We start from the raw sequence: 57,671 nt of genomic DNA on the forward strand, positions 1-57,671 counted from the left end.
TTGCCATATGCCAGCACTCGCGAAGGTGTGATGCACGCTTGCGGGCACGATGTGCATACAGCGATTCTACTCGGAACCGCGGCGGCATTAAGTGAGCACAGAGATGAGCTTCGGGGAACGGTGAAATTTATTTTCCAGCCTGCGGAGGAAGTACGGGGGGGAGCTACGGATCTGATTGAGGCAGGCGTATTGCAGAGCCCTGAGTTGGATGCGATTATTGCCCTGCATGTATGGCCGGATTTGCCCGCAGGCAAAATTGGATTACGGAAAGGAGCGATGCTGGCTGCGGCAGATGCTTTTGATATTCGGGTGACGGGAAAAGGGGGACATGCTGCGTATCCGCACCGCACGATTGACCCGGTTATTATTGCTGCCCAGATCATAACTGCGCTGCAAACGGTTGTATCCCGCAACCTGTCTCCACTGGATTCTTCCGTCATCTCGATCACGAAGCTGCAAAGCAATAGCAATGCCTATAACGTTATCGCAGGTGAAGTTCAACTCAGAGGTACGATCCGTACGCACAATCCGGAGACACGTGAAGCCGTGCCAGTATATATGAAGCGTCTCATCGAGACGATTGCGGAAGGTTTTGGTGGACAAGCGGAATTTGACTATTACCGCGGCGGTTCTCCTGTTATTAATGATGATCACGTAGTCGACGTGATTGAACATGCAGCGGAGTCTGTGATTGGTAAGGATTCGGTCGTATATCTGAAGGAACCATCCATGGGTGCCGAAGATTTTGGCGCGTATCTTGAATATGTGCCTGGAGCCATATTCCGGCTCGGAACGGTGGCAGAGGGAGATGCCCGCTCGCAGCTTCCTCTTCACAGTGATTCGATTATCTTTGATGAGCAAGCCATTGTCACAGGCATATCGGTTCTTGGCGAAACGGCCATTCATTATTTGAACCAGAGCAGTGATGATGAATCAAGGATTGCATTAGGCGTTGCGGCAGGCAAAGAGGAAAGGGGGAATGCAAATGGCTGAGTTGCAGCAACAAACGGAATTGAATGTCGTTCTGCATGAAATCAATCGTGATCTGCTGCTTGAATACAACAAAGAGATCGCTAAGGAGATTCGTTTGTCCGGATCAGAAGAAGAACTGCGGGCATTTCGTTATATTCAAGAGCAATTGGAGAGCTTCGGTCTGACCACGGAGCTTACGTTTAACGAGGCCTATATCAGTATCCCGATCCGAGCAGAACTCCGGGTTGGTGATATCTCTTTCAGGGCTATTACACATTCGATGTCGGCCCAGGCGGAACAATTGAACACGGAATTGAGATTCCTGGATCTGGAGCAGGAAGACCAGAACTCCAGGGAAGGTCAGCGGATCAACAGCGCGGTGATCGTGCACGGACTGGCGAATTGGACTACCATTCACCGTTTGCAGCAGCAGGGTGCCAGCGCAATCATATTTATTAATAGTGGTGCGTATACGCATGAGATGATCGTTTCTTCCGTGTGGGGGAATCCGACACCAGCAGATGATGGTTATCCTGCCATTCCGGTGTTTTCGGTCAATAAGGCTGACGGAGAGCGGATTAAGTCGCTGATATCCACGCGTGATGGTGGTTCGGTAGAGGTTACGCTACATGCCGAGGTGAAAACGGGTTGGGTCAAGATCCCTACACTGATTGCTGAGATCCAAGGCACGGTGGAGCCGGAGTCCTTTATACTTTTCAGCGGACATGTGGATTCCTGGCATTATGGTGCGATGGATAACGGCTCCGCTAATGCAGTCATGGTGGAAGTGGCACGCGTATTATCTCTGCACCGTCATTCTCTGCGGCGTTCTGTTCGATTCGCTTTTTGGTCCGGGCATTCCCATGGCAGATATGCGGGTTCAGCATTATACAGTGATCTTCATTGGGAGGAGCTGCACGAGAATGGCGTGCTCCATATCAATATTGACTCTGTGGGCGCCAAGGGTGCCAGTAATCTGGCTGCGGCGAACACCATGGCAGAGACTAAGGAGTTATGTGAGCAGGCAATCCGGGTTGTAACGGATGAGGCTTTCCTCGGTTCGCCTTTTGGCAGGTCGGGGGATCAGTCCTTTTGGGGTGCCGGACTTCCGTCGGCTTTCATGGGGTTATCCTATCAGCCTGAAGGCTGGTTTGGCTGGTGGTGGCATACGACGGAGGATACGTTGGACAAAATTGACGGAGATGTTCTGGCACGGGATTGCAAAGTGTATGCAGCAGCAGTTTACCATGCTGCGTCATCTCCGATCATTCCCATTGATCAGAGACCAGCTGTTCAGACGTTATCGGACAGAATCGGCTATTACGCCGAGCTTGCCGGGGAGCATATAGACTTTTCACATATAACAAGCAGGGTACAACATCTTCAGGCTATTACGGATCGATTCTATGGACGAGTTGAACGTGGTTCCTTGCCGGATACGTCAGTTTCAGAGGTGAATCGAACGATATTGGCACTCAGCAGATGGCTTGTTCCCATCAACTACGTTCAAGGCAGCCGTTATGATCATGATCTTGCAGGCAGTCATTTGCTGGTACCCGCTCTTGCGGAAGCCGAACAGTTGGCTGCGGCCACGGTGGACAGTGAAGTCTTTTACAGGTTAAGAACATCACTTGTACGTCAGGTGAATCGTATCGGTTATGAGATTAAACAGGCGATTCTTCTTGTGACCGAAAGCGAGAGGCATGTCCATTCCAACTGAATTGCATAAAGGAGAGAACATCATGACTGAACGAAGATTTATTGGTAAAAAGGTAGTCATTACTGGGGCTGCTGGTGTGTTTGGACGTTGGATTGCAAGAGCATATGCAGTCGAAGGGGCGAAACTTTATCTGTCCGATATTCGAGAAGACGCTCTAAGGGATGTAGCGCATGAACTGAAGCAGGAGGGTGTGGAGGTGCACTGGCATGTGACCAACCTTGTTGACGAACACTCCGTCAATGAATTGGTTCACGTGGTTGAACACCAATGGAATGCGCCAGATATTGTGATCAATAATGCAGGGATATACCCATATCGCACACTGATGAACATGACGCTTCAGGATTGGAATGATACGATGGATCTGAATCTGGCAGCACCGTTTCTACTCACACAGCAGTTTGCCAATCAGATGATTGTAAGCGGGGTGGAAGGCTCCTTCATTAATATAAGCTCGGGAGCAGCTTCCACCGCCGGTGTTGGCATGGGGAATTATTCCGTTTCCAAAGTAGGGATCGAGATGCTCACCAAAACCTTTGCACTGGAATTGTCACCACATCGCATTCGGGTTAATGCCGTTGTACCGGGATATGCACCCGGCAGTGAGGTTAGTGTGATGACACAGGCACATACGGAACATATGATTAAAATTACACCGTTAGGTCGGACGTCAGGTCCCGACGATGCTCCTCAAGCCATTTTGTATCTAACCTCGGAACTGGCTTCATTTATAACGGGCAGCATACTGACGGTAGATGGCGGACGCACGGCGGGCAGACTGAAGTAGCGAAGGAGTCCTATACTATGATTGCAGCTGGCAAGTCATTTTATGGCAATGCCAGCTTGGAAGGAAGCTCGAACTCTGGAACATACAGGTTACTTTGGAGTAGAGCGGCTCGAATATCCAGCATCAGCTTCTCGCTCGCAGTACCAAGCGGAGTATTTCGTTTACGCAAAACGCCCACGATGGGGCCAACCTTCAGATCGGCAATGGGTTGGATAACGGTTCCCGGAATAGCAGGAGAGATCGTAGCTATGGGAGCAATCGTTATGCCCAATTTGGCTTGTACATAATATTTGTGAGATCGGATATTACTTATTTCGATACCCTGATAATCACTGTCAATTTTCTCGGCCAACAGCTGTTCAATTCGAATTCGAATCGGGCAATTCGGAGGTGTGAACAGAAACGGTTGTCCTTTGAGATCCTGCAAATGTATTTCAGTAGCTTGAGCGAATGGATGCGTGTTGTACAACAATAAGGCCATGGGTTCAAAAAGAAGAGGCTGAAACTCGGTATCCAGACTGGTTTCTGGAGAAGGGCAGACGGCAAAGTCAAGCTGTTCATCCACAACCAGCTCATTTAGCAACTTGCTGTCCCCAATACGGATGCTGAGTCTGATCTTTGGATTTTTCTCCACAAACGAAGACAGAATCGCCGGAAGTCTGTGGCTCGCTGTTGGCTCGGATACTCCGATTCGCACATAACCGGCTTGTCCTTGCTGGATGTCCGAGATCGTATTCGTTAAGTACTCATATTCTTTAAGAAGCTGATCGGCTCTGGCGTAAAAAATTTTCCCCGCTTCCGTCAATTTAATCTTTTTTCCTCTGTCAATTAATTTCACACCAAGATCACCTTCAAGCTTCTGAATGTGTTGTGTGATGGCGGGTTGTGAATACTGCAATGCTTCTGCTGCCTGCTGAAAGCTTCCAAGCTTTACAATGGTTTGAAAGGTCTTAATCATTCGCATCTCCATGGCAAACACCTTTCTATAAATATATGTTTTGAATAATGATTTACAATTTCTCGATTAGTATAGCATGATTAATACATACTATTCCAATTGGATTTAAATATTTTGATAATCTGACCATGCGCAGTCGCTTGGTTTATTTTCTTACTCCTGAAGTGTTAACGTTTACATTAAAATTTGAAATAAAAATGATTGACAGTACTTATTTGAGCGGGTTTAATTATATAGACCGATTGTTATAATTATTTGAAGGAAGTGGCTTTCGTTGAGTGAAAAGTCTAATGCTAGAGAGTCCATTGTCAGCACAGCAGCGAGACTGTTTTTTTCACAAGGATATCATGCGACCGGTCTGAATCAGATCATCAAGGAGAGTAGTACGCCGAAAGGGTCCTTATATCATTATTTCCCGCACGGCAAAGAAGAGCTCGCGCACGAGTGTATTCAAAAAGCCAATGAACATATCCTGCAGACATTTGAGCAAACCTTTGCAGCCCATGACAACACGGGGGACGCCATTCAGAGATTTATTCATGATCTGGCTCATGAAACAGAAGCAGCTGGTTTTACCGGATTTCTGCCATTCAGCTTCTGGGCAGCTGTGGAGACCTCATGTATTAGTCAGCAGTTGCGTGTTGCCTGTCAGGGGGTATTTGCAGATTGGCAGGATGTCATTAAGAAACATCTGATTCTGGATGGCATTGGTGAAGAGAAGGCGCGGGAGACGGCACTTCTGGTCATTTCCTTGATGGAAGGCGCATTGATAATCAGCCTGACGAATCAGGATAAACAGCCTCTGCTGACGGCTGCTGATTATTTGTCGGTTGTGGCGAAGAATGCCAGACACATTCAATAAGTTATACCAAGAGACAGAGAAAAAGAAAGTTCGATACGTTTGAGGAGGATGGGATCGTGGAGGTTTCCATGAAGGCTGATTCTGCACAGAATCAACAAGAAACAAAGCAATACAAGGTATTTCCGATTTTGTTCGCCATGCTGCTGAGCGGCTTTATTGGTCTGTTTGGAGAAACAGCATTAAACGTGGCTTTGACACCACTTATGGGTCTGCTTGAAGTAGGACCTACAACGATTCAATGGTTAACCACAGGTTATCTGCTTGTATTGGGAATCCTGGTACCGGTATCCGGTATGCTGTTGCAGTGGTTTACAACCAGACAATTGTTCACAACGTCCCTAATTTTCTCGATTGCAGGCACACTCGTTGCTGCGCTTGCACCTAGCTTCGAAATTCTGTTGGTGGCCCGGGTACTTCAGGCTATAGGTACAGCGCTGTTGTTGCCACTGATGTTTAACACCATATTGGTTATTTTCCCGATTGAAAAACGTGGTGCTGCCATGGGATTGATCGGTTTGGTTATCATGTTTGCGCCAGCAAGTGGTCCGAGTATCTCCGGTCTGATCCTGGCTAACCTGAGCTGGCACTGGATCTTCTGGATTTCCTTGCCGTTCTTCATTATCTCACTGGTATGTGGCTTGCTGTTCTTGCCGAATATTTCGAAATTGACCAAGCCCAAAATTGACGTACTGTCCATTATCCTGTCCACACTCGGATTTGGTGGTATTGTATACGGGTTCAGTAGCGCAGGAGGACATGGGGAAACTGGCGGAGGCTGGACGAGTCCTGTCGTTGTTGCCACTCTCGTTATTGGCGTATTGTCCTTACTGTTATTCAGTATCCGTCAATTGAGAATGAAGCAGCCGATGATGGATCTGCGTGCATTCCGATATCCAATGTTTACGGTTGGTCTGATCCTGATCTTCATCTGTATGATGATGATGCTGTCTTCGATGTTGATTCTGCCAATGTACTTGCAACAAGGTATGGCGGTTACAGCTTTGACAGCAGGCCTGGTTCTATTGCCAGGTAGCTTGCTGAATGGATTCTTGTCTCCGATCATGGGACGTCTGTTCGACAAGTTTGGTCCAAAATGGCTTGTTATTATTGGGATGGCTATCGTATCCGTTGTCTTGTTCTTGTACACAGGCATCGAAGCGACAACTTCCCTGGGTATGATCATTACGTTGCACGTGTTCATGATGATCGGTATTTCGATGATTATGATGCCTGCACAAACGAACGGTCTAAATCAATTACCACCTGAGTTCTATCCTCACGGAACTGCGATCATGAATACACTTCAACAGGTATCCGGAGCTATTGGTACAGCTGTTGCGGTAAGTATACTGAGCGCAGGACAGACTCGCTTCTTGAGCAATGTGACGGATCCGGAGAGCCCTGAGAATCAGTTGGCAGGTTTCACGTCAGGTGTACAAAACGCGTTTGTCTTTGCACTGGTTCTTGCCGTGATTGGACTGATCATTTCACTATTTGTGAAACGGGTCAAAGTTGGAGCACAAGCTGGACAACAAGGTCCAATGCACTAATTATTATTAATGACGCAATATTAAGAGCGATGCGTTCCTTACCCAAGGACGCATCGCTTTTTTGTGTATTATTATGTCTTTTTTTTGTTGACGTGAAACGGGTTTCAGCCATTAGAGTAGGAATATAGCCGGAATACAGTGGTTCAACGAATGAATTTCAGAGCAAATACTTCATGTTCCGGCAAGATTGTATATGTTCATACTAATATAAAAGGGTAATATAGGATGTAATAGTGCAATTTTGAACCAATTCGAAAACGGTTTATATTTTATCTTTACTCAAGGAGACAACGTTATGATAATCATCAATTCCATCGGCAATAACATCGAAAAGATGCTGTTGCACTACGAAAAAAATCACCATTTAACTATACAGGCTTCGCTTATTAGCAATAGCTCGGTTGTATACAGATTGCAGGATTATTGTCTCAAAGTATATGCTTCGCTTGCAAAATTGGATGGGGAAATGGAAAGCGAGGCTCTTAGGTCACTGCAAAGTCATCCATATGCACCTAAATTGTATGCGTATTCACCAGGAGAGTACACCCTGACAGAATGGATTGAAGCATTCAATCTGAAACAGTACCGTGAGACATATGGACACATTCCTCCCAACTTGATATACGATATGTTCACGACGGAAATTCAGCAGATTCATGCTGGATATTGGGACTGGGATGTCATTCGATATGAGAATTTACTATGGACGGAGACAGGTGATGTGAAAAGAACAGACTTTTGGTTGTGTGAACCTGTGAAATCCAGACGTGAAAGTTTGTATAAACAGGTCATTCGGAAAATTGATAACATCTACAATGGGGATCGCGCCGAAATGGAGGCGATGGAGCAGTATTTCTATCGTCACCAGTTGACGTCATCAGAGATTGAACAAGCCTTCAGTGATTTCAGATCCCAACGGCCAAGACTGGCGATAGCACAATAAATTCATAGCCAAAACCCCAAAGAGTTCGAGAATCTTTGGGGTTTCTTTCTGTTATAAAGTTGCCTTATTTTAATCGAGTGTACGTTATTTCTTCACCAGGGCTAAAATCTCATCAGCAACGAGATCAGGGCGATATTGATGGATGTAATGATCGGTATCTTTAATGGTTATTTGTTTCGATTCATTAGACCAGGATTTGAATTCAGCTTGAGTTTTATCCCATTCGGGTTCACTGGCACCGAGGTAATCAGCCGTCAGTATGGTGAGTGGAAATGTTAAGGTTTGTTTGTGATCTACGACCACTTTGGCATTGGCAGCTATTTCTCGTAATTCATCCAACGTGTTAGCATTACCATAGTTGTACAACAGCGCAGTTGTATCCAACTTTTTCAGATCGTCGGGTACAAATTTCAGTTCATTACGATTAGCATTGGAAGTTTTGACAACCATGTCAGATTGCATGGAGAGGCGGAACAGTCCGGTTTGGATACGGAATTTATTCGCAAAACCACCAATTGTATCTGCCAAAGAGTCATCGTCATTCGAATAATATTCGGGACTTCCTCCATCAATCATGACGATGCCTTTCACGAGATCCGAGTACTTCTGTGCGAAACGGATGGTTTCCAGCGAGCCGAGTGAATGTCCAACTAATACATAAGGTGGCTTCTGCCCAGATACCTCTAACAACTCGTGTAATTCCTCTGCCACGGTATCGACATCACGTTTCTTATCGGTCTGATCACTGTATCCATATCCAAATCGGTCATATACAGCGAATTTTGTGTTGGGAGCAAGCTTTTCATATAATGGATAATAATCTACATAGGGATTAGCGGTCCCCCAGCCGGAGGCGAGCACGACTGTTACGTCGCCTTCTCCACCAGTATATAGATGCATATTGTCTCCATGGACTTCGTACAGCTTACCAGGGGGGACGAGTATTTTGGCATCCTGCCTTAAACCCACTTGTTGGTAGATGACGCCAGTACCCAGAAGCAACAGAACTATCGCCAGGTCAAATATCAAAAACTTAATTAATCTTTTACGCCATTTCTTCATGTTCTCTCACATACTCTCCATGTATTTTCTCTATCATATATGCCCAATCTTATACGAGAGAAAACAGAGTCTTAATTCTATCTTAATTAACCGAAAATTGAATATCAACGGCCAATGAATTAATATAAAGCTACGATATGAATAGATATTATTCAAAAGTTGAGGCACAGATTGAATATATAGAACAGAAGGTATGCACAATGACAAAATACGAAAATCAGATCCCGACATCGGCCGGCATGAGCTTCAAGTCTCTGATCAGTATATTGAGAGATTCCATGCGTGGCAATGTAGAGCGGAGGCCGGTGGGCGTAATGCCTATGGAGATATGTGAACCTGCTGAATCCTTTAATGCATCGGATAACCCACAGGTTACATGGTTCGGACATTCGGCATTTTTGCTAGAAATCGAAGGGCACAGATTGCTGTTTGATCCGATGCTTGGCAATCGTCCATCACCTGTATCCTGGGTGGGTACCAAACGTTACAGCACCAATATACCAATTCAACCGGAAGATTTCCCGGCTCTGGATGCAATCATTATATCCCATGATCATTATGACCATCTGGATTATGACTCCATTCGCAGATTAAAGGATAAAACAAAACGGTTTATCGTACCGCTTGGGGTACGTCGACGGCTGATTCAACTGGGTGTGCCTTCGGAACAGATTACCGAGCATAACTGGTGGGATGAGTTATCGTTCAAAGGTCTAACATTGGCTTGCACGCCAGCGCGCCATTTCTCGGGCAGAGGACTATTCGACCGTAATTCTACCTTATGGTGTTCGTGGGTTATCGCTGGACAACATACGAAAGTATTCTTTAGTGGTGATAGCGGATACGGTCCTCATTTCAAGGAAATTGGCAGTAAATATGGTCCATTTGACCTGACGTTGATGGAATGTGGACAATATGACGAGCGGTGGTCCAACATTCACATGATGCCGGAAGAAACAGTGCAAGCACACTTGGATGTTGGTGGTAAGTTGCTCATTCCGATTCATTGGGCCGCATTCACACTGGCCTACCATGCCTGGAATGAACCCGTTGAACGAATTACGAAGGCTGCACATGCCTTGAACGTTAAGATTGCAACACCCAAAATCGGCGAGAAGGTTGTTCTTCATACGGAGAATTATCCTGTACATCCGTGGTGGAGACCGGAATTAGGATAAAAATAAAAGCGTTCAGCTCATCAAATGAGTGGACGCTTTTTCTATTACATTTTACATCAGGATTGACAGTGCACTGTAGATTAACAACATACCCATCACGATATTGACAGGACGCTCGTATCTCATTAAAAAGCTCTGGAATAACAGACCACCGAACGCCCAGGTCATATTGGCACTAATACCGATAAACGTGAGCAGCAAGGAGAATGCGAGTAGTTGAACATGGGACTGCCCAAGAGGCAGAACAAAAACGGATATGGCAGTAAGCCCATACAGAATGACTTTGGGATTGATGAATTGCAGGGTGAACCCGAATAGGAATGAATAATGATTAACCTTGTTTTCTTGTGCATCTGCAGGTTTACTTCGCATGATTTTGAACGCCAGATAGAGCATGTACACACATCCCAACAGGTTCAAGACGGGGGTAATTCTAGGGATATATTGATGAAGAATAAGGTTGAAATAACTGGACAAAAACATAATAAGCAGGCAGCCGGCTGCAACTCCACTGATAAACGGAAGGGTGTTTCGGAACCCCTGATTTCTTGCATGCGTCATGGAAATGATGTTGTTGGGTCCGGGTGTAAATGAAGCAATGATTGCGTATGTCACTAAAGGTATGATGTTCATGTGTCCTCCACGTATTCTTGGTTGTATGATATAATGGTATGAATTGTACGTTATAACGTACGATCTTTATTATTGTACAATATGTGCGTTATAAAGCACAATGAAATTTTAAAATGAGGAGGATGGATTCTGAAAAACATTAATAGTATTCTTGCGCAGAACCTGAAACAGCTTCGAGAACAAAGAAAGCTAAGTCTGGACAAGGTTGCCGAAATGTCCGGCATTAGCAAAACCATGCTTGGTCAGATTGAACGTGGCGAATCCAACCCATCGATTGCAACGGTATGGAAGATTGCCAACGGCTTGAAAATTTCTTTTACTGCTTTGATCCACGAGCCGAAGTCAGATACGACTGTTGTAACGGGCGATGATATTCAAGTATTGATAGAGGATGAGGGAAGGGTTCGGATTTATCCGCATTTTCCTTTTGAAGAGGGTCGTCGTTTTGAAATATATATGATGGAGATGGACCCCAAGTCTGAGTTGAATGCTGAACCGCATATCGAAGGTACGGAAGAATTTATTACGGTCTTTGAAGGTGAAGTTACGATTCGAGTAGGGTCGGAAGATTATACGGTGAGTTCAGGGGAGTCGATCCTTTTTGGAGCGGACAAGCCTCACGCCTATGTTAACTCAGGTGCTAAGATGAACAAATTAAACATGGTCATTCATTATCCGAAGTGATATGTAATTCAATGAAATGCCAACAAAGCAGCCTGATGTAATGAACTGCAACTCCCTTGTTAGTCGTCTCTAACAAATGGGGTACAGTTCACTACATTGGCTGCTTTATTGATGTGTGCACTAATGGAGTCTAGCGCATATGATATGACTCTTAGTTAAGGTTTTTCTTTGGCCTGACGCTGAATTTCCTTGGCTGTTAATGCTTTGTCATACACTCTTACGTTATCCAGACTGCCTTTGTAGAACGGATCAGCCGCATAACGACTCTTGCCTACATAAGCTTCCGTTACCTGCAGATCTTTCGGGTTGAAGGTGATCTCAGAGCTGCTTGCAACCGATGTACCATTCACATACAGAGTACCTACATCACCCTGAAGGGTTACAGCCACATGAACCCACGCTTTGGAAGGCAGTGGATTTGCAGCAATCAGACTCTGATCCCGACCCTCATTATGAATGGTGAATTGTAGCGCTCCATTATGCTGGGAGGGAGTAAGGAACATATGCCTCGTCAAGCCATTTCCAAAGTCGAAAATACGCTGCCAGGACCCGCCGCCGTCCCAATTGACCCAAGCGCTAAACGTGAAATCCGTTGTATCTGTAACGAGGCCAGGTAACTGGATGAAACTGTCTGTCCCGTTAAAAGTGGCAGCCTGATTTTTGCCACCAGCAGCAGAACTGACCACGTTAAAAGCTTGTCCGTGATATTCATTTTTACTGGAATCCTGTGCGACTTTGGCAAGTTTCTTGTGCTCAAAAGTATACTCCCCGAGCAAAGGGCTTACCGCTTGCTGTGGAATGATAACGTTAAACGTTTTGGAGCTTAGCGCAGTTCCTTTACGAATCGTTGCGGTTAATTTTACTTTGGCATCGCCCTTACCAGCGCGCGGTCGCTGTACTACACCTGTAGCGGATAGAGCCGAAGTGTTGGAGCTTTTCCACGTAATCTCTGCATCACTTGTTCCCTTGGTAGGCAGAGATAGGTTGAAGAACACATGATCCGTATTGCTAATGCTCAGATCCTTTTTCACCGCATCTACAATGTCTTGATCGCTCCGTTCAACACCTTGACTTCCCCAGATGGCTACCCCGGAGGAGGAGAGGGCGCTAAAGGTCAGAACCGTACTTTGAGATTCCGAGTTCCATTCATGCGTGAAAACGCCTTTGTAGACAACGTTATTCGATGTGATCTGAACCTTGTTGTCTGCGCCAAGACTCCATGTTCCTGTCACGGCACCATGAATCTGCCCATCTGCCTTGAACTGAACCGTCTGGGATGGCTTGATGTCCGCCGTGATGTCCTTACCATGATTCACCCACTGGTACTGACCAGCAATATCCTGAGTTGTCAGTTGCGTTGTATCCTCTCCCAAAGCCGCATAGCGATAGGGAGAAACAACGGGCCATCCATCTGCATTCATATGCATCTCGTGTACGCGAACTTCATGTTCTTCGCCACGCCCTGGAAAGCGAGTATGGAAGATGAGAAATTGTTTGCCAGTCTCCGGATCAACATAAGCAGAGTTATGTCCTGGCGAAACATAGCCGCTACCTAGGCCTGTGCCTGGATCACCGATCTGTCTCTCGAACAGGAAGTTCCCCATCAATTTGACTCCAAAAGGCTCGATAGAACGATCATCAAACAACGGTTTATCCTTGTCCGCTTTAACGTTGATCATATCGTTTCCTTCCGCATCAAGGAAAGGTCCATCCGGTGTTTGGGAGCGGGCTACACGAATGTTATACCCTCCATCAGCACCTAGTCCACCGTAAGACAGGTACAGATAATAATAATCGGTTTCTGGGCTGTAGAGCATGTAAGGTGCTTCAATACGACTATGGTTGCCACCTGTGAGCTTCTTGCCATAACCTTGATTCGGCAGCGGTTTGCCTGTCGTCGCATCCATCTCAAGAATGAAAATACCCCCGGAGTAGGAGCCATACACCATCCATAACTTGCCGTTTTTATCATAAAAGACATCAGGATCGACCACATTGGGATGAATCGTTGCATCGTAAATGGTACCATCCTCACTGATCTGATCCCACATGCCGGATTTCAACAGAATGCCTTGATCCTTATAAGGCCCTTCGATATTGTCTGCGACAGCAATGCCGAGCGCTGATCGGGGAGAGTCGCCTTTACAAGCATTGTAGTACATATAAAATTTACCGTCCGCCAATTGAATGACATCTGCTGCCCATAACGTATCCGTCTGCGCCCATTCCAGCGCTTCAGCGAATTCCTTGGTTACATTGGGGACAACGGGGTTGTTATCCGTAACACCCGATGCGACCAAATCCCAGTTCAAAAAGTCTTTAGACTTAGCGACTTGCAGGTGTGAACCAAAAATATAAAACGTATCATCCACCTTAATGACAGAAGGGTCATGAACGGAAACATTTTTGAATGATGGAGCAGGATTTGCCAAAGGTGTGGTGGAAGTCTGCGAGTTACCAACGGTTGCCCCTGAACCATTTGCGAACACCGAGACCGGCGCCAAAGCTGTTGCAGTAAGTAATGTGGTGCTTAGTACAGAAATGTTAAGTACGCGTACCCAATAACGTTTCATACGTTTCCCCTTTCCTATTCCCCGGAATGAAAAATCAACCGATACTTGGCAACACACGATAAAAGGTTCGGCAGACCTCCTTTGCGTATTTCATTATATCAAGCGCTTTCATTTGTTATATTATCAATTGGTTTATATGTTTGTAAACCATAAATGTAATGTTTATAAGACTAAAATGAATAAATGAAGAGAGCCGGTAAGAGCTGATAAGGCTCATTACATTCAAACAAAACAGGTATTATTCTCAAATTTAGGATTGAAATTAGGTTATGTGATGGGATATTATTACGTTTAGATTAGGTGTTTAACTATTTATCAATCATTTTATACTTATACGAATTAAAGGTGAGTATTCTGTAACGACAATTCCAAACTACATAGGAGGTAAGAACATGACCACATATCAAAACCAATTAATCGCACAATACACGTTCGAAGATGCTGTTCAGATTGGGAAAGACAGCTCCGGGAACGGAAATGATAGTTTGGCAAAAGGCGAGTTACCCCCTGTCATATCCGAGTTAAAAGGAAGATCGGCGGTAACTTTCAACGGGGGAGCGAATGGAACTTCTTATCTACAATTACCGTCGGATCTGCTTCGTGATGTAAGCGATAACACGGGAATTACTATTGCAACTTGGGTATTTCTCGGCAAAGGGTCCAATGTGTGGGAGCGCATTTTTGACTTTGGTAACGGGGAGAAGGGGCCGTATTTGTTTCTGACGCGTCAGCTCCTGGGTACGTTATATGCTGGCGATAATCTGGTTGTCCACCCAAGTCGAGGAGTTGCAAGTGGAGAATGGTTGCATATTGCACTCTCTGTGGCAGGCAGCCAAGGGGGAACGTTGAGCAGTGCGGGTCCGATTGTGTATGTGAATGGGGAGAAGGCCGCAGACGGTTCAATCAGTCAGACATCCAGTGGCAATTATGCCAAATTGCGCGAATGGTTTGATTCGTTCACCGATCCTGAGAATTATAGTCAGAATTATATCGGACGTTCCCAGTATGCAGCGGATGTGGATTTTGCAGGTTCGTTATCCGACTTTCGGATCTATGGGGCAGCGCTCACCATGGATGAAGTCATTGAAGTGATGTGTGAGTCACTGACAGATGAAGCGATTGTGAAGCTTGCGGCGGACAAGTACTTGTCCTTCCCAAACCGAATTATCACCAAAGATGTGTCACTGCCAGCAGATTTGCTGGGTGGTAAAGTGAAGGTTCAGTGGAATTCCAGTGAGCCGGCAGTCTTGTCCGAGAACGGAGAGGTTCAGGCAATCACATCGGCACAAGAGGTTACGCTCCGTGCGCTTCTGCACAGAGGAGATCGTAAGCTGAGCCAAAGCTTTGACGTGTCTGTTGTGCCGGCGCATCTCCCACCTTATACGGTCACCATCCATGGGGATCAAAAGGTGGCAGACATCAGTGAAGTCATGTATGGGCTTTTCTACGAGGATATTAACAACGCGGCAGATGGCGGAATCTATGCAGAGCTTGTTCAGAATCGATCATTTGAATCCTTTGCATTCGATACGTACTCGCATGACTCTGGAGAATGTGGTTGTTCGACAGGGCGAAACCGTGAGCCTTTGTTTGCTTGGTCAGGCGATACGGAGAAAATGCTCGTACAGCATACGGATGGACTGAACGTTCACTTTAACGTGGAAGACCCTGAAGTCAATGCTTATTATGTAACGGTTCAGGATGGGGCAACGATTCGAAATCGCGGATTCTCAGACTCCAACCAGCATTGTGCCATGTCCATCAAGCAGGGTGAATCGTATGACTTTACCGTATGGGCAAAAGCAGAATCGGCAGGAATGATCACCGTTCAATTACAGAATGGAAGTGACACTTCCATCAGTGATTCGGTAACGCTACATGTTGAAGGCGGGAACACATGGAAGAAATACGATTTGCTTCTGACTGGAACGGAGACTGTACTTGGTCAACTGGCACTTACGTTTAAAGGTGAAATCTCCATCGATATGGTGTCCTTAGTCCCTCAGAATGTATGGGGAGCTGATCCGGCAGAAGAAGGAATATCGGCTACAGCACATGCCAACTATACAGGTAATCCGAACTATCGATTGAGAAAAGATCTAATCCAGGCACTCGCAGATATGCATCCGAAGTTCCTGCGTTTTCCGGGAGGATGTATCTCGGAGGGATCTTTCATCTGGGATAACGTATATGACTGGAAGGATTCTGTGGGTCCGGTTGAGCTCCGCAAAGAGAATTATAATGTCTGGGGTTACATGATGACGATGGGGCTTGGCTATATGGAGTACTTCCAACTGGCGGAAGATCTGAATGCCGCTCCGGTTCCAGTCATGGCTTGCGGTGTGTTATGTCAGGCACGCTCGGATTACGCTCACCCTGCGGGTGGCGCTTTAAGGGAGTATTATATCCGGAACTTTACAGACCTGATCGACTTTGCGCTCAGTACAGACTTTGAACACAATGAATGGGCGGCGGTACGAAGCCAAATGGGACATCCTGAACCGTTCGATCTTCGTTATCTGGGCGTAGGTAATGAGAACTGGGGCACTGAATTTTTTGCCAACTTCGAAGTATTCAAACGTTCAATAGATGAGTACATGAAGCGGAACTATCCTGATCATGAACTGCACATTATCTCGACGGTTGGTGCTCAGGCGGATGATGATGCGTACCAGGAAGGATGGAAATTCCTCAGCGGGAATCTGACCGGGTCAGCTCAGGTCGCTTTTGCAGATGGTGCTGAGGTGATTGAGGAGACCGTAACTTGGTATGAGAATCAGGACAATTACATGGACACCATTGCAGATGAGCACTACTACCGCTCCAATGAATATTTGCTGAACAACGTAGATCGATACAACTACTATGACCGGGCTTATCTTGAAGACGGAAATATCGATTGGAAAGAAACATCCAAAGTATTTGTTGGAGAATATGCTTCAACGGACAAAAATACGCTGGCAGGTGCGGTCGCAGAAGCTGCGATCATGACTGGATTTGAAAATAATGCGGACGTTGTTCGTTTGGCTGCCTATGCGCCATTGTTCAACAAAGTACTGACGGACGGTACCTATCGCTGGACGCCGGACTGCATCTGGTTTGATGATGAAACCGTGTGGTATACACCGAATTATTATGTACAGCAGCTTTTTGCAAAACATGTAGGAGATCAGGTGCTTGAGACTTCATTCTCCACCTATAGCAAAGGCAAACCGTTGAATCTCATTCCGCGTGGCGGTATCGAAATTGCAACAGGTCATGCAGACATCGTAGTGAAACGAGTCACTGTGACGTCCAATGAGGATGGCAGTTTGATGTTTGATGAAGATTTCAGGGAACGTACAGAGCCTAGTGAGGCATGGAGACAGATTCCTGGATCGGAAGGATACACGTTAATCGCTGGGAAAGGGCTCATCTTGAGCGCACAAACCAGTGGATTGAACGGATTGTACCTGCTGAATGACGAATGGACCAACTACAAAGTGAGCGTTGAGGCTGAACGAATCTCGGGTGAGGATGGTTTTTACATCGGTGTGGGACTGACGGATATCTCGCCCGAGAACAAGGATGTCATCGAGTACGCAATCAGCTACGGGGGAAATGCCACAGGAGTGAAGGTGTACAAACAAGGGATCGAAGGTTACACCTTGGGAGATTATTCATCCAGTTCGGCAGCAGGTAACCTGAGAGCGGCCAACTATGAACCACTGGAGAATGGGACCGATTATACGATCACGGTTAACTATGGTGGGGACACAGGAAAGAATCTGATCTGCTCCTATACAGACGGTCGCAATTCGAGCAACGTTCTGGATTACAAGCTGGAAGCTTACAACCGGGAAGTATTCCACTCTGTGACAAAAGACGCAGGGCATGTATATGTGAAACTGGTCAATGCAGATGGTGTGGATAAATCAACCCGGATTTGCCTTCAGGATCTGAAGGTTGATGCTTCAGCCAGACTGATCACGCTTACTGGAGAAGATCATTTGGTGCATATGCAAAATGTGAATCAGAAGAATGATGAGAAAGTGATTCCCCAAGAACAGGAGATCACACTGTCCGATACATCGGTGGTGGTTAATTTACCTGCTCATTCAGTGAATGTATTAGTTATGGATATTCTGATTTAAATCTATAGCGTGAACAAGAGACCGCGGATATCGCGGTTTTTTGACGTTCCAGGGGAGAGAGTCAACAAAAGATACCCAAAGTAAATAGCCCACACTATTGCAGTGATCTGGCTGCTCCTATAATAAATGTTGAAGGAGGAGTCAGCTTATGCGTTCCAACTACAAACAATTTATCCGAAATGTTCCGCTTCATCTCATGATTCTGCCTGGACTGCTCATTATAATTGTATTCGGTTACATTCCGATGGCGGGACTTTCTATTGCCTTTCAGAATTTCTCTCCCATTGCCGGATTCAAAAATATGAATTGGGTGGGTTTGGACAATTTCAGGTACCTGTTCGATCTACCGGGGTTCTCGCAGGTTGTATGGAATACGGTATTTATATCGACGATGAAAATTGTTTCCGGCTTGGTGATTCCGGTACTTGTAGCCTTATTGCTCAATGAGGTTCGTAAGACAGGTTTTAAACGAACGATTCAGACCGTAATCTATATGCCTCACTTTTTCTCATGGGTTATTCTGGCGGGAATCATCGTGGATGTGTTATCTCCAAGCACGGGGATCGTTAATATGTTGTTGAAAGCCGTGGGGATTGACCCGATTCAATTTCTGGCCAGTAATGAGTGGTTCCCTTACATACTTGTTATTACAGATCAATGGAAAGAATTCGGATTTGGTACGATTATCTATCTCGCTGCCCTCACTAATATTGATAAGTCTCTGTATGAGGCCTCTGTTATGGATGGAGCAGGAAGATGGAAACAGACATGGCATATTACACTGCCAGGCATTCGACCGATCGTAATTTTGATGGTAACGCTTAGTCTGGGAAATGTACTCAACGGCGGTTTTGACCAAGTGTTCAACCTCTACAATCCATTGGTATATGAATCAGGAGATATTCTGGATACGATGATCTACCGGATCGGATTGCAGGATGCACAGTATTCTGTATCGACAGCATTGGGTCTGATTAAATCTGTCGTTTCCTTCATTTTTATCGGACTTGGTTATTTCTTGGCCTATCGATTTGCGAATTATCGGATATTCTAGAAAGGAGGCAGAATCATGCACCACGCTTCAAGAGCCTATCGGTGGTTCCTAGGGTTTAACTACGTCATCCTGACGATTCTTGCCTTGTTATGCCTGTTCCCGATTGTGAATATATTAGCGATTTCCTTTAGTTCGAGTGATGCGGTCAAAGCGGGCAGTGTCACATTCTGGCCTGTGGATTTCACATTGTCCTCCTATCAATACATTCTGGAAAATCAGCAGTTCCTGAACTCATTCGGCACGAGCCTTCTTCGTGTAGTTCTGGGGGTAACGACCAATCTGATCTTCACGATTCTGGTAGCTTATCCGCTCTCCAAAGAGGCTGCGAAATTCCGTTCAAGAACGTTTTATGCGTGGATTTTTGTATTCACCATGCTGTTCAGTGGAGGATTGATCCCGGGTTATCTGGTGGTTAAGGAAGCGGGCCTGTTGGATTCCATCTGGGCTCTGATTCTGCCCGGAGCCGTTCCGATCTTTAATGTGCTCCTTATGCTCAACTTCTTCAGAGGTTTGCCGAAGGAGCTTGAAGAAGCCTCCTGGATGGATGGGGCAGGACATTTTCGCACACTATGGAGCATTTATCTTCCGATCTCTCTGCCAAGTATCGCAACCATTACGTTGTTCGCCATGGTAGGACACTGGAACGCCTGGTTCGATGGCATGATCTACATGAAGAGTCCGGAAGGCTATCCGCTCGCTACGTATCTTCAGTCCATGTTACAGCAGGTGACGATGATCCAGAGCGAGATGATGACGCTGGAGGATGCGACGCTCTTAAGTCAGGTATCGGATAGAACGACTCAAGCTTCCCAGATCTTTTTGTCCGTTATTCCGATCCTGCTCGTGTATCCGTTCCTGCAGCGGTATTTCGTCCATGGGCTTGTTGTCGGCAGTGTAAAGGGATAAGATCGATAGGAGGAAAACCGTTGGAAGGAAGGAGCCGATTTCTGGCTCCTTTTTTGCAATTTAAGAGAGTGAGGAGAGGAGGAGGGAAATATTGCGATTCATCCGGGGAAGATGGAGGGAGTCATCCATTGTCGTCAAATTGATGATTGCTTTTGTACTGGTCATTCTGCCCTTGTACGGGATAAGCATTATGATTACGCAAGTCAGCTCCAAGCAGATGCAGACGGAGGTGGAGAAGGCACATGAGTCCAAATTGTACTTCTACCATAATCATCTGCAATTCGAATTGGAGCGAATGAGTGCGATGGTTACCGAATTTTCATTTGATGAACCCATGTCCACACTAAGTACACGAGCCGCGATTATGAGCAGGTATGAAGTTACGTCCAGTCTGAACAATATTCACAACAAGCTGAGTCAGATCATGGTAACGAGTCCTTACATCAGTGATGTCGTGTATTACGTTCCTGCTCTGCATAAACGGGTCAGTGCGGCGGACGGAATTCGGGACGTAGAGGATACTGAGTGGAAGAATCTGCTCGCCACGATGGGCAATCTGAATGGCGAACTATCGCATTCCAATAACGATCTCTATTTCCTGAAAAGTAATCCATATAACATGAACCATGAGGAACCACCCAATTTCATATTAGGAATACGCTTGTCTGCTGAAGAATTGAAACACCGATTGCAACAGCTGTCGGAAACGGGTGAAAGTGAGATTACACTGAGTTTCGGCGAACAGCAGCATGTGGTGATCTCTTCATCTGAGCAGTCTGCACCGATGGAATCAATCCGATCCGTATTGCCTGAACCAACCGTATCCATGCAAGTTACGAAGTTCCAATCTGATCCGTATCTCTATTATTCGTTGCATGACAAGGATCACTCGTTCACGCTGACTGCAAGTATCCCACAAGATGTGCTTAGGGCACCGTTGGAACAATACAAATTGTGGTTATGGATGGTGACCTTTATGTCGATTGTCATCATTATCATCTTCTCGTTTTCAATTTACAGATCGATTCATCAACCTTTATCGGTACTCATTCGAGGATTCAGAATGGCAGAGCAGGGCCAGACAAGCGTACATATTCCTTCATCCAGAAGGGATGAATTCGGCTATTTGTACTCTCGATTCAACCATATGATAGAGCGCTTACATATATTGATCGATGAGAATTATGTTGCACGGATTCGAACAAGTGAGGCAGAACTCAAACATTTGCAATCCCAGATTCAACCTCACTTTTTATACAACAGTCTGTTCAGCATCAAGCAAATGGCGGAAGTGGAGAATGTGGAGCTCATTCAGGAATTCACCGACTACCTGGGTCAATATTTCAGATACATGTCCCGGGATTCCCATAGCGAAGTATCGTTGGGAGCTGAGATTGACCATGCGCTGGTCTATACATCGATTCAGAAAATTCGGTTTGGTTCGAGGATTCAATTGGAATTGGAGGATCTGGGTGCGAGGTACAGAATGATTTCGATTCCCAGAGTCATCATCCAGCCAATCGTAGAAAATGTGTTCGAGCATGCACTTGCGAAGCGTAGTCAGGGAGGTACTCTTCAGCTTTCATACCAACAGGGCCAGGGATACCTGTCCATTCGTATTGAGGATGATGGGGATCAATTAACAGACGAAACCTTGAATTACCTGCAATCTGCCTTCGAGGAAACAGAGCGGAAACATGGAAACGAAGAGATAACCGGACTCATGAATGTGAATCAGCGATTAAGAATCAAATTCGGGGCCGCTTATGGTCTTACAGCGCAGCGAAGTGAGCTGGGTGGGATGTGCATTCTGGTGAAAATTCCATGGGAAGGGGAGTAGCGTTATGCAGCGGATGCTTATTGTAGATGATGAACCCGTTATTTTGGATGGACTATACGCTTTCTTTCAAAAGGCGAACTTTCAAGACATGGAGATTATTAAAGCGTACTCTGCCTTTGAAGCCATCGATTGGCTGAACTCGGTCAAGATTGATATTGTACTCAGCGACATCTGTATGCCTGGTATGGATGGCATGCAATTGATCGAGCAGATTATGGATCGGTGGCCACGATGCAAGGTACTGTTGCTGACCGGTCATAACGAATTCGATTATGCACACCAAGCCATTCGGAACCCTTGCGTTGTGGATTACCTGTTAAAGACAGAGGGAATGAGTCACATTCGAGCTGCGGTAGAACGGGCGTTAACACAGATATCGGAAGAAAATGATTTTCGCTACCAAGCTGCATGGTTTCGTAGTAAATTGCCACGAGCGTTGCCCCAGTTACAGCGTCAACTGTTACTGGATGTGCTTAAGCGAACGGATAGACATGATATCATTTCACTTCAAGAAGAACTGGATGCTGTGCAATTGCCTTTCGAATCGGATCAACTCGTTATTCCTGTGATCATACGGGTAGAGGAGTGGAACAACTATCAGTCTCAGGCGGATCGTAGTCTCATCCGGTATGCCGTTGCCAATGTTGCGGAGGAGCTGTTGCAAGACAAGGCTAAGGTGAAGGCAATTGATCTGGACGCTCAGGTTATCGCGTGTTTTATTCAACCGCAGGAAGAGCTTCATTCACACGTGTCTACTACACAAGTGGAACGAGGGAGTCAGCTGGACAGCTGGAATCAGACCCTTCGTTTTGTCTATGGCACACTGGAGTCCGTACAGCAATCCTGTGCGGACTGTCTGAACCTGTCTGTATCCATCATGGTCAGCGAGCAGGCGGTAGAGTGGAACAGGGTTAATCAGGCCATTGCGCAACTACGTCTGTCGGTTCATGAGAGTCCGGGGCTGGGGATGGAGAAGCTGCTGCGTGTCAATATCCAGGATGAATTGCCTTACACCCCCAGCATTATGAATCAACAGGGTGTGGTAGCACTACATCTGGAGCAGATCAAACAGCGAATAACCGCAGGGGATCGGGAATGGATAGAGTCCTTTCATAAATGGACCGAGGCTGCGAAGGAAGGGCTTCAAGATCCGTTCTTCCGCATGAAAACCTATACAGGTGCAGCCAATGTACTCATTGAAGTTCTGCACGAATTGGGGTTGTATGAGTCGGCAATGGAAGAAATATCGCTTTCCCGAATGCTGCATTTTGACATCCATACCGCATGGTCCGACCTGGTCATCTTTTATCAATCTGCATACGAATGGATGATCTCCAAACGAAGTGATGCCCGCCTGAATGACCAATCACAGATTCTGATTACGATCCATCATTATATCAAGCACCATCTGGAGGATGACCTCTCACTCACACGGATCGCTCAGGAAGTCTCTCTTAACCCTTCTTATCTGTCGCGTTGGTACAAACGGATTACAGGCAAAGGCATATCCGACTACATCCATGACCGCAGAGTGGAGCGAAGTAAAGAGTTACTCCTGGGTTCTTCCTGCAAAATGCATGAAATATCGGCAAAGGTTGGATTTAGCGATCAGCATTATTTTTATCGTTTCTTCAAAAAAGCAACGGGCTGTACCCCTCAAGAGTATCGGGATCAGAAAAGTTAGATGATAAATCAAATGGTAAATCAAAGATACCAGATGTCAACGGGATACACTCGAAGTGATAGCGCTTTCTTTATAAAATAAAAATATATATAAGATGAGTTAATTTAAACCACGAACGGAGAGAGCAGAAAGAACCTGAAGAAGCGGAGCGTTCGCCTTTATCAACAGATTTCTCCCTTGGAAAAAGGGGAAAAGGAAATCTGGGGATAACAGTGATCGGAAGGTTATTCTGCTATCGGAGTGGATGTTTAATATTTAAAGTTCATCTTATATACCTCACGGGAGGAGAAAAAAAGGGGGATTCGCATGAATATATCATTCAAGAAGTTCTCATTATTAACATTAACTATGGTGCTGGCCACCACGCTTGCAGCCTGTTCGTCTGGTGCGGGAAGTGCCGAGAATGAAGCTGAGCCGAACACACAGCAGGATGCAGGAGGACCACTTACGAAATATGACCCACCCATTAAATTGACATCCACCATGAATGAAACGGGGAAAGAATCGCTCGCCCAAGGAGATACACACGCCAATAACATCTGGACTAGAGGGTACAAGGATGAACTTGGTATTGATGTAACGTACGAATGGATTGTTCCGGATGCCAATTACAACGATAAGATGAATGTCACGCTGGCGAGTGGTGATCTGCCGGATGTATTGAAAGTGAGTGCTGTTCAATTCGAACAGCTGCATGAAGCGGGGATGTTGGAAGATCTGACGGAAGTATATGACAAGTATGCATCCGAACTGGTTAAGGAGTTCATGTCCGCTGAAGATGGAGCGGGTTTGAAGCCGGTAACGAAGGATGGCAAAATATACGCCATGGTGAGCTTCCCAGGCTCGCTGGATTCCTCGGATATGATCTGGATTCGTCAGGACTGGCTGAAAAAGGTCGGTCTTGAAGCGCCCAAGTCCATGCAGGATGTCATCCAGATTGCAGAAGCCTTTACCTTCGAAGATCCAGACGGAAATGGCAAAGATGATACGTATGGCATTGCCTTGAACAAGGATTTGCCTATCAACGCGTTCTTGCTCGGCTATCATGGTTATCTCGAAACCTGGATTAAGGATGCATCAGGTCAAGTCGTGAACGGAACGATCCAACCGGAAGTGAAAGAAGGATTGCGTGAGCTTCAGACTCTGTATCAGAAGGGTGTGCTTGATCCCGAATTTGGTGTGAAGGACTTTGCAAAAATGATGGAGGATGTGAATGCAGGCAAGTCAGGCATGTTCTTCCTGCCACAATGGGCACCTTTTCAGGTTAGCAGTATGATCAAAAAAGACAAGAACATCGACTGGATGGCTTACCCGGTTCAATCGATTGATGATCAACCAGCCAAAACACAGAATCATCTTAGTCTGGGCGGTATATTTGCCGTTCGCAAAGGCTACGAGCATCCGGAAGCGTTAATCAAGTTGCTCAATTTCCAGGCTGAAAAAATGTTCGGTGAGTCTGCCAAGGAAGAACGGGCTGCTTATTTGAATGGACTGACAGGTCTTGGTTTTCATAATGCGACGGTCTCCAACCTGCCAGCCAACAAAAATGTGAAGGCACAGGATGAAGTAGAGCAGGCGCTCAAAACAGGAGATACGTCCGGATTGGAACTTGAAGCGAAGCTGTTCTATGACGATATTATGGATTATCGGAATGGGAATCTCGACAAGTGGCATATGGAGCGTATCTTTGGCCCAGAGAGTTCACAAGGTGTGATTAAGTATTATCGGGATCATGACCTGATTGTCATGAATGAATTCATCTATGCACCTACGAGAACGATGAATACCAAGCAAGCTACTCTGGATAAACTGAGAGCCGAGACGTTTCTAAAAATCATCTATGGTAACTTGTCTATTGACGAGTTCGATAACTTCGTTGCCAATTGGAAGAAACTTGGTGGAGATCAGATCACACAGGAAGTGAATGATACCATCGCTGCTAACCAATAGAGGATTGGATTCATATCATCCAAGAACGAAAAATGAGAAAATGGTGCGCTCCCCAAAGGGAGGCACCATTTTTATGTTTTTGATCATTTGCGTTTCAATAACAGAATTCCACTGATTTCTGACGTTTTGTAGCGGTATACCACTTTGAATCCAATATCATTGTCCAGCAAGCAGTTCAGTGCATTGATCAAACGTGCACCGGGAACCAATGTAAATGTACATGGAGACGTATTACCAATCACACGCACACTTTGGATTCTGCGCGCAGAACCGGGAACGAGCGGATTTCTAGACCAATAGATTAATACCAGATCCGGTTGTGGAACAGCATTGACACGAGCCATCTAATCATCTCTTTTCTATTAAAGGTTCTTAATAGTAGATGAAGAGGTGAGGAAAAGGTGTTAGACGGAAGACATGCTATTTAATAAACAGACGGATACTACGATGAACTCCATGATGAGATACAGTTTTCCCAGTTCGTCGATGGTTGCTTATTTATGCGTAGAATGCTGTTTCGATGGCAACGTATCACCTGGGTTCCTATGCCGTTGTTTTTATAGGTAAGCAAGGACAAACTGGACATGGAAAGTGTAGCCGTCTAAACTAGATAGACCAGACACAATAAGAAGGGATGCGCCGATCCACACATGTTGCAGAAATTCGGGTTTACACAATATGAAAGTCAGGTATACGAAGCCATATTTGCGCAGGCTGAACCACTTGATGCTACATCCATTGTTAATCACTCCAACGTTCCCAAAGCCAAGATCTATGAAGTGCTCAATCGGCTGATCGACAAGGGAACGGTGCTGACTACGATGGATGGGAAGAAAAAACTATATATGGCTGTGGATCTTCAGTCTATTATTCACAAGATCAAGGCTGATTTTGAGAAAGATATTGAGGAATTGAAGAGTTACAAAATCAAACGAACATTCACAGATGAGCATATCTGGACGTTAAAGGACGAATCGTCCATCGGATCGAATATTGAACAGCTTATCGAGGAAGCAGATTCATCCATTCTTTTTCTGGCTTGGAATGAACGAATGGAGAAATATCGTGAACTGCTGGAGCAGAAGGAACAACAGGGAGTATATGTTGAAGTGCTTGCTGTTGGGGGTATGGAAACATCCTTAACCCGGAAATACTCGTTAATTCCATTGCTTGATGCGCCGGAACCTTCACAGCTGCTCATTGTAGATCATGCCTATCTGCTGTTTGCCGGTGTGGAACACGATTCATGGAGAGCCATCAAGACGATGTCCAAACCGATTGTTAAAGCGATGACTGATTATTTCTATCATGATGTTGCACTTACTCAAATTACGAAAAAATACGGTGATCAATTGTTACAAGATGCTGAAATCGAGCGCCTACTAACCAGGTTGATCTATTAAAACTATTCTCTCGGAGGATAGTTTTTTTGTTATATCTCCGTATGAAAACGATCATGAAAATAACTATTGAAACTTTCAGTTTTATAGGTTACTATCGTAGTTGTAACTTTTTGAGGAGGATTCAACATGAATAAGAAAGTATACGTGCTTGCTATTGCAGCATTTGTGGTCGGAACCGTTGAATTGATTTTGGGCGGCATTTTGGATCTGATTGCTACAGATCTTCATCTTTCCCTGGCGAAAGCCGGGTATTTAATTTCTATTTTCTCACTGGTCTATGCGTTGTCTGCGCCGATCTTATTAAATATGACGGCCAGATTTGAGCGTAAAAAAGTATATATGTGTACGTTGTTTGTATTTCTGATCAGTAATCTGATCTCTGCGTTCAGTACCAGTTTTTATATGCTGATGGCGGGTAGAGCACTCGGAGCCGCAACGGGTTCACTTATATTTGTACTCTCCCTGACACTTGCAGCGCGCATTGTGGAACCACAGTATAAAGGACGCGCCGTGGGGATCATTACCATGGGAGGCAGCGCATCACTTATCCTTGGTGTACCACTCGGTATCTTTGTAGGCAACATGGCAGGCTGGCGTGAGGTGTTTATGTTGATTGCTGTTCTGACCTCAGTGGTTATGGTAGCCATCTGGATTGCAATGGACCGTGTGCAGCCGATTCCTGCTGTATCCCTGAAGAAACAGCTTACGGCGCTGTGGAATCCGAAAATGTTGGCAATCCATGCTACGACGTTGCTGGTACTCGCCGGTCACTTGACTTTATATGCGTATTTCACGCCATTTCTGCAAGAAACGCTGGGAGCCAGCGCGACGATGGTTACCTTTATCTATATGATGTTTGGTATCGCCGCTGTGGCAGGGGGAGGCATCGGAGGCATGTTATCTGATCGTTTGCATCCTGCTAAAGCGATTGTCATTGTGCTGATTCCCTTTATCGTGAGTATGGCTGTCATTCCGTTCAGCGTAGGATTGCCTTTGATCGCCTTCTTGCTGCTGTTAAGCATCTGGAGTGCACTGAGCTGGACCGTTACACCCGTACAGAATAGTCTCATTATCAAAACTTCACCGGAGACAGCAGAAACACTAATCAGCACCAATTCAGGTATTGCACATGCAGGTATTGCACTGGGTACCTATATCGGTGGTATGGTGATCGATCATTCATCGATTCTGAACACCGGATGGGTTGGTTCTGTGCTGATTTTGCTTGGTTTGGTGTCTGCCATCTATGCCATCAGCGTTAAGGAAAAAACAGTTCAGGCGGTTGCCTAAAATGTGCACGTACAAAAACTTGAACCTCTGCATTCCCATAGACAATGGGGTGTAGAGGTTTTTTTTGCTGTATCAGAAGAGCACGCAAGAGTGGATTAAACTACTTTCATGTGCAGCAACACTTGCTTTATCCATCGTAATCTATATAATTAAAATAGTTTTAAAAAGTATTGTCTAATGTCGAAATACACGATGTGTACCAAGGGAGCGGTGAACATGACCACGAAGACGGAAAAACAAAAAATGCTGGATGGCGAGCTGTACATGGCTTCGGATCTCGAATTGTCTGAGGACAGGGAGTATGCAAGAAGAATGACACGGACATTCAATCAAACGACGGAAACAGATGGTGAGCTTCGCACCAAATTATTGAAGGAATTGTTTGGATCTACAGGTGAACACCTGGGCATGGAACCTAATATCCATGTGGATTATGGATATAACATTCATGTAGGCAATCATTTTTATGCCAATTTTAACTGTACGATATTAGATGTGTGTGAAGTTCGTATTGGAGACCATTGCTTAATGGGGCCTGATGTACATATCTATACCGCTACTCATCCACTCCATCCGCATGAACGCAATACGGGTGCAGAGTATGGCAAGCCAGTCACGATTGGAAATAATGTATGGATTGGTGGTAGAGCCGTTATTAACCCAGGCGTTACCATTGGAGATAACGTGGTCATTGCTTCCGGGGCTGTGGTTACGAAGGATGTGCCGGATAATATGATCGTGGGCGGTAATCCTGCTAGAATCATTAAAGAGATTGAAATTTAATTAATTTATGGACATAAGATAGGAAGTGCTACGAAATGATGACTGAAAAAGAGAAATCTCAATTAGGGCTGCTGTATAATGCGAATTACGATAAAGAGTTGATTGAAGAGCGTCTGCACGCCAAAGGACTTTGTTACGATTATAACCAGCTCCATCCAGCCAAGATCAATGAAAGAGAAGCGTTAATCAAGAAACTGCTGGGGAAAACGACGGATCGTTTCCTGATTGAACAGCCATTTGTATGTGATTACGGCTATAATATTGAAATTGGTGAGAACTTCTATAGCAATCATAATATTGTCATGCTGGATGGGGGCAAAATTACTTTTGGTGATAACGTTTTTGTTGCTCCAAATTGCGGATTCTATACTGCAGGTCATGCTTATGATGTAGAGCAACGTAATGAAGGTCTGGAGGTCGTTGGACCCATCACGGTGGGGAATAATGTGTGGATCGGAGGAGGCGTGACTGTTCTCGCTGATGTAACCATTGGTGACAATACAATTATTGGTGCAGGGAGCGTCGTTACCAAGGATATTCCATCTGGTGTGATTGCTGTGGGGAATCCTTGCAGGGTCATTCGCAAAATAACGGAAGAAGACAAAACAAAGTACAGCAGGGATATAGCGAAAAACATATAGTAAAGAATAAATGGTAAACAACGTGATAGTGGCTAATGAGAATGCCCGATGTATATCATCGGGTGTTTCTTTTTGAAAATATAATTCCCCAGACAGAAAACATGCCAAGGTATCGTATAACCGACACTTTTTCATGTGATTTGTCTGGGGGATACGGATGTATCTGTTACATTTGCTTAAAAAACCTTAACGCTGCAAACTTTTTCCGTTACTGCTGATGACTTCTTTGTACCAATGGAAGGATTTTTTACGGTAACGTTCGAGTGTTCCTGACCCATCGTCATGACGATCAACATAGATATAGCCATAACGTTTTTTCAACTGGGCAGAAGACGCACTGACAACATCAATACAACCCCATGATGTATATCCCATAATCTCCACGCCATCTTTAATGGCTTCGCCAACCTGAACCAGATGATCATTCAAATACTGGATGCGGTAGTCATCTTCGACGGTTTTCTCGCCGTCAGCACCCGTGATCAACTCATCGACAGCGCCAAGACCATTTTCTACAATAAACAGTGGTTTTTGATAACGGTCATAGAACATGTTAAGCACATAACGCAATCCTTGCGGGTCGATCTGCCATCCCCATTCACTTGCAGGCAGGTAAGGGTTAGGTACACCACCAAGCAGGTTACCTTCTCCTGCGACTTGTTTCTCCGGATCTGCCGTCTGACAGATACTCATGTAATAACTGAAAGAGATGAAGTCTACTGTATTGAGCAGCATTTCCTCGTCGCCAGCTTCCATCTGAATCTCAATCCCATTTTCCAGGAAGTAACGTTTCATATAACCGGGGTAGCGACCTCTTACATGCACATCACCGAAGAAATAGTTGCTATGCTCGAATTCCATGACTTTGATCATATCGTCTGGATTCGGTGTCAGCGGGTAAGTAGGCATGCTGAGCATCATACAACCAATCTGTGCCGTAGGAATGATCTCATGACAGAGCTTCACAGCAGAAGCACTGGCTACAAACTCATGATGGATCGCCTGATACAGATCTTGCTTGCTAAGCTGCTCCTTCGGCGTATAGATACCACCACTCATGAATGGTGCTTCGAGAATGGAGTTGATTTCGTTAAAAGTAAGCCAGTATTTTACTTTGTTCTTATACCGTTTGAATACGGCAGTTACATAACGCTCATAGAATCCAACCATTTTCCGGTTAACCCAGCCGTCGTATTCTTTGGACAGGTGAAGTGGTGTCTCATAGTGGGACAGTGTAACCAGTGGTTCGATCCCGTATTTGTGACACTCGTCAAACAGATCATCGTAGAATTGCAGACCTTCTTCATTCGGTTCCAACTCATCACCTTTCGGGAAAATCCGGGACCAGGCGATGGAAGTACGGAATACTTTGAAGCCCATCTCGGCAAAAAGTTTCACATCTTCCTTATAGCGATGATACAGATCGATACCGATCAGCTTCATGTTATCTTCAGTTGGTTCTTCCGTGATTGGCCCCATGATGCCTTTGGGAGCTACGTCCTGAGTAGACAGGCCTTTGCCGCCTTGATTGTATGCACCTTCAGCCTGGTTGGCTGCAATTGCGCCACCCCACAGGAAATTTTCCGGGAATTGATAAGTATGATTACTCATGTGTATCGCTCCATTCATCAAATTGATATTAAGATGATTCATATATGACACAAAAAAAGCTTAAACGTTGTAACGGGTTACACGTCAAGTTTTACTTTTGACCTCAAATTAAGGCATACTATTATTCTAAATAAGTTCAACTAAAATTTACACGAAAACGGAGAGGACAGAAATAACCAGAAGAAGCGAAGCGGTCGCCTGAAAGCTTTCTGAAAGAAAGCTACATCGGAAGCATACGCTATCCCCGGATTTTCCCTTTTAGATAAGGGAATCAAAAAAATCTGGGGATAACAGCGATCGAAAGGTTGTTCTGTCATCGAAGTGCCAGTGTAAATAATCTTAGTTGAACTTATATAGTTCGTTAGCAAGAAGGGAGTCTCCGATGTCCAAGTTTGATGAAATTATGAAGCGGTCTGGTTACTCAAAAGCGACAGTGTCACGCGTGATTAATCATTCTCCGCATGTTAGTGATGAAGCAAGACAGATCATAACGGATATTATGAAACAGTTGAATTATATTCCCAACCGAAATGCGGTATCGTTATCTACCGGGCAGACCAAGCAGATTGGGATTGTGACCTCTACCACAAGTGAGATCATTCTTACATTCATGAATCAATTCATTGATACAGCCATGGATTTTGGATTTCAGACGATTATCTATACATCCCGTGGAGATCCGGAGATGGAATTACAGGCTTTCGAAGATCTGCGCAGCAAACGAGTGGATGGACTAGTTATTATTGCTTGTGTCAATGATCCTCGGAAATTAAAGGCGTATATGGAGTATGGGCCCATTGTCTCCTGGCAGCGAATGGGGAATGACGAGATTCCGTCTGTTGCGATGGATCAGGCAGAAGGGTATAAGTTAGCTCTAGAGCATCTGGTATCAAAAGGATACACCCGAATTGCGAATGCATTTGGTAGGGCTGAAAGTTTGAATACCCAGAGCCGCCGTAAAGCCTATGAATCTTTCATGAAGAGCAGAGGGTTGCAGGTGTGGACTGAAGCATATCAATATTCCGTATTTAGCTCTTCCGATGGCGAAGAAGCGATGCGAAGAATGGCTGAGGGTCCAGAACTTCCACAGGCCGTATTATGTTCGAATGATTATGCAGCCATCGGCATTCTGAGTGAAGCACGCAGACGGAATATACAGGTACCGGAACAACTGGCCATAGTGGGGTTTGATGATATCGAGCTTTCCCGTGTTCTCGGAATCACGACTATACACAATCCGATTGCGGAGCAAGCCACCCAGGCTTTCCATCAATTGTGGGCGGTATTGGGTAAAACAGAGTTGAAGTCAGAGCAACTGACATACCATCTGATTGAGCGTGAGACGACTTGAATCCGTAAGAACTGATGTGGGAATCTGGTTTTATGGATTCAATAATTATTCAAATTTGAAGCATCTTCGAATCAAATTCATACGTTATACTGAAGATGGGCTTCAGAACGACATATCTGAACGGAGATGTGGTGTGAAGGTTTCTTATCATGTTACAAGTTACATATTTCACAAACGATTAGCGGGAAAGGTGAGAATGGACTTTATGAAGACAGTGACAGGCCGATTCAGAATTGCGGGCATATGGGAGGGCGTATCCTTACTTCTATTGATTTTTATTGCTATGCCTCTGAAATATTTTGCAGATATCTCTTCCGCTGTAGCCGTAATGGGCATGATTCATGGTATTTTGTTTCCTTTATACCTTATTGCACTAGTGCATTTGGCTCTGGTCAAAAAGTGGAAGATAACACGCTGGTTGATGGGTGGACTCGCGGGTCTATTGCCTTTTGGAACTTTCGTATTCGAATCTTATCTTCGGAAGAGAGATTGGAAATAAAATTTAATAGAAAACAGCAGGCGACTAATTTGGAGATTATCCAAATGGTCGCCTGCTGGCTTCTGTACGAGTACTACTTTACTGTACCTTGCTGACGATCAGACAGCAGGCTTACTCCGATATCGCCAGAGGCATCCGATACAGGTGCATACGCCGTGAAGGAAGTAACAACAAGCAGGGCAGTGAACAGAAATAAGAATGATTTTTTCATACCATAACCTCTTTCATATGGGGATATATTCCATTTGATTCTAACGCAGATAGGCTATACTTGAAAAGAAAAAATTTAAATAAGCAAGCCATCGAATGACTGAAAGGATTGAGTTTCTGTGAAAGTTATTCATGAGTTAACATCCATAGCAATGGTTGAAGAGGCGATTCAACAACATGAATTGGTTTTTCTGTATGTATCTCGACCAGAATGCAGTGTGTGTCACGCTTTACTCCCCAAGATCAGGGCATTACTTGAGTCATATCCAATGGTATACCTAGGTCACATTGACGCTAACGAAGTGGAAGAGGTTGCATCCAAGTATCTTATTTTTACGGTTCCAACAATGATCATGCTTGTGGAGCAGAAGGAATATATTCGAGCGGATCGTTTTGTTCGCTTGGAACGCTTGGAAGAGCAACTGCAACAGATTCACTCCATGTATATGCAGGATGAGGAATAAAAAGCTAAAGCCTTATGAAGGCGGCTCACAAGTGAGCCGTTTTTTAGCGTCCGCAGTGGCAATATAGCTATAGATAAAGGATGCGATGCCTGAACTCACAAATTAAAGTGTTGCCATGAAAACGGTTTTATGATAATTTAAACATTATAAAAACGTTTTTATAGCAAAGGAACAAAATCTATGACAAAAATAACGATTAAAGATGTAGCAAGGGAAGCGGGCGTATCCATATCGACGGTTTCCAACGCCTTGAATGGTGTAGATGTCTTGAACCCGGAGACGAAATCACATGTTCTCAAGGTGGCAGAGCGTTTAAACTATGTGCCCAACCTGAACGGCAAGCTATTGAAGTCCGGTCAAACCAAAATGCTGGGTTTTTTCACCACAAGTGTATCGGGTCCGTATTTCTATAAGCTGGTGGAGTCGATGTCTCGCGAATGTGACCGGCTTGGGTATGGCCTGAATGTATTTGTAACCAAGGATAAACACGTAATTATGAGTAACATTCTGGGGCGACGGGTGGATGGTGTCATCATCTACGAAGAGCTTCGGATCGATGAGCAAGATATTATTGCTATGGAGAAAGATAAGATCAAGGCTGTTTTTTTGGATCGGGTTTATCAGAGCGATACGATGGGAAGTGTCATTTTTGACTCGTATGTGGCGGCTTACGAAGCAACCAAGTATTTAATTGGGCTAGGGCACAAGAAAATTGCTTATATTTCGGGTGTGGACACGATGTTTGATAGTGTGCAGCGGAGAGATGGCTATCTGGCCGCCCTGCGTGAGTATCAGCTTCCAATTGATGAAGATTACATTATACAGGGGTATTTTGAGGAGGAGAGCACGTATAGTGCTATAAAATCTTTTCTTCACTTGCACCCTGGCAAGCGGCCTGATGCATTTCTTGCAGGGAACGACTTGAGTGCAATTGGCTGTATGCATGCGTTGAAATCTGAGGGTTTCGAAGTGCCTCAAGACGTTAGTGTCGTGGGTTTCGATGATATCGACATCGCACAGTATTTTTCTCCACCGCTCACAACGGTAAGAAATCAAATTGCAAGGCAGGGTATTCTGGCCATCAATCAACTGGTCGGTATGATCAAGGAGAAAGAACAAGGGGCCGCACAGAAATTGGCGGGTGAGCTGGTGGTTAGAGGTTCGAGCCATGTGAAGATCGACCGGAAAGATTATCTTACATAAGCTGACTTATCTTCTCCGGTCTTTTTTTACATAAATAAAAGCAAAGGGGGTTTTTATGTCAAAAAATAAAAACGTTTTTATAAACATGCATGATGGAGGGGAGTAAAAGAACGTGGATAAATTAGCCGTAGAGACATCAACCGGTAAAAATGTGATCAGTCCCAATGGAAAGAAGCCCATAGGACAAAGGATCAAGGAATTCATAGTTGATTATCGAAGACAATGGGAGATTCAATCAATGATTATCCCTGGCATTATCTTTATGATTATTTTCTGTTATATCCCGATCTACGGGTTGACGATTGCATTCAAAAATTACACAGTCATTGATACACTGGCTACTGCTCCATGGGTAGGACTGGATAATTTCAGAATCATTCTATCTGACAAATACTTCTGGGATGCAGTGGTGAATACACTGGGGATCAGTTTCTTGAAATTGGGTATAGGCTTCGTCATTCCCATCATTCTTGCAATCATGATCTACGAGTTAAACAGCGGACGATTTAAGAAATTTGTGCAAACGGTTTCATATTTACCTCACTTTTTGTCCTGGATCGTACTCGGTGGAATGCTGATCACCTGGTTTTCCACAACGGGCTTATTTAATCAATTGTTACTTAGCCTGGGAGTGATCTCTCAACCGCAGAACATCTTGCTGGATGCAGGCAAGTATTGGTGGATTGCTACGTTATCGGATATTTGGAAAGAGGCAGGCTGGGGAACGATTCTGTATCTGGCGATCATGGCGAAGATTGATCCTACGTATTATGAAGCTGCCAAAATCGATGGTGCAAGCCGTCTCAGACAGATCTGGAATATCACATTGCCTAACATGAGATCAATCATCAGCTTAAATCTGATTCTAACTGTAAGCGGTTTATTAGGGTCTAATCTGGATCAGACACTGGTTCTCATGAACTCCCAGAACCGCGACAAAGCGGAAGTCATCAATTCATACGTGTATCGTATGGGGATGTCTCAGGGTGACTTTTCATATGCAACGGCCGTTGGCTTGGGTGTCTCAATCATTTCTGTCATTCTACTCGTCACGGCGAACAAAATTACGAGCAAATTAAACGATAATCAATCTGTGTTGTAGAAGGAGGCATCCCGCGTGAATGGAAAGGTGGCAAAAGAAGATCTCGATAGTCGGATCTTTGATACCTTAAATATAATTTTGTTAATCATTTGTACGGTCGTTATTCTGGTTCCGCTCTGGAATGTCATCATCTCTTCCTTTAGTTCAGGCAAAGCGCTGGCGGAAGGTGGATTCATCTTCTGGTCACCGGAATTCTCGCTGGAGAATTACAGAGCTGTATTCAATGATCAGGGCATCTGGCAGGCCTTCTTCATATCGGTGTCCAAAACAACGATCGGCGTTGTTACACATGTGTTCTTCTGTGCCATGGTTGGTTACGGTCTGAGCAAAAAGTACATAAGAGGCCGTAAATTATACGTTGCCATGGGTGTTATTACCATGTTCTTCTCGGGCGGTATGATCCCAACATACCTGTTAATCAAATCACTTGGATTGCTTAACAGCTTCTGGGTATACATTATTCCGGCGTTATTCAGTTTCTATGATGTCGTGATTCTGATGAATTTCTTCCGGAATGTCCCGGATTCACTTGAAGAATCGGCCAAGATTGACGGCGCAGGGGATTGGCATATTTTCCTGAAAATCTTCATTCCACTCTCCATGCCTGCCATGGCGACGATTGCGCTATTTAATGGGGTGGGGCAATGGAACGACTTCATGACGACCAAGTTATATATTACCGATCAGTCACTGTATCCACTTCAGATGATGTTGTATGAGATTATCGTTCAGTCTCAGACACAATCCATGCAAAATGTCGGCGGTTCAGCTGTGATCGAAACAACGACCAAAGGCGTGCAGTTGGCCACCATTGTCATTACAACATTACCTATCGTGCTGATCTATCCCATCGTTCAGAGATACTTTATCTCGGGAATGATGCTGGGTGCGGTCAAGGAATAGAAGAAACAAACACCCATTTTGAGGAGGAAAAAACATGTTGAAGTTGAACAAGGCATCAGGCAGAAAAGGAATTAAATTGTTCGCAACACTGCTCACGGCCGTACTTATGATTACAGGTTGCAGCGGTGGATCTGGGGGATCCAGTGAAGGGAACTGGGTTTCCATTGAAGATCGTTATACGGTTGACCCGGAAAAGCCGGCTTGGCAGTTGGATAAAAAGGAAGAGGCTACCGACCTGACGTGGTACGTCAATGCAGATTGGTGGAACACCGATTTTGGCAAGGATATTGTCACCAAGAAAATCAAAGAGGATCTGAACATCAATATTAAATTCATCACGGGTGATGATACCAAGTTAAATACCTTTTTCGCCGGTGGGGATATGCCTGACTTGCTGACTGTATTTGACTCGAATTCTCCAGTGGTCCAAAAAGCTGCAACCTGGGCGATGCCGCTGAATGATCTGGCGGAAAAATATGATCCTTACTTCAATAAAGTTGCGGCTGCCGATACGTTGAACTGGTTCCAATTGGCGGATGGTAAAACCTATGGTTACCCGAACTATTCCAATACGCAAGAGGATTATGATAGCGGTAACATTCCTGCCAAAACGGCATTTATCATTCGTAAAGATGTGTACGAAGCTTTGGGTAGTCCGGTCATTGGAACACCAGAACAATTCCAGAGTGTGATGAAACGAATTAAGCAAGAGTTCCCTGCGCTAATTCCGTTTGGGTTCAACTCCATTGGTGAAGGAACAGGTTCACTCGGAGATACGTTGCAAGATTTCATCGGTGTTCCGCTGGAGACCGAATCGGGAGAATTCTATGATCGCAATCTGGATGAAGATTATCTCACGTGGTTGAAGACATTGAACACCGTGTACAGAGACGGCAATATCAGTGATGACAGTTTTGCCGATGATGGAACCGCTTTTGAGGAAAAAGTAAAGTCCGGTAAATATGCGACCATGCTGCTTGACGGTACACCTCAACAAGGAGGAAACCTGCAAATCTACATGAGTGCGAACCCAGGCAAAGAATATGTTGCTATCGATGGACCGCAGAGTACCAAAGGCAATACACCAACATTGAATCAATCCGGAATAACGGGGTGGATGATCAATTTCATTTCCAAGGACTGTAAAGATCCGGCCAAGGCCATTCAGATATTCACATACTTGCTGAGTGAAGAAGGCCAGACGCTCATGAATTACGGAATTGAAGGGGAGACCTACCAAACTAAAACCGACGGTACTGTTGAATTGCTGCCAGCGGTGAAAGACCTGCAACTCAATAACGCGGATCAATTCAAAAAGGACTATCGGATGGGTGAATTTATGTTCTTCGGTCATGATCGCCATAAAGCGCTGAGTGCAGATGCATTTCCGGAAGCCATCAAACAGATGCAGGAGTGGGGCAAAGGCAAGCTGAAACCACACTTTATTCTGGAGAATATTAGCCCGGATCAAGGTACACCTGAAGCTCGTGCGTTGTCAGCGATTAATACGAAGTGGAATACAACGTTGGTCAGTATGGTACGTTCCAAGGATGATGCCTCCTTTGACAATGCACTGGCTGTTTACAAGTCATTCTTAGGCGAAAACCGTTGGGATGAGATTGTGAAGGTTCGCAGTGAGAAGATGAAACTCAACAAAGATAAACTAGGCATTCAATAAAACAATATGGAGGAGAATCCTATGACTACTTTCAAAATGTACAAATCGACAGGAGAAGATGAATTGTTTGTATCCGTGTCCTCGGATCAATTGCAACCTCTTGCTTCAGATATGGAGACAGCGACCATTCTTCTGGATGATCAGCTAACGTATCAGGATATGGACGGATTCGGTGCTTCTTTTACCGATTCATCTGCCTATTTGATCAACCAAATCTTGAATGAGGAGCAGCGGGATGAGGTCATGAACCGATTATTCCATCCGGAGAAAGGGATCGGACTGTCAGTCATCCGTAATCCGATGGGAGCTTCGGACTATGCGAGAACGATATACAGTTATAACGATATGCCAGAACAGCAGACAGACCCGGAATTAGCCCAATTCAGCATTGCACATGATGAAGGGGACGTTATTCCTTTAACGCAAAAGGCGTTGGCATTGAATCCTGAACTGAAGCTATTTGCTTCACCATGGAGTGCACCCGGCTGGATGAAAACGAGCGGATCAATGATTACCGGACAGTTGAAGACTGAATGGTATCCCGTTTATGCCGAATATTTTGTGAAGTACATTCAAGCCTATACAGAGCAAGGATTACCGATCCATGCCGTCACACCACAGAATGAGGCGCTTTATGAACCGGGGCATTATCCTGGTATGTTGATGCCAGCCGAAGCGCAAGCAGATTTCATCAAAAACCATCTCAAACCAGCCTTTGTCAAAAACGATATTTCTACCAAAATTCTCTGTTACGATCACAACTGGGATCAACCGGACTATCCACTGACCGTGCTGGAACAAGCAGGAGAGGAAGTAGACGGAGTGGCCTGGCACTGGTACGGGGGCGATGCTTCTGCTCAAACGAAGGTCTATGAAGCATTTGCAGGCAAAGAAGTGCACTTCACCGAAGGTTCAGGCGGGGAGTGGATCCCGCCCTTTGAACAGGCCTTCTCCAATGTGATGCGAACGGGAATTCAGATTCTTCGCAATTACAGCAAGTCTTTTGTACTGTGGAACATGGCACTTGATGAGAACAACGGGCCTACGGTTCCGGGTTTTGGACGCAGTACGTGTCGTGGTATCGTGCAGGTGAATCAGCAAACAAAGGAGCTTACCTATACACTTGATTATTATGCCCTGGCTCATTTTAGTGCTTTGATCCGTCCAAAGGCTGTTCGCATTGAATCAACGTCCAGTAATGATTCCATCTTGTCTGTTGCGTTCAAAAATATAGACGGTTCCGTCGCATTAGTCCTCTTCAACGATGGAAAAGAGACGGAGAATGTGCAGATTAATCTGCGAAATGAAGAGCTGTTATGTTTCCAAATGGAAAGCAAAAGTGCCATATCCATTTTAATTCATCCCAATATGTAAAAAGCTGAGCATCAGGGCTTACGTCTTACGTTGTGACTACCGTAGTTTGTCTGCGATACTCCGTGGGCGTGAGCCCTGTATGCTTTTTGAATTGTCTGGAGAAATAGTACAAATCACTAAATCCGAGATGCTCGGCGATGGCCGTTATTGTGTTCGGGGTGCAGGTCAGCAGCTCTTTGGCTTTATCAACTTTTTTACCTGTAATGTATAAGATCGGAGGAACACCGATCTGCTGTTTGAAGAATCGAATGAAATAATTGGGATGCATGTAAGCGATCTGGGCCAGTTCCTGAACTGAAATATTTTCTTCGATGTTGGAATCGATGTAAGCCAGAATGGCAGATAATTTCTCCATGACAGGCACGTTAATAAAAGAGATCTGATCCAGATCGAGATTCATTATATAGTGGGACAATAACTCGGTCAGTTTGCTCTTGGCCATCATATGGGCATAGACTTCATTGGATTTTGCATATGTCAGGATACTGCTGAAGATTTCCTGAATCAACTCAGGGTGATCTATCGTACAAATGTGCGGGAACTTTAATATTTGGAACAAATTGATTCCCCCAACCTTTGCACTAAAGTGACACCAATATTTGAGAAAAGGACGGTCGTTAATTGCAGAGTAGGATTGTTTGATCCCCTCTGGCATTAAGATAAGCTGATTAGGCGTAGGGTAATACTCTTCATTGCCAATCTTGAGCCAACCTTCACCCTCACATATGAAATAAAACTTGCTGTAATCAGGCGTGTAATCCAGATCTCGCCAATCGGTGTCGCACCGATTGTAGTTGACCATAAATAATTCAACTTGCAGATTGGACAGGTAGTTCGTAAGCAAAGTTTGGTGATTCATATTCTTCATCTCCATACAAGGTTAGTATTGTCCATCTAAAAGTTAGTGTTCTGCATGTCTATCCTTCCGCCGTAGAACTACAATACAAATGCAGACGATAACGGAAGGAATGAGAAAATAGCATGGATAAAAACGAATATTTGCAACAGATCGAAGCAACGATTGAGAACGGTAAATTCAAGGACAATTGGAGTTCGCTTAGCGCATTTCAAGTTCCTGAATGGTACCAGAAGGCGAAATTCGGCATTTTCATCCACTGGGGACTGTACTCCGTCCCGGCCTATGATAGCGAATGGTATTCGCGAAATATGTATATTCAAGGCTCCAAAGCTTATGAACATCACCTTGCGGTGTACGGACCTCATAAGGAGTTTGGATATAAAGACTTCATTCCGATGTTTCGTGCAGAGAAGTTCGATGCAGATGAATGGGCAACGTTATTTAAACAGGCCGGAGCCAGATATGTTATGCCTGTAGCCGAGCACCATGATGGTTTTCAGATGTACAAGAGCGATATCTCTCACTATAACACATATGAAATGGGCCCCAAACGGGATCTTCTGGGTGAGATGAAGGTTGCTTATGAGAAGCAGGGACTGACCTTATGTGTATCGTCTCACCGTGCAGAGCATTGGTTCTTCATGTCTCACGGGAAGGAATTTGAGTCAGATATTCAGGAGCCCCTGAAGCGTGGTGATTTCTATTGGCCTGCCATGCCGGAACCGGATCATCATGATCTGTATGGTTCGCCTCCAACCGAGGAGTATCTGGAAGACTGGTTGATTCGTTGCTGTGAGCTGGTGGATCAATATCAGCCGAAGGTTTTCTATTTTGATTGGTGGATTCAAACGGTTGCATTCAAACCCTATCTTAAGAAATTCACTGCTTATTATTATAACAAGGGCGAAGAATGGGGCGTGCCTGTAGCGGTCAATTATAAACATGAGGCCTATATGTTTGGCAGTGCCGTTCCGGATGTGGAGCGGGGGCAGTTTGCTGAACTCAAGCCCTATTTTTGGCAAACCGATACGGCTGTCGCTAAAAACTCATGGTGTTACACGGAAAATAATAACTATAAATCGGCCGAGGAAATCCTTCGGGATCTCGTAGATATTGTAAGCAAAAACGGAAGTCTGCTGCTGAACATTGGACCCAAAGCAGACGGCAGCATTCCGGATGAAGATCGGGACATTTTGCTGACCATCGGCAAGTGGTTGGAAGTAAACGGCGAAGCCATCTATGATACATCCTTCTGGCGTACGTTTGGCGAGGGTCCAACAGAGGTGAAGGAAGGGCAATTCACGGATGGGGATACGAAGGTATTTACGAGTGAAGATATACGGTTTACGGTAAAAGAAAGCAGTCTGTACGCGACGGTTCTTGCCTACCCGGATAACGGGGTGATTCACATTAAATCGCTGAAGGAACATTCTCACCATTTTCAAGGCGTTATTCAGGACATTCAGGTCCTTGGGTACGAGGAACAACCGCAATGGGAGAGAACAGCGGAGGCACTAACGATTACTACAACCAACGTGAAGAGTATAGCACCCGTCGTTTTCAAAATTGAATTGGATTAAGAGGGAAAAAGAATCGGTTAAAGAGCCGGTTCTTTTTTTTGTTTTTCAGGGTCTGTTTGGACTATTTTTTTAATAGGTGTATTTGCGTGAATGCGCAAAGTGTAAGGAGAAGTATAAGCGACATGAGACATATAAAAGCATTAAATAGACTTATTTTCTATATTTTTCAATAAAAGTACTTGTATATATCGAATAATGATTCTATACTATACCAAGAAAATCCAATTAAATTCCTAATTGCCTAGTATATGTAATTTAAACTGTTTTCTAACTCACTCGAACCACGATCGAAATACATATTGACTACTCCTTAGCAAGCGTTCTGCTAACGCTCCAGATCACCCTTCCACATGAATGCTTATAGACATTCACTCTCGTTGCATCACTCAAACACCCACACCTTTCACTCTCATGGCTTAACCCGAGTTGTTCCATCTCCTAAACGTCCAAGCGAAAAATCATAGAATGATCCAGTTATCTCTTCTGACTCATATTGTTCCCTAACCAGACCTGTAAAGGAGGTGAGGCTTTATGTGAAAACCAGGGCGTCTATTTCGTCCGTAATAAAGATCATTTTACCGTTTTATTCTGCAGAGAAGGGCATATGTACCATACTAAATTACAAAACCGGGTAAAAGGAGTGGAAAAGTTTGATAAAGATTAATCGGTTACGCAAGCCCATCTCCATGGGGCTCTCGCTTCTCCTTGCATTTTCGATCGTTCATCCGGTTTCAGCTGAAAACTCCCCATCATCCAAATTGGATATGAAATCTGGACTCGCCAAAGTTACGGAATCCAAAGTAAACGCCAAGTTGACCAAAGAATTTGAAGGTAGTGAATATGTTACCTATCTGGTGAAAATGAAGGAGCAGGTGGACACAGCAGCGGTCTCCAAACAGGCGCTGGAAAAGGCGTCGATCGCCAAACAAACGGCCTCAGCCACGAAGCTGTCCGTTCGGAATTCAGTCGTCAGCTCTCTGCGGGAAACGGCCTCACGTACACAATATACATTGGAAAGTTATCTGGAAAAGGAAATTGACCTGGGCAAGGTCAAAGAATATAAAAGCTATTTTATCGTCAATTCATTGGCAGTAACGAGTACCAAAGAAGTCATGGAACAGATTGCGCTGCTGCCTGAGGTAGAGAAAGTTCTACCGAATGAGACAAGATACTTACAGAAAGCGGAAGTAAGTAAAGAAGCGGCGAATGCGGCTCCAGCCAAGGATGTTGACCAAACGCCAGCTAAAGACTCGGCAGTCGGAGTTAAAGAGAAGGAACCTGCTGCAAAGGACAAGCTTGCGACAGAGAACGTGGAATGGAACCTGGATTACATCAATGCGCCAGCCGTGTGGGATCGGGGCATTGATGGAACAGGAATTGTCGTTGCCAATCTGGATAGCGGTGTGGATTACACCCACCCGGCGCTTCGCAGCAAATGGCGGGGACTGGATGCTTCGGGCAATATCGTTGATCCCGAACTGAGCTGGTATGATCCGCATAGTAATGCTTCCCTTCCTGCGGACGAAGACGGACATGGTACTCACACGATGGGTACGATGGTTGGCTCTGAAGCGGATGGCACCAACCAGATCGGGGTTGCTCCCGGTGCAAAATGGATTGGTGTACGGATATTCAATCCGGAAACAACGGATGCCATTATTCTGGATGGCGGACAGTGGTTGATCGCTCCGGTCGATGCGGAAGGCAATCTGCATCCTGAACTTGCACCGGATGTCGTAAACAACTCATGGGGCGGAGGCGCAGGACTGGATGAATGGTTCCGACCTATGGTCCAAGCCTGGCGTGATGCGCAGATCTTTCCCGAGTTCTCCGCAGGTAATGTAAGACTGACGAATCCGGGTGGTCCCGGCTCTGTCGCGAACCCTGCCAATTACCCTGAAAGTTTCGCCACGGGAGCCACAGATATTAATGGTAACCTGGCTTCCTTCTCACTGCTGGGTCCATCTCCGTATGGTGAGATCAAGCCAGAAGTATCTGCCCCTGGGGTAAATATCCGTTCAGCAGTTCCGGGTGGTGTATATGAGGGAGGCTGGAACGGCACGTCGATGGCAGGCCCGCATACAACTGCGCTTGCCGCACTCCTGCTACAGGCCAATCATTCCCTTACTGTGGATCAGCTGGAGCAGATCATTACAGATACAGCAACACCGAGAACGGACAGTCAATATCCGACCTCCCCTAATAACGGTTACGGTCACGGCATCATTAATGCCCTCGATGCTGTGGGTTCTGTGCTCGAAGGAATCGGTACGGTATCCGGCAGAGTAGTTACAGCCGGAGATGATCTGGAAGAGCCGGTACTGGCACATACCCCTGTCAATTCTGCCTTTACAGGCATCGATATACCATTAACCGCTCATGTGACAGATAACGTCGCGGTAGTCTCCGTCGAGGCTTTTGCGAAAACGACAGGTACCAACCAGTACGTCTATCTGCCGATGAATCGAATTGCTGGAGATAGCAAAGATGGTACGTATACAGCGACCATTCCGACATTTCTTATTGAGCCACAAGGCGTGGAGTATTATATCCGCGTGAACGATTACGGCAACAACGGTTTCGAAAGTCAGGTATACAAAGTGGCTGTGTCCAATGGTGTTCAGCCAGGATATCTTCAGGATTTTGAAGAAGATCAGCTGGGCTTCACCACTGGTGGGACCGGCAGTACCTGGGTATGGGGAGCGCCAAGCAGCGGTCCTGGAAGTGCATACTCCGGTGAGAAGGTGATTGCAACCAACCTGCAAGGGACTTATGTGGCGAATAGTAATGCATATCTGCTTGCGCCGCCAATTGATCTTACCGAGAGTCCGGAAGGTGCATTATTATCCTTCAAGCACTGGTATGATTTGGAGAATAACATCGACTTTGGCAAGGTATACATTGCTTCCGAGGACAGTGACTATGTGTTTGAAGAGTTGCTGAGCTTCACGGGTACGGGTGGCAATTGGAAGAAACAATATGTGGACCTTCGCGAATACGCGGGACAGCAGGTATTTATCAAATTCAATCTGACCAGCGATAACTCGGTGCAAAAGGCGGGTTGGTACATTGATGATTTCGAAGTAGAAGCCTTGGATGAGATTGCGCCAGGGGCACCTGCCGGATTGTCTGCGACTGCTGATATTCTGGGCAATGTAGCCTTGAGCTGGACTGGACCGAGCGATGAGGATCTCGAATCCTATATCGTATATCGTTCCACAACAGCAGGTACAGGTTATGAATCCATTGGAACTGCAACAGGAACAACGTTTACGGATACGTCTACCGTGACGGATTCGACGTATTACTATACCGTTGCCGCACTTGATTATAGTGGCAATGAAAGCGACAAGTCGAATGAGGTTTCCATTACAGTAGAGGTGCCTCAGGACATCTATATCGATCATTTTGACGGCAGTGATGATAATGGCTGGACTCATTCGGGAACCAAAGATGAGTGGGAACGGGGCATTCCGGTAACGGGACCTGCCAGCGCTGTATCCCCGCCGAATGTCTGGGCGACTGATCTCGACAATACGTACGAGAATGGCTCCAACTATTCACTCGTATCTCCGGTTATTGATTTGACGGATGTATCCGAAGGAACCCTTACGTTTAATCATTGGTACGAGATTGAGAGTGGATACGATTACGGTTATGTGGAAGTCACCAAGGATGGTGGAACCACATGGTCAGAACTTGGCAAATTCTCACACAGTACAAACGGCAAACAATGGGCACCGGTATTCTATGACCTGGATGCACTTACCGGTAATGAAGTTCAATTCCGGTTCCGTCTGACCTCAGACAACAGTGTTGTGAAGACAGGCTGGTTCATTGATGATTTCCGTGTACTGGGTGTTGCTGCGGAGACCGTAACCGAGGACAGTGCGGTTGTGCTTAACAGTGACAAACCGAAACCGTCCTATGATAACCCTTGGTACAAAATTTCGCGGACAGACAAAGCGGAATTCAACAAAACGAAACAGCAACAACCGGAAGTTGAAAAACCAGGAACAGGTTCGGTTAATCCACAAAGCCTGCCTGCCAGTGCAACGGTTACCGTGCTGGAAACCGGTCGTTCAGTGAAAACGGATTCGGCTACAGGCAAGTATAGCTTCACACACGTAGCGGGTGATTACACGTTAAAAGCTGAGGCATATGGGTATTATCCTCGAACTCAGCAGGTAACGATCACCGACGGCAGTGGAGCCAAAGCCAACTTTAATCTGGAGGCAATTCCGCATGGACAGATTGAAGGTGTAGTCACCGATGAGCGGACAGGACAACCACTGGCTGATGCTTCCGTTCTCGTGGTGGAGGATGCCAAGGTAGGTGAAGTTCGCACAGGTTCAGATGGCAGCTTCGTTATTCAGGTACTGGAAGGAAGTTATACCCTGTCCATCCGGGCTGCGGATTATTACAGTAAAACCGTTACTGTAACGGTGCCTGGTAATGGTACGGCAGAGGCGAATGTTGCCTTGAAACCATTCATCGGTTTCCCAGGGGAAATTGCTTATGATGATGGAACAGCAGAGAACGCACGAGCTTTTAACGCTGCGGATAACGCTTGGGCAGTTCGAATGACACCAGAGCTGGAGACCGCTCAACTGACAGGTGCATCGTTCCGATTCTGGAACACCGAATGGCCTGTACCTGGAGGTACAGCGTTCCAATATGCCGTCTATGATGCTTCGGGTACTGGCGGCGCTCCGGGACGACAACTGGCTGGACCATTTGACGGTACTGCACTTCGTAACGATCAATGGACAACCGTTGAATTCCCGGAACCGGTCATTGTAACGGGTGATTTCTATATTGTGTATGTACAGAGTGTAGCTGGAACTGGTGCTCCGGGACTGGCTACTGATGAGAATGGTACGAATGCAGGACGAAGCTGGCAGCGAGTAGGTGGCGCATGGAGCACTTCACCTGCAGAAGAAGGTAACTACATGATTCGTGCAGTTGTGAGATATCCTGTGAATGCACCTGTGCTTACGACACCAGCGAACACATACACGAATCAGTCAACTTTTACGATATCGGGAACGTCTCCGGCATCCGGTGCCCAGATCAAGTTTTACAACGGCAAGGATCTGGCTGGCACTACAACCGTGGCGAATGGGAAATTCTCATACGGTGTGAAGCTCCGTTCTGGGATTAATGCGATTACTGCCGAGGCAGTGGTGGATGGCAAAACAACCGACCGTTCACTCCCCGTCGTCCTTATTCTGGATCAGACCAAACCGCAATTGACGATTCTCACGCCTGCTCAAGGGGATCGCATCAATGCAGAAGTGGTTCACGTAACGGGTAATGTCGTGGAACAATTCCTCGATAAAGTAACCGTTAACGGACAAACCGTACAAGTGGGCAAAGACAGAAGTTTCAGTCATCGCGTATTGATCAATGAAGGCGAGAACACGATTACCATTACAGCAACCGATATCGCTGGCAACAAAACAACCGTAACACGTACCGTCTACGTGGAAACGGCATTGCCAGAACTTACGAACATTACGCCAGCTGAAGATGTTCGCATCACATCAGGGGAGAGTGTCACCGTTTCATTTGACAGTAAACCTGGTCTGCAAGCCTCTTTCCGAATTCAGCTACCGCTGAATCTGAATGCCCAAGGGGCAGGAGAGATTCCATTGGTGGAGACTGCGCCTGGTCGTTACACAGGTACGTACACTACACCTTCATCCCTTGTTCTTGAGGGCGGAGTTATCGTGATTCGTGCCCAGGATGCAGCTGGCAATAAAGTAGAGGCGGAAGCAGCTGGACGATTGTTCGTCAGCGCAGCTCAAGAACAATCAGTTCCAGAACCAGATTCGAGCCCAGCAGAGACGGAATCTAATGAATCTGGTTTACCGTCCACTGAGGGTCTGCAACCTTAATTATCCAAAGTGTGAACCGGATGTTAACTGCGTTTTGACTATCTAAGCAAGAAGCCGATAAGCCGAGGTATCAGGGCTTGTCGGCTTTTTGTTATATTCTCTTTTCATAGCTGACGCCTAAGATTAGTTCGAGAGAATTGCATATACTGCATGGTTTGCAGCATTAGGATCAACAAATACGTTAACAGGAGGAGTGAACTGTGGGAGTTGATGCATTACAACGATCCCAACCGCTACGAAGTAAATGGCTCAAAACCAAAATATTGCTGAATAACTCGGCTATCAAACCATTCATCCCTGATACGCAGCGATATAGCCAATCTAACCTTAAGTCCATGCTGGGGAAATATAGAATGGTATATATCAAACCTGAGATAGGCACCTTTGGAATGGGAGTCATTAAGGCTGAGATGGACAATCATCACCATTTTGCCTACCAGATCCATCAAAAGCGCCTGACGTTCAACAGCTTCGAGTCGTTCCATCGAAGTCTGACCCATCTGGTTAAGCAGAAAAGCTATCTCATTCAGCGAGGTATTCATCTCTTGCAATATCACAACAGGCGCTTTGACATACGGGTAATGGTCCAGTTGAATCCCCAGCAGAAATGGGAAGCGACGGGGGTCATCGGCCGACTGGGTCATCCGAAGAAAATCGTGACCAACTACCATAGTGGTGCCAAGCCAATGAGCATTCACACCTTGCTGAAATCCCATGCTTCCGACAAGCGGATTAATGAATTGATTCAAGAGATGAACCGCTTGGGCATTGACATAGCTCGACACATGAGTAAAAAGTACACTCGTTTGAAGAGCATTGGGGTGGATATCGGGCTTGATCGAAGTCTAACGCCATGGATTATTGAGGTAAATGCCAAGCCAGATCCCTATATTTTCAATCAGCTAAAGGATAAGACGATGTATCGCAAGGTGATCCGATATGACCGTCAGAACAGACCATAATCGATAACGGTGTCTAAAAGAAGTTAGAAAATACAAGGTTCCACAAGGGTTGATGGGCGTACGACAGTTTGATATGCGACCAAAATGCCTCAAAGACGTATAATATCCCTTAAGTCATTATCAGATGGAAAGGGAGATGAACGATGAGAACACAAGTGAAAATATTTGAAAATGCAAGTACTGTAGAGTTGGAGAAAGAAATGAATGAATTTTTAAATGGGATCAATACTGTAAATGTAGTAGATATCAAGTATTCTCAAGTAGTCGTTTCTAACGGTGGTTATGTTATAAATCATTTCTCGGCTATGGTTATGTACGCCAAATAAATTTAATAATGAACTTCAGAAAATGAAGCATCCATTGGGATGCTTTTTCTTTTGCGCTCATAGGACAGAAGGTGAGTCGTCTCTTTCTTCACATTAATGATATAACATGATATATTAGGATGTAGAACATGAGAAGTATGGGTATTTATGGAGGTGCTTGTATTGGGGAAAGACTCGGCATCCAAGCCGATGTATGAACAGATCTTTGAATCCTTGCGCGAACGGATACAGCTTCATCAATATCAAGTGGGTGAGCGTGTTCCTTCGGAAAAGGAATTATGTGATGAATTCGGAGTTAGCCGGATTACGACTAAAAAAGCGCTTGAGATGCTGGCGAGTGAACAATTGATTGTTCGTCAGCCGGGACGGGGTTCTTTTGTAGCTGATACGGCAGATATGTTACAGGAAAGACCTACCAAATCTGCTCCGCGTGCTGCGGTTAAAGATCCAGAGAAGAAGCTACTCATTGGCCTGGTCATTACTAACTTCAGTGACATGTATGGTACAGAACTGTTATATGGGATGGAAGAAGCTTCGCGAGAGCATGATTGTTTCCTCGTACTTAGAAGATCCTTCGGGATTCCGGAGCAGGAGGAACAGAGTATTCAGGAGCTGCTGGAATTGGGTGTGGACGGATTGATTATCTTCCCCGCACAGGGTGAATACTTCAGCGATGAGATTCTTAAACTGGTCGTTAACAAATTTCCTTTTGTCCTGATTGATCGGTATTTGAAAGGCATTCCGGCTTCATCTGTCAGTACAGATAACGTAGGCGCGGCGAGAGAAGGGACGAATTATCTGTTCAACCTTGGTCACCGACACATCGCTTTTCTGACACAGCCTCCGGCAAACACCACACCGATTGAAGAGCGGATTGAAGGCATCATTGAGGCTCATCACGATCAAGGAGTGCTGGTAAACAGGGAATTGTGGTTGGAATCTTTTCTTTCGACATTGCCCAGTGTGTTCGATCCTCAAGTCGAGGTCCGTGATGTGGAGACACTGGTGGAACATTTACAGAAATACCCGCAGATTACCGCACTCTTTGCTGCGGAGTACCATATTGCTTTACTTGCAGAGCAGGCAGCAGATCGGCTTGGTCTGAGGATTCCGGAAGATGTGTCCATCATTTGTTTTGATAGTCCGAACGCTGCCGAAGGAAGCCGTGTAACACATATGAGACAGAGCCAGTTTGATATGGGAAAACAGGCATTCGAGATGGTGCTTCAAAGTATGCAGAACAACGAAATTGCAGTGAACAGAGTCGTTCTGCCTGCCCGCTTGGTGAAGGGGAAATCGACGAGTACGGTGAAACAAAAAGGTTAATTTTAATGGCTTAATATTCATTGTGTTCAATCAGGGACTTCGTGTAAACGAGGTCTCTTTTTGGCGCGGATAAAATGGGGATAATCAGTTGGATTGGTATACTATTTGTTGTCGTTAAATCAAAATAACATGCTAATATACAAATAAATATATTGACATAACATTATATTCGTCTTAGGATGATGAAAGCGGTTAACAAAATGGATTACATAAGGAGGACAACATGCTGACACCCAGAGATGATCAAGACATTTCCCCCTCGATATACGACATGATTGATAAGGTTAACAAACGTATGCCGGACCATCCGGAACTCAACCAAATGTTCAAAAATTGTTTTACCAATACGATGCTGACCACGATTCAGCGCAAAGAAGATGGAACGACTTTTGTGATTACAGGAGATATCCCTGCCATGTGGTTACGTGATTCTGCCGCTCAGGTCAGACCTTATCTGGTTCTCGCTTCAGAGGATGAAGATATCGCTGACATGATCGCTGGACTGGTTGAACGTCAACTGAATTATATTCTCCTGGATCCTTATGCAAACGCTTTTAATGAGACGGAGAGTGGAAAAGGACATCAGGAAGACCTAACGCAGATGAATGATTGGATCTGGGAACGGAAGTATGAGATCGACTCTCTGGCTTATCCGATTCAGCTCAGTTATCTCTTGTGGAAGAATACGGGCAGAACAACTCAATTCAACGATACGTTCCGCAAAGCAGCCGAGATCATCATGCAGTTATGGCAAGTGGAGCAACATCATGAGACGAAATCACCCTATACGTTCCAACGTCTAGATGCTCCCGAAACCGATACACTCAGCCGAGATGGACGAGGTACCGAAACAGCCTATACAGGCATGACCTGGTCGGGATTCCGTCCCAGCGACGATCGTTGTGAATATGGTTATCTGATTCCATCCAATATGTTCGCTGTTGTTGCGCTTCGATATCTACAGGAAATTGCTAAAGCGGTGTTCGAGGATGAAACGCTGGCAGCGACTGCTAAGCAGTTGGAGCAACAGATCAACAAAGGTATTCAGGATTATGGCACCGTTGAACATCCGGAATATGGCACCATATATGCATACGAAACAGATGGGAAAGGCAATCACAATCTGATGGATGATGCCAATGTGCCGAGCCTGCTGTCTTTACCTTATCTCGGATATGTGGATGAGAACGACGAGGTGTATCAGAATACACGCCGTTTCATTCTATCCTCGCACAATCCGTATTTTTATGAGGGAACAGCAGCTGCTGGAATCGGCAGTCCGCATACACCGGAAGGGTACATCTGGCATATCGCTTTATCGATGCAGGGGCTGACTACAGAGGATCGCAATGAAAAACTACGATTGCTCCAGCTCATCCAACAAACGGATGCCGATACAGGGCTGACCCATGAAGGCTTTTCGGCTAACAATCCACATGAATATACACGTCCATGGTTTTCATGGTCCAATATGCTCTTTAGTGAACTGATGATGGATTATTGCGGATTCCGCGTACAGAAATAGAATTGCTTACAGAAATAGATAAGGAAGCAAGAGAGAACCTGCGAGTACATCATAACGTTCGGAGTTCGTCGAATTCCGACAAGAGGAGAGCGAACCATGAGAAAAATATCATTGAAAATGCCGGTAGCAGCAGTTATGACATCCTTGCTCATCTTAACTACAGCCTGTTCGGGCGGAAGCTCAAGCACGGGCACAACCAGTGATGGCAAGAAGGAAGTAACCGTATCGTTCCGTTCTTCAGGATCTGAAGATACACTTACGAAATTCTTCCAATCAGGATTGGTGGATCAATTCGAAAAGGAAAATCCGGATATCAAAATCAACATTGCGCCTGTATTGGCAAGTGAAGGTGATTACACGTCCAAAATGGTTTTGCAGATGAAGTCGCCTGACACGGCGCCAGATGTCATTGCCGAAGATACATCTATCATCAAATCCGATGCTGCTGCGGGATATCTGGAGCCGCTGGATACACAGGTTCAGGGATGGTCCGATTGGGAAGAACACATCATCGACAACCTGAAAGCAGGGGTTACAGGTGAAGACGGCAAGGTGTATGGCGTTCCGGCTACTTCGGATACACGCGGGATCTGGTACAACAAGGAACTGTTCCAACAGGCGGGTCTTGAAGTTCCATTCAAACCTGCGAGCTGGGCAGAAGTACTCGAAGCAGCACGTACCATCAAGCAAAAACTGCCAAGTGTGACGCCACTAAATATGATCGTGGGCAAAGCAAACGGTGAGGGTGTTACCATGCAAACGCTGGAAATGCTGCTCTATGGTACAGCGGATACGCTTTACGACGACACCACCAAGAAATGGGTAGTTAACAGCCCGGGCCTTCTGGATTCTTTCAAATTCATAGATCAAGTGTTTAACACGGATAAAACAGGTCCGACCATGCAAGTTGCCCTGAATGGACAAGCTGGCAGTATTGCGTTCCAGCAACAGTTCCCACAAGACAAACTGGCGATGGCTGTAGATGGTAGCTGGGCAGGTTCAACATGGGCCGAGAACGGCGCTGCTCCAATCGCCAACGTCGAAGAGAAAATAGGCTTTGCGCCATTCCCGACACAAAATGGGGAAGAGCCAGGGGCAACTACGATGTCTGGAGGCTGGGCTTGGTCTGTTCCTGCACAAGCGAAGAACAAGGAAGCAGCTTGGAAATTTATCGAGTTCCTGATGAATAAGGAAAATGCGACTGCACGCGTAGTAGCGGAAGGCAGCCTTAGCCCACGTAATGATTCCACAGAAGTTGAAGGGTATACGGATCGTCCATATACCAAAGAAGCACAGGAACTCTTGAATGTGGCCCACTTCCGTCCAGCGAATGATCAATATGCAGCGGTATCCGCACAATTGCAAAGCATTGTTGAGAGTATTGCCTCTGGTAAGCTGACGCCGGAAGAGGGAGTTACGCAATTGAAGGACAACGTATCCCGTTCCCTTGGCGCGGACAGCATCGAAGAGAAATAAGGATATCGATATATTCGGAGGGGGAGGCACAATCTCCCCTTTTTCCGGTTCGAATGGAGAGTGACTTATGAAAAGGAAAGCACCAGGTTCATTTCTGTTTCTTATGCCTTCCGTACTGTTATTACTTGTGTTTTTCATTGTTCCCATCATTCTGACGATCTGCTTTGCCTTTACGAATATGGCTCTGACCGGTGCGGCAGCCAAGAGTTTGGAGTTCGTTGGATTCCAGAATTTCATTAATATGTTCCATGATCCGGACTTCCGGATTAGTGTCTGGCGCACGCTGGTCTTTCTCATCTTCTCCGCAGTGATTGGTCAGGTACTGCTTGGGTTCATTCTGGCCCTTCTAATGAAAGAGAAAAATGTGACGTTCCGCCGGGTCATTGGCATCATCGTCATTGCCGGTTGGGTGACACCCGAGATTGTCGTGGCATTCTGTATGGTGGCCTTTTTCAGTGACAATGGTTCATTGAATCAGATCCTCGGTTGGTTTGGAGCGAATCCAGTCTCCTGGTTGTTCAGTTTCCCTATGGTGAGTGTCATTATCGCGAATATCTGGCACGGCACAGCCTTTTCAATGATGGTCTATCAGTCGGCACTGGATGATATCCCGAAGGAAGTTGAAGAAGCTGCGATTATTGATAGTGCCACCGGGTTCCAGATTGTCAGACACATTACGATTCCAATGGTAAAAGGGTCCATCGTAACCAACATGATGTTGGTCACCCTACAGACACTGGGTGTGTTCACGCTGATCTATACGATGACCGGTGGTGGCCCGGGTACTTCAACACAAACCTTGCCGATCTTCATGTACAACCAGGCCTTTGTGAACTATCAATTTGGATACGGCACAGCCATATCTCTGGTTCTGTTGTTCATCGGTATTATCGCCAGCCTGTTCTACATGCGATCTATGAAAGTGAAAGTGTAACCATGAAGGAGGTTCGATCCCTATGGTCAAACATGGGCTTCAACGCAAAATCCAGTACGGGATTCTAGTTTTTCTAGGGCTCTGTTTTTTATTGCCGCTGCTCTGGATCATTCTGGCTTCATTTGACCCGAACGCGCAACAGGGTATCAAAATGCCCAGTACCTGGACCATTCAAAATTTCAAAGATGTGCTCGGGGACTCGAGCAATCTTCGTTCATTCGGTGTAGGCCTGATTCTGTCGGGAGGGCAAGCGATATTGGTTGTTCTGGTATCTGTTCTTGCTGCGTATCCGTTATCCCGTTATGAAATGAGATTCAAAAAAAGCTTCCTGTTATCGATTCTGTTCATGACAGCTCTTCCGATTACTGCCGTGATGGTTCCGGTATTTCAAATGTTTCTGTTCTTCAAAATGCAAAATAGCATCATTGCCACGATGCTGTTCCTGACTGCATCCTCACTTCCTTACGGCATCTGGATGATGAAAAACTTCATGGATTCGGTGCCAATCGATTTGGAAGAATCGGCATGGATTGACGGTGCATCCGTGTGGAACGGATTGAGACGAATCGTGGCTCCGCTGATGTTGCCAGGTATTGCAACGATAGCGATATTTACCTTTTCAGGAAGTTGGGGCAACTTCTTCGTGCCATACATCCTGCTCCAGACACCGGAGAAACTTCCGGCATCGGTTACGATTTATCAATTCTTCGGCAGCCACGGTATGGTTGAATACGGCAGATTGGCTGCATTTTCACTACTTTATACAATGCCTTCGGTTGTGCTATATATCTTCTCCCAGCGTTACATGTCCAAGGGCTTCAGCATGGGTGGGGCAACTAAAGGTTAATGACAGGAGGTACGCAATATGACTACCAAAAAGACGGCACATCTTATCTCACATACCCATTGGGACCGCGAATGGTATATGCCTTATGAACACCATCATGTTCTTCTTATTGAGCTGATGGATAAACTGTTGGACACGCTCGATCAGGACCCGGAATATCGTTATTTCCATCTGGATGGGCAGACGATTATTCGTGAAGATTATTTGCAGGTTCGGCCTGAACAGCAGGAGAGGCTCGACCGTTATATTCGTGAAGGACGCATCCATTTTGGTCCATGGTATGTGTTACAGGATGAGTTTCTGACCAGTAGCGAGGCCAACTTGCGTAATCTGCTCATCGGTCATCGTGATGCTCGACCTTTGGGCGTGATATCCAAGACGGGATACTTCCCGGACTCATTCGGAAATATGGGACAGGCACCGCAGATTCTGCAACAGGCGGACATTCATAACGCGATCTTTGGGCGCGGGGTAAAGCCTACCGGATTCAATAATGCCGTGGTTGATGCAGACAGTTACGAATCTCCCTATTCCGAGATGATCTGGCGTTCGCCGGATGGTTCGGAAGTGCTCGGCATTTTGTTCGCGAATTGGTATTGCAATGGGATGGAGGTTCCGGTTGATTCGGAGAAAGCCCGAGCCTACTGGGACAAAAATCTGGAAGATGCCGAGAAATTCGCCTCGACCCCACATCTGTTGTTCATGAATGGTTGTGATCATCAGCCGATCCAGACGGATCTGCCAGAGGCTTTACGCACGGCAGCGGCCTTGTATCCTGATGTGGAATTTATTCACTCCAATTTTGACGATTACATTGAGGCGGTTACGAAGGAAGTCCCTGAGCATCTGGCGACTATTGAGGGTGAGCTTCGCAGTCAGCACACGGATGGTTGGGGAACACTGGTGAATACGGCATCCGCGAGGGTGTATCTGAAACAGTTGAATCAGCAGGGGCAGACGTTGCTTGAAAAAGTAGCCGAACCGCTTGCTGCGATGGCCCATATAGCGGGGGTAAAAGATTATCCGCACCATCTGTTGACGCATGCTTGGAAAATGCTGATGCAGAACCACCCACACGATAGCATCTGCGGATGCAGTGTCGATGAGGTTCACCGTGAGATGGTGACCCGCTTTGCGAAAAGCAGACAGCTCGCAGAGAAACTGGTATCCCAGAGCGCGCAGGCGATTGCCGAGTCCATTCGTGTGCAACATGCTGAGGCTTGGGGAGAGGAAGCGGTGCTGTTCACTGTGTTCAACACGAGTGGATGGAATCGAAATGGAATCATTGAGATGGACCTAATTGTGGACAAAGCATTTTTCTCAGAAGGTCCTAATCCTCAGGCACTTGCGCAGAAGGTGGAAAAAGATGCACTGCCAGCGTATCAGCTGATCGATTCGGATGGACACGTGTATTCGGCAGAAATCAAGGATCTGGGTGCACATTTCGGCTATGAACTTCCGAAAGATCGCTTCCGACAGCCTTATATGGCTCGTAAAGTAAAAGTGACTTTTCAGGCGATGGATGTACCTTCTCTGGGGTATAAGACGTATGCTCTCATTCCCGTCGAGAAGCAAGCAGAGATTGCTGAAGTTCCCGATACGAGTGAACGCATCCAGGTTCAGGGAATGATGATGGAGAACGGTCAAATGCGGGTGACGGTTGAAGAGAATGGTACGGCAACGATTGAAGATAAGGTCTCTGGTGCTGTATACAGGGGATTGAATTCATATGAGAATACGGGTGATATCGGCAATGAATACGTCTATCGCCAGCCTGACGGAGAAATAACGCTGACCACGGAGCATCTGAAGGCAGATTTGCGGATCGTGGAGCAGTCTCCATATCGGGTGGTCATGGAGAGTGTATTACGCTGGGATATTCCTGCTGGAGCAGACGAACTGTTCGAACTGGAGAAGCGCCAAATGGTTCCTTTT

44 protein-coding genes (2 of these 44 running past the window's edge) are annotated in these 57,671 nt (G+C 45.6%); 36 read left to right on the forward strand and 8 right to left on the reverse strand.

What is annotated here, in order from left to right; genetic code table 11:
• The 3 genes in view from NYE45_RS13185 to NYE45_RS13195 are tightly spaced (at most 22 nt apart) and all read left to right on the forward strand, a layout consistent with a single transcriptional unit that may run on beyond the window.
• Positions 1–993: the 3' portion of an amidohydrolase gene (locus NYE45_RS13185; RefSeq protein WP_340016971.1), read on the forward strand. It extends 261 nt beyond the left edge of the window; only the last 993 of its 1,254 coding nucleotides appear in the window; its start codon lies off the left edge, out of view; its stop codon occupies positions 991–993.
• Positions 986–2,692, forward strand: a complete 1,707-nt coding sequence (locus NYE45_RS13190) for a M28 family peptidase (RefSeq protein ID WP_340016972.1) — start codon at positions 986–988, stop codon at positions 2,690–2,692. Before NYE45_RS13185 ends, NYE45_RS13190 begins: the two co-directional genes overlap by 8 nt.
• 22 nt (positions 2,693–2,714) lie before the next feature.
• Positions 2,715–3,479, forward strand: coding sequence for an SDR family NAD(P)-dependent oxidoreductase (locus NYE45_RS13195; protein WP_340016973.1), 765 nt, complete (start codon positions 2,715–2,717; stop codon positions 3,477–3,479).
• A 40-nt stretch (positions 3,480–3,519) separates the two neighbouring features.
• Here NYE45_RS13195 and NYE45_RS13200 read toward each other — a convergent pair whose 3' ends face one another.
• Positions 3,520–4,437: a LysR family transcriptional regulator gene (locus NYE45_RS13200; protein WP_062834202.1), complete on the reverse strand. Its 918-nt coding sequence runs from the start codon at positions 4,435–4,437 to the stop codon at positions 3,520–3,522.
• 274 nt (positions 4,438–4,711) lie between these two features.
• On the opposite strand from NYE45_RS13200, the gene NYE45_RS13205 reads away from it, so the two are divergent.
• From NYE45_RS13205 to NYE45_RS13215, 3 genes are all read left to right on the forward strand, one after another.
• Positions 4,712–5,299, forward strand: coding sequence for a TetR/AcrR family transcriptional regulator (locus NYE45_RS13205; protein WP_340016974.1), 588 nt, complete (start codon positions 4,712–4,714; stop codon positions 5,297–5,299).
• A gap of 68 nt (positions 5,300–5,367) precedes the next feature.
• On the forward strand, positions 5,368–6,849 hold the full coding sequence (locus NYE45_RS13210; RefSeq protein ID WP_340017366.1) for a DHA2 family efflux MFS transporter permease subunit: 1,482 nt from the start codon (positions 5,368–5,370) through the stop codon (positions 6,847–6,849).
• 295 nt (positions 6,850–7,144) lie between these two features.
• Positions 7,145–7,792 (forward strand): hypothetical protein, encoded by a 648-nt coding sequence (locus tag NYE45_RS13215; protein ID WP_340016975.1) that lies wholly within the window; start codon positions 7,145–7,147, stop codon positions 7,790–7,792.
• Between the two features lie 84 nt (positions 7,793–7,876).
• Here the strand turns inward: NYE45_RS13215 and NYE45_RS13220 are convergent, their stop codons facing one another.
• Positions 7,877–8,854, reverse strand: a complete 978-nt coding sequence (locus tag NYE45_RS13220) for an alpha/beta hydrolase (RefSeq protein ID WP_340016976.1) — start codon at positions 8,852–8,854, stop codon at positions 7,877–7,879.
• Positions 8,855–9,054: 200 nt separating this feature from the next.
• On the opposite strand from NYE45_RS13220, the gene NYE45_RS13225 reads away from it, so the two are divergent.
• Positions 9,055–10,032: an MBL fold metallo-hydrolase gene (locus NYE45_RS13225; protein ID WP_340016977.1), complete on the forward strand. Its 978-nt coding sequence runs from the start codon at positions 9,055–9,057 to the stop codon at positions 10,030–10,032.
• 51 nt (positions 10,033–10,083) lie between these two features.
• Here NYE45_RS13225 and NYE45_RS13230 read toward each other — a convergent pair whose 3' ends face one another.
• On the reverse strand, positions 10,084–10,665 hold the full coding sequence (locus NYE45_RS13230; protein WP_340016978.1) for a LysE family transporter: 582 nt from the start codon (positions 10,663–10,665) through the stop codon (positions 10,084–10,086).
• A gap of 129 nt (positions 10,666–10,794) precedes the next feature.
• On the opposite strand from NYE45_RS13230, the gene NYE45_RS13235 reads away from it, so the two are divergent.
• Entirely contained in the window at positions 10,795–11,349 is a 555-nt protein-coding gene (locus NYE45_RS13235) for a helix-turn-helix domain-containing protein (protein WP_340017367.1), read from the forward strand.
• A gap of 155 nt (positions 11,350–11,504) precedes the next feature.
• Here the strand turns inward: NYE45_RS13235 and NYE45_RS13240 are convergent, their stop codons facing one another.
• Positions 11,505–13,922, reverse strand: coding sequence for a family 43 glycosylhydrolase (locus NYE45_RS13240; protein ID WP_340016979.1), 2,418 nt, complete (start codon positions 13,920–13,922; stop codon positions 11,505–11,507).
• A gap of 392 nt (positions 13,923–14,314) precedes the next feature.
• On the opposite strand from NYE45_RS13240, the gene NYE45_RS13245 reads away from it, so the two are divergent.
• The 6 genes from NYE45_RS13245 (at position 14,315) to NYE45_RS13270 (ending at position 25,489) form a co-directional block, all read left to right on the forward strand.
• On the forward strand, positions 14,315–18,055 hold the full coding sequence (locus tag NYE45_RS13245) for an alpha-L-arabinofuranosidase C-terminal domain-containing protein (RefSeq protein WP_340016980.1): 3,741 nt from the start codon (positions 14,315–14,317) through the stop codon (positions 18,053–18,055).
• A 148-nt stretch (positions 18,056–18,203) separates the two neighbouring features.
• Complete coding sequence (locus NYE45_RS13250) at positions 18,204–19,109, forward strand: ABC transporter permease subunit (RefSeq protein WP_047842804.1); 906 nt, start codon at positions 18,204–18,206, stop codon at positions 19,107–19,109.
• A 15-nt stretch (positions 19,110–19,124) separates the two neighbouring features.
• A complete protein-coding gene (locus tag NYE45_RS13255) occupies positions 19,125–20,015 on the forward strand; it encodes a carbohydrate ABC transporter permease (protein WP_062834211.1) in 891 nt (296 codons plus the stop codon).
• 91 nt (positions 20,016–20,106) lie between these two features.
• Positions 20,107–21,855, forward strand: a complete 1,749-nt coding sequence (locus NYE45_RS13260) for a histidine kinase (RefSeq protein ID WP_340016981.1) — start codon at positions 20,107–20,109, stop codon at positions 21,853–21,855.
• 4 nt (positions 21,856–21,859) lie between these two features.
• Positions 21,860–23,539: a response regulator gene (locus NYE45_RS13265; protein WP_340016982.1), complete on the forward strand. Its 1,680-nt coding sequence runs from the start codon at positions 21,860–21,862 to the stop codon at positions 23,537–23,539.
• A 306-nt stretch (positions 23,540–23,845) separates the two neighbouring features.
• On the forward strand, positions 23,846–25,489 hold the full coding sequence (locus tag NYE45_RS13270) for an extracellular solute-binding protein (RefSeq protein ID WP_340016983.1): 1,644 nt from the start codon (positions 23,846–23,848) through the stop codon (positions 25,487–25,489).
• An 83-nt stretch (positions 25,490–25,572) separates the two neighbouring features.
• Here the strand turns inward: NYE45_RS13270 and NYE45_RS13275 are convergent, their stop codons facing one another.
• The gene (locus NYE45_RS13275; RefSeq protein ID WP_062834214.1) at positions 25,573–25,833 is read right to left on the reverse strand and encodes a hypothetical protein; all 261 of its coding nucleotides are present in this window, start codon (positions 25,831–25,833) and stop codon (positions 25,573–25,575) included.
• A 306-nt stretch (positions 25,834–26,139) separates the two neighbouring features.
• Here NYE45_RS13275 and NYE45_RS13280 point away from each other — a divergent pair, with 306 nt between their 5' ends.
• The 4 genes from NYE45_RS13280 to NYE45_RS13295 all read left to right on the forward strand — a co-directional run bounded on the left by NYE45_RS13280 (position 26,140) and on the right by NYE45_RS13295 (position 29,606).
• The gene (locus NYE45_RS13280; RefSeq protein ID WP_340016984.1) at positions 26,140–26,892 is read left to right on the forward strand and encodes a helix-turn-helix domain-containing protein; all 753 of its coding nucleotides are present in this window, start codon (positions 26,140–26,142) and stop codon (positions 26,890–26,892) included.
• A gap of 126 nt (positions 26,893–27,018) precedes the next feature.
• Positions 27,019–28,182: an MFS transporter gene (locus NYE45_RS13285; RefSeq protein ID WP_340016985.1), complete on the forward strand. Its 1,164-nt coding sequence runs from the start codon at positions 27,019–27,021 to the stop codon at positions 28,180–28,182.
• 216 nt (positions 28,183–28,398) lie between these two features.
• Positions 28,399–28,965, forward strand: coding sequence for a sugar O-acetyltransferase (locus NYE45_RS13290; protein ID WP_340016986.1), 567 nt, complete (start codon positions 28,399–28,401; stop codon positions 28,963–28,965).
• 38 nt (positions 28,966–29,003) lie between these two features.
• A complete protein-coding gene (locus NYE45_RS13295; protein WP_340017368.1) occupies positions 29,004–29,606 on the forward strand; it encodes a sugar O-acetyltransferase in 603 nt (200 codons plus the stop codon).
• 186 nt (positions 29,607–29,792) lie between these two features.
• Here NYE45_RS13295 and NYE45_RS13300 read toward each other — a convergent pair whose 3' ends face one another.
• On the reverse strand, positions 29,793–31,217 hold the full coding sequence (locus tag NYE45_RS13300) for a glycoside hydrolase family 1 protein (protein WP_340016987.1): 1,425 nt from the start codon (positions 31,215–31,217) through the stop codon (positions 29,793–29,795).
• A 382-nt stretch (positions 31,218–31,599) separates the two neighbouring features.
• On the opposite strand from NYE45_RS13300, the gene NYE45_RS13305 reads away from it, so the two are divergent.
• Both NYE45_RS13305 and NYE45_RS13310 read left to right on the forward strand, forming a co-directional pair.
• A complete protein-coding gene (locus NYE45_RS13305; RefSeq protein ID WP_340016988.1) occupies positions 31,600–32,568 on the forward strand; it encodes a LacI family DNA-binding transcriptional regulator in 969 nt (322 codons plus the stop codon).
• Between the two features lie 205 nt (positions 32,569–32,773).
• On the forward strand, positions 32,774–33,067 hold the full coding sequence (locus tag NYE45_RS13310) for a DUF3817 domain-containing protein (protein WP_036608336.1): 294 nt from the start codon (positions 32,774–32,776) through the stop codon (positions 33,065–33,067).
• Positions 33,068–33,140: 73 nt separating this feature from the next.
• On the opposite strand, the gene NYE45_RS13315 is transcribed toward NYE45_RS13310, so the two are convergent.
• Positions 33,141–33,278, reverse strand: a complete 138-nt coding sequence (locus NYE45_RS13315) for a hypothetical protein (RefSeq protein WP_340016989.1) — start codon at positions 33,276–33,278, stop codon at positions 33,141–33,143.
• A 118-nt stretch (positions 33,279–33,396) separates the two neighbouring features.
• On the opposite strand from NYE45_RS13315, the gene NYE45_RS13320 reads away from it, so the two are divergent.
• The 6 genes from NYE45_RS13320 (at position 33,397) to NYE45_RS13345 (ending at position 40,001) form a co-directional block, all read left to right on the forward strand.
• Entirely contained in the window at positions 33,397–33,741 is a 345-nt protein-coding gene (locus NYE45_RS13320) for a thioredoxin family protein (protein WP_340016990.1), read from the forward strand.
• Positions 33,742–33,921: 180 nt separating this feature from the next.
• Positions 33,922–34,944: a LacI family DNA-binding transcriptional regulator gene (locus tag NYE45_RS13325; protein ID WP_340016991.1), complete on the forward strand. Its 1,023-nt coding sequence runs from the start codon at positions 33,922–33,924 to the stop codon at positions 34,942–34,944.
• Positions 34,945–35,056: 112 nt separating this feature from the next.
• Positions 35,057–36,046: an ABC transporter permease subunit gene (locus tag NYE45_RS13330; protein ID WP_221819493.1), complete on the forward strand. Its 990-nt coding sequence runs from the start codon at positions 35,057–35,059 to the stop codon at positions 36,044–36,046.
• Between the two features lie 15 nt (positions 36,047–36,061).
• Positions 36,062–36,949, forward strand: coding sequence for a carbohydrate ABC transporter permease (locus tag NYE45_RS13335; RefSeq protein ID WP_062834224.1), 888 nt, complete (start codon positions 36,062–36,064; stop codon positions 36,947–36,949).
• Between the two features lie 34 nt (positions 36,950–36,983).
• On the forward strand, positions 36,984–38,627 hold the full coding sequence (locus NYE45_RS13340) for a sugar ABC transporter substrate-binding protein (RefSeq protein WP_340016992.1): 1,644 nt from the start codon (positions 36,984–36,986) through the stop codon (positions 38,625–38,627).
• Positions 38,628–38,648: 21 nt separating this feature from the next.
• Positions 38,649–40,001: a glycoside hydrolase family 30 beta sandwich domain-containing protein gene (locus NYE45_RS13345; protein ID WP_340016993.1), complete on the forward strand. Its 1,353-nt coding sequence runs from the start codon at positions 38,649–38,651 to the stop codon at positions 39,999–40,001.
• Between the two features lie 25 nt (positions 40,002–40,026).
• Here NYE45_RS13345 and NYE45_RS13350 read toward each other — a convergent pair whose 3' ends face one another.
• Positions 40,027–40,860, reverse strand: coding sequence for an AraC family transcriptional regulator (locus NYE45_RS13350; protein WP_340016994.1), 834 nt, complete (start codon positions 40,858–40,860; stop codon positions 40,027–40,029).
• 122 nt (positions 40,861–40,982) lie between these two features.
• Here NYE45_RS13350 and NYE45_RS13355 point away from each other — a divergent pair, with 122 nt between their 5' ends.
• The 10 genes from NYE45_RS13355 to NYE45_RS13400 form a co-directional block, all read left to right on the forward strand.
• Positions 40,983–42,440, forward strand: a complete 1,458-nt coding sequence (locus NYE45_RS13355; protein WP_340016995.1) for an alpha-L-fucosidase — start codon at positions 40,983–40,985, stop codon at positions 42,438–42,440.
• Between the two features lie 650 nt (positions 42,441–43,090).
• Positions 43,091–48,340, forward strand: a complete 5,250-nt coding sequence (locus NYE45_RS13360) for a S8 family serine peptidase (RefSeq protein ID WP_340016996.1) — start codon at positions 43,091–43,093, stop codon at positions 48,338–48,340.
• Between the two features lie 200 nt (positions 48,341–48,540).
• Positions 48,541–49,302, forward strand: coding sequence for a YheC/YheD family protein (locus NYE45_RS13365; RefSeq protein ID WP_340016997.1), 762 nt, complete (start codon positions 48,541–48,543; stop codon positions 49,300–49,302).
• Positions 49,303–49,445: 143 nt separating this feature from the next.
• Complete coding sequence (locus tag NYE45_RS13370; RefSeq protein WP_169479597.1) at positions 49,446–49,628, forward strand: sporulation protein Cse60; 183 nt, start codon at positions 49,446–49,448, stop codon at positions 49,626–49,628.
• A 153-nt stretch (positions 49,629–49,781) separates the two neighbouring features.
• The gene (locus tag NYE45_RS13375; protein WP_340017369.1) at positions 49,782–50,954 is read left to right on the forward strand and encodes a GntR family transcriptional regulator; all 1,173 of its coding nucleotides are present in this window, start codon (positions 49,782–49,784) and stop codon (positions 50,952–50,954) included.
• A gap of 223 nt (positions 50,955–51,177) precedes the next feature.
• Complete coding sequence (locus NYE45_RS13380) at positions 51,178–52,479, forward strand: glycoside hydrolase family 125 protein (RefSeq protein ID WP_340016998.1); 1,302 nt, start codon at positions 51,178–51,180, stop codon at positions 52,477–52,479.
• A 96-nt stretch (positions 52,480–52,575) separates the two neighbouring features.
• Positions 52,576–53,955 carry an extracellular solute-binding protein gene (locus tag NYE45_RS13385; RefSeq protein ID WP_340016999.1) on the forward strand — a complete coding sequence of 460 codons (1,380 nt, stop codon included), beginning with the start codon at positions 52,576–52,578 and terminating at the stop codon, positions 53,953–53,955.
• A 67-nt stretch (positions 53,956–54,022) separates the two neighbouring features.
• On the forward strand, positions 54,023–54,889 hold the full coding sequence (locus NYE45_RS13390) for a sugar ABC transporter permease (RefSeq protein ID WP_036608294.1): 867 nt from the start codon (positions 54,023–54,025) through the stop codon (positions 54,887–54,889).
• Between the two features lie 22 nt (positions 54,890–54,911).
• Entirely contained in the window at positions 54,912–55,736 is an 825-nt protein-coding gene (locus NYE45_RS13395; RefSeq protein ID WP_076211825.1) for a carbohydrate ABC transporter permease, read from the forward strand.
• Positions 55,737–55,754: 18 nt separating this feature from the next.
• Positions 55,755–57,671: the 5' portion of an alpha-mannosidase gene (locus tag NYE45_RS13400; protein WP_340017000.1), read on the forward strand. The gene runs 876 nt beyond the window's last position; only the first 1,917 of its 2,793 coding nucleotides appear in the window; the start codon lies at positions 55,755–55,757; the stop codon falls past the right edge of the window.

Source organism: Paenibacillus sp. FSL K6-1318, from assembly GCF_037976905.1.
Lineage (GTDB): Bacteria > Bacillota > Bacilli > Paenibacillales > Paenibacillaceae > Paenibacillus > Paenibacillus amylolyticus_A.

Coding starts and splice junctions, on each gene's coding strand:
- NYE45_RS13190 (WP_340016972.1), top strand. CDS start 986: ATGGCTGAGTTGCAGCAACAAACGGAATTGAATGTCGTTCTGCATGAA.
- NYE45_RS13195 (WP_340016973.1), top strand. CDS start 2,715: ATGACTGAACGAAGATTTATTGGTAAAAAGGTAGTCATTACTGGGGCT.
- NYE45_RS13200 (WP_062834202.1), bottom strand. CDS start 4,437: ATGATTAAGACCTTTCAAACCATTGTAAAGCTTGGAAGCTTTCAGCAG.
- NYE45_RS13210 (WP_340017366.1), top strand. CDS start 5,368: ATGAAGGCTGATTCTGCACAGAATCAACAAGAAACAAAGCAATACAAG.
- NYE45_RS13215 (WP_340016975.1), top strand. CDS start 7,145: ATGATAATCATCAATTCCATCGGCAATAACATCGAAAAGATGCTGTTG.
- NYE45_RS13220 (WP_340016976.1), bottom strand. CDS start 8,854: ATGAAGAAATGGCGTAAAAGATTAATTAAGTTTTTGATATTTGACCTG.
- NYE45_RS13225 (WP_340016977.1), top strand. CDS start 9,055: ATGACAAAATACGAAAATCAGATCCCGACATCGGCCGGCATGAGCTTC.
- NYE45_RS13230 (WP_340016978.1), bottom strand. CDS start 10,665: ATGAACATCATACCTTTAGTGACATACGCAATCATTGCTTCATTTACA.
- NYE45_RS13240 (WP_340016979.1), bottom strand. CDS start 13,922: ATGAAACGTTATTGGGTACGCGTACTTAACATTTCTGTACTAAGCACC.
- NYE45_RS13245 (WP_340016980.1), top strand. CDS start 14,315: ATGACCACATATCAAAACCAATTAATCGCACAATACACGTTCGAAGAT.
- NYE45_RS13250 (WP_047842804.1), top strand. CDS start 18,204: ATGCGTTCCAACTACAAACAATTTATCCGAAATGTTCCGCTTCATCTC.
- NYE45_RS13255 (WP_062834211.1), top strand. CDS start 19,125: ATGCACCACGCTTCAAGAGCCTATCGGTGGTTCCTAGGGTTTAACTAC.
- NYE45_RS13265 (WP_340016982.1), top strand. CDS start 21,860: ATGCAGCGGATGCTTATTGTAGATGATGAACCCGTTATTTTGGATGGA.
- NYE45_RS13270 (WP_340016983.1), top strand. CDS start 23,846: ATGAATATATCATTCAAGAAGTTCTCATTATTAACATTAACTATGGTG.
- NYE45_RS13275 (WP_062834214.1), bottom strand. CDS start 25,833: ATGGCTCGTGTCAATGCTGTTCCACAACCGGATCTGGTATTAATCTAT.
- NYE45_RS13280 (WP_340016984.1), top strand. CDS start 26,140: ATGTTGCAGAAATTCGGGTTTACACAATATGAAAGTCAGGTATACGAA.
- NYE45_RS13285 (WP_340016985.1), top strand. CDS start 27,019: ATGAATAAGAAAGTATACGTGCTTGCTATTGCAGCATTTGTGGTCGGA.
- NYE45_RS13290 (WP_340016986.1), top strand. CDS start 28,399: ATGACCACGAAGACGGAAAAACAAAAAATGCTGGATGGCGAGCTGTAC.
- NYE45_RS13295 (WP_340017368.1), top strand. CDS start 29,004: ATGACTGAAAAAGAGAAATCTCAATTAGGGCTGCTGTATAATGCGAAT.
- NYE45_RS13300 (WP_340016987.1), bottom strand. CDS start 31,217: ATGAGTAATCATACTTATCAATTCCCGGAAAATTTCCTGTGGGGTGGC.
- NYE45_RS13305 (WP_340016988.1), top strand. CDS start 31,600: ATGTCCAAGTTTGATGAAATTATGAAGCGGTCTGGTTACTCAAAAGCG.
- NYE45_RS13310 (WP_036608336.1), top strand. CDS start 32,774: ATGAAGACAGTGACAGGCCGATTCAGAATTGCGGGCATATGGGAGGGC.
- NYE45_RS13315 (WP_340016989.1), bottom strand. CDS start 33,278: ATGAAAAAATCATTCTTATTTCTGTTCACTGCCCTGCTTGTTGTTACT.
- NYE45_RS13325 (WP_340016991.1), top strand. CDS start 33,922: ATGACAAAAATAACGATTAAAGATGTAGCAAGGGAAGCGGGCGTATCC.
- NYE45_RS13340 (WP_340016992.1), top strand. CDS start 36,984: ATGTTGAAGTTGAACAAGGCATCAGGCAGAAAAGGAATTAAATTGTTC.
- NYE45_RS13345 (WP_340016993.1), top strand. CDS start 38,649: ATGACTACTTTCAAAATGTACAAATCGACAGGAGAAGATGAATTGTTT.
- NYE45_RS13350 (WP_340016994.1), bottom strand. CDS start 40,860: ATGAATCACCAAACTTTGCTTACGAACTACCTGTCCAATCTGCAAGTT.
- NYE45_RS13355 (WP_340016995.1), top strand. CDS start 40,983: ATGGATAAAAACGAATATTTGCAACAGATCGAAGCAACGATTGAGAAC.
- NYE45_RS13370 (WP_169479597.1), top strand. CDS start 49,446: ATGAGAACACAAGTGAAAATATTTGAAAATGCAAGTACTGTAGAGTTG.
- NYE45_RS13380 (WP_340016998.1), top strand. CDS start 51,178: ATGCTGACACCCAGAGATGATCAAGACATTTCCCCCTCGATATACGAC.
- NYE45_RS13385 (WP_340016999.1), top strand. CDS start 52,576: ATGAGAAAAATATCATTGAAAATGCCGGTAGCAGCAGTTATGACATCC.
- NYE45_RS13390 (WP_036608294.1), top strand. CDS start 54,023: ATGAAAAGGAAAGCACCAGGTTCATTTCTGTTTCTTATGCCTTCCGTA.
- NYE45_RS13395 (WP_076211825.1), top strand. CDS start 54,912: ATGGTCAAACATGGGCTTCAACGCAAAATCCAGTACGGGATTCTAGTT.